Source organism: Waltera acetigignens, assembly GCF_025567015.1.
GTDB lineage: Bacteria > Bacillota > Clostridia > Lachnospirales > Lachnospiraceae > Acetatifactor > Acetatifactor acetigignens.
Genome location: NZ_JAOQJO010000015.1, coordinates 57,672 through 115,094, shown reverse-complemented (window position 1 = coordinate 115,094; position 57,423 = coordinate 57,672). Strand labels below are relative to the sequence as shown.

Annotated in this window: 63 protein-coding genes and 1 tRNA gene (1 of these 64 cut by a window edge); 8 read left to right on the top strand and 56 right to left on the bottom strand. The window is 42.9% G+C overall.

Features of this window, described 5'->3' with window-relative positions; translation table 11 throughout:
• The 5 genes from OCV96_RS19515 to OCV96_RS14270 all read right to left on the bottom strand — a co-directional run.
• Positions 1-29 carry the 5' portion of an alpha/beta fold hydrolase gene (locus OCV96_RS19515; RefSeq protein ID WP_330672230.1) on the bottom strand. 316 nt of this gene lie to the left of the window's left edge, so 29 of the gene's 345 nt are visible here — the first part of the coding sequence; it begins with the start codon at positions 27-29; the stop codon falls past the left edge of the window.
• A gap of 461 nt (positions 30-490) precedes the next feature.
• A complete protein-coding gene (locus OCV96_RS14285; RefSeq protein WP_262594770.1) occupies positions 491-1,534 on the bottom strand; it encodes a threonine aldolase family protein in 1,044 nt (347 codons plus the stop codon).
• A 138-nt stretch (positions 1,535-1,672) separates the two neighbouring features.
• Positions 1,673-3,127: an aminoacyl-histidine dipeptidase gene (locus OCV96_RS14280; RefSeq protein ID WP_262594769.1), complete on the bottom strand. Its 1,455-nt coding sequence runs from the start codon at positions 3,125-3,127 to the stop codon at positions 1,673-1,675.
• A gap of 127 nt (positions 3,128-3,254) precedes the next feature.
• Complete coding sequence (locus tag OCV96_RS14275; protein WP_262594768.1) at positions 3,255-4,586, bottom strand: MATE family efflux transporter; 1,332 nt, start codon at positions 4,584-4,586, stop codon at positions 3,255-3,257.
• Positions 4,587-4,696: 110 nt separating this feature from the next.
• Positions 4,697-5,173 (bottom strand): MarR family winged helix-turn-helix transcriptional regulator, encoded by a 477-nt coding sequence (locus OCV96_RS14270; RefSeq protein ID WP_227733656.1) that lies wholly within the window; start codon positions 5,171-5,173, stop codon positions 4,697-4,699.
• A 387-nt stretch (positions 5,174-5,560) separates the two neighbouring features.
• On the opposite strand from OCV96_RS14270, the gene OCV96_RS14265 reads away from it, so the two are divergent.
• Positions 5,561-5,749 (top strand): type II toxin-antitoxin system HicA family toxin, encoded by a 189-nt coding sequence (locus OCV96_RS14265; RefSeq protein ID WP_118668234.1) that lies wholly within the window; start codon positions 5,561-5,563, stop codon positions 5,747-5,749.
• A 24-nt stretch (positions 5,750-5,773) separates the two neighbouring features.
• Positions 5,774-6,169 carry a type II toxin-antitoxin system HicB family antitoxin gene (locus tag OCV96_RS14260; protein WP_262594767.1) on the top strand — a complete coding sequence of 132 codons (396 nt, stop codon included), beginning with the start codon at positions 5,774-5,776 and terminating at the stop codon, positions 6,167-6,169.
• Positions 6,170-6,276: 107 nt separating this feature from the next.
• Here the strand turns inward: OCV96_RS14260 and OCV96_RS14255 are convergent.
• The 18 genes from OCV96_RS14255 to rho all read right to left on the bottom strand — a co-directional run bounded on the left by OCV96_RS14255 (position 6,277) and on the right by rho (position 20,355).
• Positions 6,277-6,347 (bottom strand) — tRNA-Gly (locus tag OCV96_RS14255).
• 118 nt (positions 6,348-6,465) lie between these two features.
• A complete protein-coding gene (locus OCV96_RS14250) occupies positions 6,466-7,254 on the bottom strand; it encodes an HAD family hydrolase (RefSeq protein ID WP_262594766.1) in 789 nt (262 codons plus the stop codon).
• The gene (locus OCV96_RS14245) at positions 7,251-7,481 is read right to left on the bottom strand and encodes a hypothetical protein (protein ID WP_022153563.1); all 231 of its coding nucleotides are present in this window, start codon (positions 7,479-7,481) and stop codon (positions 7,251-7,253) included. The genes OCV96_RS14250 and OCV96_RS14245 overlap by 4 nt, the downstream gene beginning before the upstream one ends.
• Before the next feature lie 182 nt (positions 7,482-7,663).
• The gene (gene rplT / locus OCV96_RS14240) at positions 7,664-8,020 is read right to left on the bottom strand and encodes a 50S ribosomal protein L20 (protein WP_022153562.1); all 357 of its coding nucleotides are present in this window, start codon (positions 8,018-8,020) and stop codon (positions 7,664-7,666) included.
• Between the two features lie 23 nt (positions 8,021-8,043).
• The gene (rpmI, locus tag OCV96_RS14235) at positions 8,044-8,241 is read right to left on the bottom strand and encodes a 50S ribosomal protein L35 (protein ID WP_022153561.1); all 198 of its coding nucleotides are present in this window, start codon (positions 8,239-8,241) and stop codon (positions 8,044-8,046) included.
• Positions 8,242-8,307: 66 nt separating this feature from the next.
• Entirely contained in the window at positions 8,308-8,802 is a 495-nt protein-coding gene (gene infC / locus OCV96_RS14230; RefSeq protein ID WP_022153560.1) for a translation initiation factor IF-3, read from the bottom strand.
• A gap of 392 nt (positions 8,803-9,194) precedes the next feature.
• Entirely contained in the window at positions 9,195-9,515 is a 321-nt protein-coding gene (locus tag OCV96_RS14225) for a DUF1540 domain-containing protein (protein WP_118668231.1), read from the bottom strand.
• A gap of 342 nt (positions 9,516-9,857) precedes the next feature.
• On the bottom strand, positions 9,858-11,621 hold the full coding sequence (thrS, locus tag OCV96_RS14220; RefSeq protein ID WP_262594765.1) for a threonine--tRNA ligase: 1,764 nt from the start codon (positions 11,619-11,621) through the stop codon (positions 9,858-9,860).
• A gap of 383 nt (positions 11,622-12,004) precedes the next feature.
• On the bottom strand, positions 12,005-12,508 hold the full coding sequence (locus tag OCV96_RS14215) for a CarD family transcriptional regulator (protein ID WP_262594764.1): 504 nt from the start codon (positions 12,506-12,508) through the stop codon (positions 12,005-12,007).
• Between the two features lie 171 nt (positions 12,509-12,679).
• Positions 12,680-13,846 carry a GDSL-type esterase/lipase family protein gene (locus OCV96_RS14210; RefSeq protein WP_262594763.1) on the bottom strand — a complete coding sequence of 389 codons (1,167 nt, stop codon included), beginning with the start codon at positions 13,844-13,846 and terminating at the stop codon, positions 12,680-12,682.
• Between the two features lie 52 nt (positions 13,847-13,898).
• Entirely contained in the window at positions 13,899-14,147 is a 249-nt protein-coding gene (locus OCV96_RS14205; RefSeq protein ID WP_118538111.1) for a hypothetical protein, read from the bottom strand.
• Between the two features lie 446 nt (positions 14,148-14,593).
• The gene (prfA, locus tag OCV96_RS14200; RefSeq protein WP_117465028.1) at positions 14,594-15,670 is read right to left on the bottom strand and encodes a peptide chain release factor 1; all 1,077 of its coding nucleotides are present in this window, start codon (positions 15,668-15,670) and stop codon (positions 14,594-14,596) included.
• A gap of 151 nt (positions 15,671-15,821) precedes the next feature.
• On the bottom strand, positions 15,822-16,700 hold the full coding sequence (gene prmC / locus OCV96_RS14195; protein ID WP_262594762.1) for a peptide chain release factor N(5)-glutamine methyltransferase: 879 nt from the start codon (positions 16,698-16,700) through the stop codon (positions 15,822-15,824).
• 1 nt (position 16,701) lies between these two features.
• Positions 16,702-17,697, bottom strand: a complete 996-nt coding sequence (locus tag OCV96_RS14190) for a DUF1385 domain-containing protein (protein WP_262594761.1) — start codon at positions 17,695-17,697, stop codon at positions 16,702-16,704.
• Positions 17,698-17,797: 100 nt separating this feature from the next.
• Positions 17,798-17,998, bottom strand: coding sequence for a 50S ribosomal protein L31 (rpmE, locus tag OCV96_RS14185; RefSeq protein WP_022153877.1), 201 nt, complete (start codon positions 17,996-17,998; stop codon positions 17,798-17,800).
• Between the two features lie 120 nt (positions 17,999-18,118).
• Positions 18,119-18,421 (bottom strand): type II toxin-antitoxin system RelE/ParE family toxin, encoded by a 303-nt coding sequence (locus tag OCV96_RS14180; RefSeq protein ID WP_262594760.1) that lies wholly within the window; start codon positions 18,419-18,421, stop codon positions 18,119-18,121.
• The gene (locus OCV96_RS14175) at positions 18,414-18,677 is read right to left on the bottom strand and encodes a type II toxin-antitoxin system prevent-host-death family antitoxin (RefSeq protein ID WP_262594759.1); all 264 of its coding nucleotides are present in this window, start codon (positions 18,675-18,677) and stop codon (positions 18,414-18,416) included. Before OCV96_RS14175 ends, OCV96_RS14180 begins: the two co-directional genes overlap by 8 nt.
• Positions 18,678-18,780: 103 nt before the next feature.
• Positions 18,781-20,355, bottom strand: a complete 1,575-nt coding sequence (rho, locus tag OCV96_RS14170) for a transcription termination factor Rho (RefSeq protein WP_022312768.1) — start codon at positions 20,353-20,355, stop codon at positions 18,781-18,783.
• A 305-nt stretch (positions 20,356-20,660) separates the two neighbouring features.
• Here rho and OCV96_RS14165 point away from each other — a divergent pair, with 305 nt between their 5' ends.
• The 3 genes from OCV96_RS14165 to OCV96_RS14155 are packed head-to-tail and all read left to right on the top strand — an operon-like array spanning position 20,661 to position 23,320.
• Complete coding sequence (locus tag OCV96_RS14165; RefSeq protein ID WP_262594758.1) at positions 20,661-21,812, top strand: NAD(P)-dependent malic enzyme; 1,152 nt, start codon at positions 20,661-20,663, stop codon at positions 21,810-21,812.
• Positions 21,812-22,786, top strand: coding sequence for a tRNA modification radical SAM protein MnmL/YtqA (gene mnmL, locus OCV96_RS14160; RefSeq protein WP_262594757.1), 975 nt, complete (start codon positions 21,812-21,814; stop codon positions 22,784-22,786). The genes OCV96_RS14165 and mnmL overlap by 1 nt, the downstream gene beginning before the upstream one ends.
• 18 nt (positions 22,787-22,804) lie before the next feature.
• Positions 22,805-23,320, top strand: coding sequence for a DUF4364 family protein (locus tag OCV96_RS14155; protein WP_022312765.1), 516 nt, complete (start codon positions 22,805-22,807; stop codon positions 23,318-23,320).
• A 22-nt stretch (positions 23,321-23,342) separates the two neighbouring features.
• Here OCV96_RS14155 and OCV96_RS14150 read toward each other — a convergent pair whose 3' ends face one another.
• From OCV96_RS14150 to OCV96_RS14020, 27 genes are all read right to left on the bottom strand, one after another.
• Positions 23,343-24,695: a replication-associated recombination protein A gene (locus OCV96_RS14150; protein ID WP_022312764.1), complete on the bottom strand. Its 1,353-nt coding sequence runs from the start codon at positions 24,693-24,695 to the stop codon at positions 23,343-23,345.
• 85 nt (positions 24,696-24,780) lie between these two features.
• On the bottom strand, positions 24,781-26,106 hold the full coding sequence (locus OCV96_RS14145) for a GGDEF domain-containing protein (protein ID WP_262594756.1): 1,326 nt from the start codon (positions 26,104-26,106) through the stop codon (positions 24,781-24,783).
• 130 nt (positions 26,107-26,236) lie between these two features.
• Complete coding sequence (locus OCV96_RS14140; protein WP_119623857.1) at positions 26,237-27,778, bottom strand: hypothetical protein; 1,542 nt, start codon at positions 27,776-27,778, stop codon at positions 26,237-26,239.
• A gap of 152 nt (positions 27,779-27,930) precedes the next feature.
• Positions 27,931-28,599: a DUF3879 family protein gene (locus OCV96_RS14135; protein WP_117465022.1), complete on the bottom strand. Its 669-nt coding sequence runs from the start codon at positions 28,597-28,599 to the stop codon at positions 27,931-27,933.
• A gap of 110 nt (positions 28,600-28,709) precedes the next feature.
• Positions 28,710-29,345: a DUF6033 family protein gene (locus tag OCV96_RS14130; RefSeq protein WP_243026378.1), complete on the bottom strand. Its 636-nt coding sequence runs from the start codon at positions 29,343-29,345 to the stop codon at positions 28,710-28,712.
• Between the two features lie 62 nt (positions 29,346-29,407).
• Positions 29,408-30,439, bottom strand: coding sequence for a DUF4885 family protein (locus OCV96_RS14125; RefSeq protein WP_118538121.1), 1,032 nt, complete (start codon positions 30,437-30,439; stop codon positions 29,408-29,410).
• Between the two features lie 75 nt (positions 30,440-30,514).
• Positions 30,515-31,282: a hypothetical protein gene (locus OCV96_RS14120; protein WP_117465020.1), complete on the bottom strand. Its 768-nt coding sequence runs from the start codon at positions 31,280-31,282 to the stop codon at positions 30,515-30,517.
• 95 nt (positions 31,283-31,377) lie between these two features.
• The gene (locus OCV96_RS14115; RefSeq protein ID WP_227061396.1) at positions 31,378-32,133 is read right to left on the bottom strand and encodes a hypothetical protein; all 756 of its coding nucleotides are present in this window, start codon (positions 32,131-32,133) and stop codon (positions 31,378-31,380) included.
• Positions 32,134-32,154: 21 nt separating this feature from the next.
• Entirely contained in the window at positions 32,155-32,955 is an 801-nt protein-coding gene (locus OCV96_RS14110; protein ID WP_117918503.1) for a FlxA-like family protein, read from the bottom strand.
• Between the two features lie 226 nt (positions 32,956-33,181).
• Positions 33,182-34,552, bottom strand: coding sequence for a GHKL domain-containing protein (locus tag OCV96_RS14105; RefSeq protein ID WP_118539627.1), 1,371 nt, complete (start codon positions 34,550-34,552; stop codon positions 33,182-33,184).
• Entirely contained in the window at positions 34,549-35,262 is a 714-nt protein-coding gene (locus tag OCV96_RS14100) for a LytR/AlgR family response regulator transcription factor (RefSeq protein ID WP_055193281.1), read from the bottom strand. The genes OCV96_RS14105 and OCV96_RS14100 overlap by 4 nt, the downstream gene beginning before the upstream one ends.
• Positions 35,263-35,608: 346 nt before the next feature.
• Positions 35,609-36,250 carry a hypothetical protein gene (locus tag OCV96_RS14095; protein ID WP_227061398.1) on the bottom strand — a complete coding sequence of 214 codons (642 nt, stop codon included), beginning with the start codon at positions 36,248-36,250 and terminating at the stop codon, positions 35,609-35,611.
• 47 nt (positions 36,251-36,297) lie between these two features.
• On the bottom strand, positions 36,298-37,044 hold the full coding sequence (locus tag OCV96_RS14090; RefSeq protein ID WP_172594765.1) for a DUF6033 family protein: 747 nt from the start codon (positions 37,042-37,044) through the stop codon (positions 36,298-36,300).
• A gap of 180 nt (positions 37,045-37,224) precedes the next feature.
• Positions 37,225-37,890, bottom strand: a complete 666-nt coding sequence (locus OCV96_RS14085) for a hypothetical protein (RefSeq protein ID WP_227061399.1) — start codon at positions 37,888-37,890, stop codon at positions 37,225-37,227.
• Entirely contained in the window at positions 37,890-38,966 is a 1,077-nt protein-coding gene (locus tag OCV96_RS14080; protein ID WP_117466569.1) for a hypothetical protein, read from the bottom strand. Before OCV96_RS14080 ends, OCV96_RS14085 begins: the two co-directional genes overlap by 1 nt.
• 19 nt (positions 38,967-38,985) lie before the next feature.
• Positions 38,986-39,498, bottom strand: coding sequence for a hypothetical protein (locus tag OCV96_RS14075; protein WP_118539631.1), 513 nt, complete (start codon positions 39,496-39,498; stop codon positions 38,986-38,988).
• Between the two features lie 147 nt (positions 39,499-39,645).
• The gene (locus OCV96_RS14070) at positions 39,646-40,233 is read right to left on the bottom strand and encodes a hypothetical protein (RefSeq protein ID WP_117466571.1); all 588 of its coding nucleotides are present in this window, start codon (positions 40,231-40,233) and stop codon (positions 39,646-39,648) included.
• A 9-nt stretch (positions 40,234-40,242) separates the two neighbouring features.
• Positions 40,243-40,524, bottom strand: a complete 282-nt coding sequence (locus OCV96_RS14065; protein ID WP_227061400.1) for a hypothetical protein — start codon at positions 40,522-40,524, stop codon at positions 40,243-40,245.
• A 239-nt stretch (positions 40,525-40,763) separates the two neighbouring features.
• Entirely contained in the window at positions 40,764-41,996 is a 1,233-nt protein-coding gene (locus OCV96_RS14060; RefSeq protein WP_227733551.1) for a DUF4885 family protein, read from the bottom strand.
• Between the two features lie 114 nt (positions 41,997-42,110).
• Positions 42,111-43,403: a sensor histidine kinase gene (locus OCV96_RS14055; protein ID WP_117466572.1), complete on the bottom strand. Its 1,293-nt coding sequence runs from the start codon at positions 43,401-43,403 to the stop codon at positions 42,111-42,113.
• Positions 43,404-43,406: 3 nt separating this feature from the next.
• On the bottom strand, positions 43,407-44,147 hold the full coding sequence (locus OCV96_RS14050; protein WP_117466573.1) for a LytR/AlgR family response regulator transcription factor: 741 nt from the start codon (positions 44,145-44,147) through the stop codon (positions 43,407-43,409).
• A 94-nt stretch (positions 44,148-44,241) separates the two neighbouring features.
• A complete protein-coding gene (locus OCV96_RS14045; RefSeq protein ID WP_178015655.1) occupies positions 44,242-45,681 on the bottom strand; it encodes a relaxase/mobilization nuclease domain-containing protein in 1,440 nt (479 codons plus the stop codon).
• A 63-nt stretch (positions 45,682-45,744) separates the two neighbouring features.
• On the bottom strand, positions 45,745-46,098 hold the full coding sequence (locus OCV96_RS14040; RefSeq protein WP_178015653.1) for a hypothetical protein: 354 nt from the start codon (positions 46,096-46,098) through the stop codon (positions 45,745-45,747).
• Positions 46,099-46,791: 693 nt separating this feature from the next.
• On the bottom strand, positions 46,792-47,280 hold the full coding sequence (locus OCV96_RS14035; RefSeq protein WP_262594755.1) for a hypothetical protein: 489 nt from the start codon (positions 47,278-47,280) through the stop codon (positions 46,792-46,794).
• Positions 47,281-48,243: a ParM/StbA family protein gene (locus tag OCV96_RS14030; RefSeq protein WP_262594754.1), complete on the bottom strand. Its 963-nt coding sequence runs from the start codon at positions 48,241-48,243 to the stop codon at positions 47,281-47,283.
• Between the two features lie 18 nt (positions 48,244-48,261).
• Positions 48,262-50,250: a DUF4368 domain-containing protein gene (locus OCV96_RS14025; protein WP_119623859.1), complete on the bottom strand. Its 1,989-nt coding sequence runs from the start codon at positions 50,248-50,250 to the stop codon at positions 48,262-48,264.
• Positions 50,247-50,489 (bottom strand): transposon-encoded TnpW family protein, encoded by a 243-nt coding sequence (locus OCV96_RS14020; RefSeq protein WP_117466579.1) that lies wholly within the window; start codon positions 50,487-50,489, stop codon positions 50,247-50,249. The genes OCV96_RS14025 and OCV96_RS14020 overlap by 4 nt, the downstream gene beginning before the upstream one ends.
• 225 nt (positions 50,490-50,714) lie before the next feature.
• On the opposite strand from OCV96_RS14020, the gene OCV96_RS14015 reads away from it, so the two are divergent.
• The 3 genes from OCV96_RS14015 (at position 50,715) to OCV96_RS14005 (ending at position 53,632) form a co-directional block, all read left to right on the top strand.
• Positions 50,715-51,380 (top strand): sigma-70 family RNA polymerase sigma factor, encoded by a 666-nt coding sequence (locus tag OCV96_RS14015; RefSeq protein ID WP_117466580.1) that lies wholly within the window; start codon positions 50,715-50,717, stop codon positions 51,378-51,380.
• A gap of 212 nt (positions 51,381-51,592) precedes the next feature.
• On the top strand, positions 51,593-52,501 hold the full coding sequence (locus tag OCV96_RS14010; protein ID WP_117466581.1) for a hypothetical protein: 909 nt from the start codon (positions 51,593-51,595) through the stop codon (positions 52,499-52,501).
• 30 nt (positions 52,502-52,531) lie between these two features.
• Complete coding sequence (locus tag OCV96_RS14005; protein ID WP_118539643.1) at positions 52,532-53,632, top strand: PDDEXK nuclease domain-containing protein; 1,101 nt, start codon at positions 52,532-52,534, stop codon at positions 53,630-53,632.
• A gap of 59 nt (positions 53,633-53,691) precedes the next feature.
• On the opposite strand, the gene OCV96_RS14000 is transcribed toward OCV96_RS14005, so the two are convergent.
• The 6 genes from OCV96_RS14000 to OCV96_RS13975 all read right to left on the bottom strand — a co-directional run bounded on the left by OCV96_RS14000 (position 53,692) and on the right by OCV96_RS13975 (position 57,302).
• Positions 53,692-54,042 (bottom strand): TnpV protein, encoded by a 351-nt coding sequence (locus OCV96_RS14000; protein ID WP_022517245.1) that lies wholly within the window; start codon positions 54,040-54,042, stop codon positions 53,692-53,694.
• A 223-nt stretch (positions 54,043-54,265) separates the two neighbouring features.
• Positions 54,266-54,739 carry an SHOCT domain-containing protein gene (locus OCV96_RS13995; RefSeq protein WP_262594753.1) on the bottom strand — a complete coding sequence of 158 codons (474 nt, stop codon included), beginning with the start codon at positions 54,737-54,739 and terminating at the stop codon, positions 54,266-54,268.
• Positions 54,740-54,871: 132 nt separating this feature from the next.
• Positions 54,872-55,231: a DUF4428 domain-containing protein gene (locus OCV96_RS13990; protein ID WP_262594752.1), complete on the bottom strand. Its 360-nt coding sequence runs from the start codon at positions 55,229-55,231 to the stop codon at positions 54,872-54,874.
• 30 nt (positions 55,232-55,261) lie between these two features.
• Positions 55,262-55,783 carry a LemA family protein gene (locus OCV96_RS13985; protein WP_262594751.1) on the bottom strand — a complete coding sequence of 174 codons (522 nt, stop codon included), beginning with the start codon at positions 55,781-55,783 and terminating at the stop codon, positions 55,262-55,264.
• Between the two features lie 50 nt (positions 55,784-55,833).
• A complete protein-coding gene (locus OCV96_RS13980) occupies positions 55,834-56,427 on the bottom strand; it encodes a DUF4923 family protein (protein WP_262594750.1) in 594 nt (197 codons plus the stop codon).
• Between the two features lie 137 nt (positions 56,428-56,564).
• Positions 56,565-57,302: a LytR/AlgR family response regulator transcription factor gene (locus OCV96_RS13975; protein WP_022312819.1), complete on the bottom strand. Its 738-nt coding sequence runs from the start codon at positions 57,300-57,302 to the stop codon at positions 56,565-56,567.
• Between the last annotated feature and the right edge of the window lie 121 nt (positions 57,303-57,423).

The window sequence follows — 57,423 nt, the reverse complement described above, 5'->3', positions numbered from 1 at the left end:
CAGGGTGTATTATAACTGTTTTCTGTCATTTCCCGTCCCCTTTCCATAAATCATTTCCCAATGATTTATCCTTCATATGCCACCTTCATTGACCGATTAACAGAAGACCTCATCGGATATCTCATTGACCTGCCTTAGCTTGTTTATAAAGCAGACCGCCTTTAATAAACAATAATAAGAACATTACGGTTATCGCATACGGCTCTCTTGCCATAGCCAAAAACAAAACAGCAATTATACTAAGTCCTACAGACAAAGCGGTAATTATCTTTTTACCTTGTTCAAATTTGAAATAGACCATCAGTATTTTTACAATTCCTATAATCGTTAAACTAACAAACAATGCCCAATAACCACTGAAATGATGCTTAACTGAATGGCATTGGTCATTTCTTTATCCATGTGTTTTCTCCTCTGTTCTATACCTCATTGATTACTGATTTTTAAAATTCCGCAAACCTTTCCCGGCTTGCGGAATCTTCCAAACATATTATAATTTTTCCACGCACCGGATCAGTGAATCCACATTTTCTTCCTTCGTGGCCCAGCTGGTACAGAATCGCACGCAGCTGTGTGTGGCATCGATCCGCTGGTCATAGCTGTACTCGAACTGTTCTGAAATCTTCGCCAGGTGTGCATCCGGCACAATGACGAAGATCTGGTTCGTCCGGTTGGGCGCCAGATAGTTGTAGCCCTTCGCCGTAAATGCTTCCCGCAGCTTCTCCGCCATGGCAATGGCATGGGCGGAGATCTCCTGATAGAGACCATCTGTGAAAAGCGCATCAAACTGCAGTCCCAGCAGTCTTCCCTTGGCAAGCATGCCGCCATTCTGCTTGATAATATACCGGAAATCCTGTGCAAGCTCCGGATTTTTGATCACTACTGCTTCTCCGAACAATGCACCGACCTTGGTTCCACCAATGTAAAAGACATCGCAAAGTGCCGCGATATCCGGCAATGTCAGATCGTTGTCCGGCGCTGCCAGTCCGTAGCCCAGTCTGGCGCCATCTAAGAACAGATACAGTCCATATTTGTGACAGGTCTCGGACAGAGCGGTCAGTTCCGCTTTGCTGTAAATGGTTCCCACCTCGGTGGGATTGGAAATATAAACCATTTTCGGCTGTACCATGTGCTCAAAGCTGTCGTTGTGAATATGGGCTTCGTAAGCCTCTGCTACCTGTGCTGCCGTGATCTTACCGTCGGGGCTTTCTAGTCCCAGTACCTTATGTCCGCAGGCTTCCACCGCACCAGTCTCATGGACATTGATATGTCCCGTGACAGCGCAGAGCACGCCCTGGTGCTTGCGAAGTGCTGCATTGATCACTGTGACATTGGTTTGGGTCCCACCTACCAGGAAATGGACTGCCAGGCTGTCATCCCCACAGGCCTTACGGATCTTCGCGCGCGCCTCTTCACAGTATTTATCCTCACTGTAGCCCGGTGTCTGCTCCATATTGGTCTGCACCAGGCGCTCCAGCACCTTCGGATGCGCTCCCTCATTATAGTCACACTGGAATAAAATCTTATCGCTCATTTTTTATTGACACCGCCGTGACAGTGTATTTCCTCCAACGTTATTTATATTTTAGCTTTTTCAATTTGCTAACTCTTTACATTTTTCGATCGTTTCTATCTTATTGGCTTCTCTGGACTTCCTGTTACTCAAATTCAGTCAGTCCTTCGTCTCCAGAACCCTTACCAGATATTCCCATACTCTCTTCGTGGAAGATATGCTTAAGGTCTCCTCGGTCGTATGAATGTCCTTCATATCCGGTCCCATGGATACACAATCAAGGTCTGTGATCTTGCTGCCTAACAGTCCGCACTCCAGTCCTGCATGGATAGCCTCCACCTTGGGCTCAGTGCCGTACATTTCCGCATACAGCTTCACCATTTTTTCCCGCAGTGGAGAATGCACACGGTATTTCCAGCCGGGATAATCTCCGGTCACCACGTAATCGCCGCCTGTCAGTTCCACCAGTGCAGAAAGCTTTGCGATCAGGTTATCTTTCTCACTTTCCACGCTGCTTCTGACAGAATACTCTGCCCGCAAAACTTCCGCATCTGCTTTCAGGATACCCAGATTCAGAGAAGTCTGTACCAGCCCCGGCATATCTGCGCTCATCGCCTGTACGCCGTTGGGAGTCGCCTGCAAAAAGGCTGCCACACGTTTTGTAGCTTCCGGCGTAGCACAGGTGGTTGTCTCTGCAGTGTCTGCTAATCTTTTTGCGGTTACCTTTACGTCCGGATCCTTGGTGGCAAGTTCGTCACCCAGTTCTGCTGCCAAAGCTGCTACCTGCTGCTCTAAGCTTTCCGCATCTTTCTCCTCTACTACGACGACTGCTTTCGTCTGTCTGGGGATGGCATTGTCTGCCAGTCCTCCGTCCGCAGATACCAGTCCTACAGGCATTTTCTCAGACAGCTTCCACAGAAGTCTTCCCAGGATACAATTGGAATTGCCCCTTTCCTTATGTATCTCTCCGCCGGAATGTCCTCCTAAGAGGCCGGAGACTTCCACCTCATAGCGCACGCCCGTAAGCTCCTGTTTTTTCATCGGGAAACGGCAGTTCACTCTGGCACCGCCAGCACAGCTGGTCAGGAAAATGCCTTCGTCCTCGGAATCCAGATTGATCATGCGATGACCCTGTAACATAGACAGGTCAATCTCTCTGGCTCCGTCCATACCGACTTCCTCATCCACCGTAATGATGACTTCCAAACGGGGATGCCTGATGTCCTCGGAATCCAATAATGCCAGTGCATAAGCCACAGCAATACCATCATCGCCGCCGAGGCTGGTATTCTCCGCATAGACGCTGTCTCCGTCGATTCCTACCTTCAGTCCTTCCGTCTTCATATCCATGGTGCAATCCGGTGTCTGCACCGCTACCATGTCCATATGTCCCTGCAGGATCACCACCGGTTCATTCTCGTATCCGGGAGTTGCCTCCTTGACCATAATGACATTTTTCATAGCATCCTGTATATAGAAAAGCTTATGTGCTTTCGCAAAGTCCACCAGGAAATCGCTGATCTGCTCCACATTGCCGGAGCCGTGAGGGATCTTCGTGATCTCTTCAAAATAGTAAAATACTTTCTTCGGTTCTAAGTTCGATAAAACACCCATTTTCATTTCCTCGTTTCTGCGCTTTTATAGAGAACAAAGTGCATTTTCAGTATAAGTATTTGTCATTTTTCTGTCAAGGAAACAATCCGAAGGATTCGCAGAACGCTGTTTGCATGGCTCTGAATAGTTACGCATAATGATATTTTTTTCTCTTGGCGATCAGGAATCCTATTGTCACAAACAGTGCCAGGAACTCTGCCAGTACGATGGACAGCCATACACCGGTAATGCCGATCAGTTTCGGCAAGATCAGCACGATGACGATCTGGAACACGAAGGTACGCAGGAAAGAGATTGCTGCGGATACGGCTCCGTTGTTCAGGGCTGTGAAGAAGGAGGAACCCCACACGTTCATGCCGCGGACCATGAAAGCAATGGCATAGATCCGAAATCCCCAGGTGGTCATCTCCAATAACTCCTGATCGTAGTTTGCGAAGATTTTTACTAACGGTCCGGCCAGAATCTGAGAAGCGGTCAGCAGAATCACACCGCAGGCTGAGATAATGACCAGACTTTTCCGGCAAAGATTTTTCAGTTCCGCATGATTGCCCGCACCGTAATGGAAGCTGACGATAGGAGCAGATCCCAGGGAATATCCCAGATACAAGGTCATGAAAATAATGTCCACGTACATGATGATGCCGTAAGCCGCCACACCATTCTCGCCTGCTGCTTCCATCAGCTGGAAGTTATACAGGATGCTAACGATAGAGGTAGAGATATTTGTCACCAGCTCAGAAGATCCGTTGGTCACAGTCTGCCGGATGACTTTTCCATGCCACTTCGCCTTCCCCAGCTGCAGTAAGCTGCCGTTCTCTCTGAAAAAATAGATTACAGGGATGATTCCGCCGACGAGCTGTCCCGCTGCGGTAGCCAGTGCTGCTCCCACCAGTCCCAAAGGAAATACCACGATCAACACATAATCTAACACCGCATTGGTCAGTCCTGCGATCACATTTACCTTTAAACTCAAAGCCGGCTTCTCCGCTGCGATAAAAAAGCTCTGGAACAAATACTGCATAACAAATGCCGGGGAGGACAAAAACAAGATTCTGGAATAACGCACGCAGTCCGCTTCCAGTTCTCCGTTTGCTCCCAGTGCCAGTGCGATCTGCGGTGCCAGTGCAAAACAGATGAATCCCACCACGATTGACACCGCCAGTGTCACATATACGATCAGCGAAAAAAATTCGTTAGCCAGTTCCTTTTTCCCTTCTCCCAGCGTCATGGAGACCACGGCGCTTCCTCCGGTACCTGCCATGAATCCAAGAGTTCCCACACCCATCAGCACCGGCATCACCAGATTCAGGGCGGCGAAAGGCGTCTTTCCCACATAGTTGGATACAAAAAAGCCATCGACGATACTGTACACCGAAGTACATAACAACATTAAAATGGACGGTGCCACGAAACGCAGCAGCCGTTTATAACTAAAATGATCAGATAACTGTATTTTCATAATAACCTCATGCCTTACTATTACCCGCATGCCTTCCAGCACTTTCTCAACAGATACTTCTGCGCATTATGCAGGCATCGTTTTCGTGTCATCATCGGAGGTTCCTGCGATCACGCGGGATCCCCTTGTCTTGTCAGTTCCTCTATTTCTTCTCGGAAAAATTCCGTATGTTTTTTCATAGTTTTCAGGAATATTTCTGCCTCCTGCTCTCCTATCGCCGCCAATGCCCGGCGCTCCGCATCCATCAGCGGAACCACGATCCTCTCCACAGTCTCTTTCCCCTTCTCTGTGAGATATATCCTCTTATTCTTGCGGTTGTCTTCCTCCGTCCGCAGAATAAGCAGACCTTCCTCCGTCATATTTTTCAGTGCGGAATTCACTGTCTGGGGCGTGTAGAACCAATAGTCGCAGATCTCCCTCTGGGTAAACGCCTCTTTTTCCCGTTCCCGGATACAATACAGAATCCAGAAAGCCGTCTCCGACAGATTACAGTTTTTTGCATAGACCCGGTACAGGTCATCCATCTCTTTGATCAGCTGATTGTACAATGTGATCTGCGCAAAAGATTTTCTGCTTTCCTCTTCCATATCGCTTTCCTCCTGTAACTACATCGTTGCATCTGTTTGTTTTTATCCGAAATCGGATTATTGTCAACCCATAAAAAGATACGCAAAACTGACACTTTCCATTGTGTCCTTCTGCGTATCGTTATATAATGACCTTGGCATCAGTTCCGGGAGGAGTGCGGTTCGCCCGTATCGCCAGTGTCTAGGTTCACCTTATTGAATATCCCGTAGAACACTCGGCGGCTGATGCTATTCTGAAATATTCTGTCTTTTCAAAGTATAGTTTTATTTTACCCCAACACACTACTATTACCTCGTTCTTTTTGTATGTAATATTACGTATTATTTATTGACATACGTAATATTACGTATTAAAATGAATTTGAGGTAGGAAAGGAGATACAAAAGATGCCTATGACCTCACAGGAGATGATCAAACTCCTATTAAAAAACGGTTTTGCTATTATCAGCCAGAACGGCTCCCATGTAAAGCTGAAGAACACCGATACTCATAAAACCGTTATTGTTCCTTACCATTGCAAAGACATAAAAAAAGGTCTGGAACAGGCAATTCTGAAACAAGCTGGCTTAAAATAACAAATATTAACAAGGAGAACCAAAATGAAAAAACTTTTTTATCCGGCACTTTTTCATAAAGCAGAAGAAGGAGGCTTTTGGATCACCTTCCCGGATTTCCCCGAATGTATGACACAGGGGGAAAATATGCAGGATGCCTACGAAATGGCATGGGATGCACTTGGTCTTGCCGTAGTCTCCCGTATAGAGAATAGGGAATCTCTTCCCCCGGCCACAGAGCCCTATGCCATCACTGCAGTTTCCGATACCTTCTGTATAATTGTGCCCTTTGACCTCATAGCATACCAGAAAAAGCATAACTCCAAAGCCATCAAAAAAACTCTTTCCATTCCTGAATGGCTGAATGAAGCTGCTACAGACATGAATGTAAATTTTTCACAGGTATTGCAGGATGCTCTGATTCAGAAATTGAACCTGTAAGGCGTGTTGCATTTTTAGGCAAAAATGCTTTTGATTCGGAAATAATGAAAAGTGTGGGAATGCCGATAAATATTGGCTTTCCCGCACTTTCAACGAAATTTCAAATAAGCAGATAACGGGAATCGAACCCGCCTTTCCAGCTTGGGAAGCTAGCGTTCTACCGATGAACCATATCTGCAAAGGAACATAAGATATTATACTCCATGTTCCTTTAATTTACCAGTCCTAATTTTTATTATTTTCACTATTACTACTATTTTTACATTTTTACCATTTTACTTATTTGCTTATCCATTTTACTTATCCAAGACTCCCAACCACTTCAAAGCATTCCAGATGCCGTCTTTATCCACGTCCGTGGTGATATAATCTGCTGCTTCCAGCACCTGTTTACTGGAATTGCCCATGGCAATGCTGATGTGGGCACACTGAAGCATCGGCAGGTCGTTATTGCTATCCCCGATAGCTACTGTGTCTTCCATCGGAATATTCAGATATTCTGTAATATAATGGATTGCAGTTGCCTTGGAATATCCTTTGGGGACAATCTCGTAAAATCCTTGTTCTCTGTCGATAAAATCCAGTATTTCCGACAGGTCACTCTTCATTCCGTCCATTCCCGCCGGAGTCTCTGCATAGGCATATAATTTATCGTAGTTGCCCGGTGCATTGGCATAGCGATCGTATTTTCTATTCTCAATCTCACGTGCCATATGACGGAAAGTCTCGGTAAATACTTCTTCTCCTCTGGGTGCATAGTCTTCCCTGCTGCCTTCCAGGACGGCATCCACATGATATTTTTTCATAGCTGCCAGAATTGCCTTAGACTCCTCCATGGAAAATGTCTTGTGCATCAGCTGTTTTCCATGATATTCAATCTCCGTTCCGCAGCCTAATAACAATCCGTCGAATTCCACCTGTCCGGTAAGATTTTCCCCTACCAGCCGTTTCGTACGCCCGGTGTTGATCATGCAGATATGACCGTTGGCTCTGGCGATGCGGATGGCTTCCTTCGTGCTCTCTGACATCCGTTCACTTCCTCCGCATATTAAGGTTCCGTCAATATCAAAAAATATTATCTTCATCTCAGATTCTTAAGCTCCTCTACCAGATCCAGATCGGATTTCTGTACCTTCAGATTCGTGGACACGGGCTCTTCACCGGGTCTTGTGATCGTGATCTCGATAATGGTTCCTTCCGTGATCGCTCCACCCATAAAAAATCTGCTTACAAAGGCTGCAAATTTGGGATGATTGCTCTCGAAGGTATTCTTAGCATTCATCAGTTTCATCATCATTCCGGGATTTATCATAATCGTCTCCTCTTCTAATCAGTAACTATTCTGTCACCCTATAACTATCACATAATATCTTTACGAATGCAAGCATTCGATGAATATTTCGTGATAGTTCCATGGTTCTGAATAGTTACAAAAAAAGAAAGGCTGTCCGCACCATCCGAAAACAGTGTGTCCAGCCTTAACAGTTGCTTTAATTATGCAATCTTGGACTTAGCCAGCTCTGCAAGAGTCTTGAAACCTTCTGCATCATTAACTGCCAGATCCGCCAACATCTTTCTGTTCATATCAACGCCTGCAAGCTTCAGACCGTACATGAACTTGCTGTAAGATAAACCGTTCATTCTGGCTGCTGCATTGATACGAGCGATCCACAGCTGTCTGAACTGACGCTTTCTCTCTTTTCTACCTGCATAAGAGCTGGTCAGAGCTCTCATAACAGACTGCTTTGCTACTCTGTACTGCTTGCTTCTTGCGCCTCTGTAGCCCTTTGCAAGCTTTAATACTCTATTGTGTTTCTTCTTGGCATTTAAGCCACCTTTAATTCTTGCCATGTCTTATTTCCTCCTCGCCTGAATTATAAATAAGGTAAAATCTTCTTCATATTCTTAACATTAGTTGCATCCGTAATTGCAGGCTTTCTCAGATTACGTTTTCTCTTGGTAGATTTCTTGGTTAAGATATGGCTCTTGTAAGCTTTAGATCTCTTTAACTTACCGGTTCCTGTTGCTTTAAAGCGCTTAGCTGCTGCTCTGCTTGTCTTCATTTTGGGCATAACGAGTTCCTCCTAAACTTTACTTAATCTATCGTGCCGGATCCCGGCACTTTTTAACTGTACGAATTAACGCTTCTCAGTTAAAAACATAGTCATGCTTCTGCCTTCTACCTTGGGAGCTTTTTCCACTACCGCAATATCGGACAGGCTCTGTGCAATATCATCCAAGATATGCTTGCTGTTGTTCATGTGTGCCATCTCTCTGCCGCGGAATCTCAGGGTGATCTTTACTCTGTCTCCCTTGGTCAGGAACTTTCTGGCTGCACCAATCTTGGTATTCAGATCGTTGGTGTCGATATTGGGGGAAAGTCTGATCTCCTTGATATCGATGACCTTCTGCTTCTTCTTTGCTTCCTTCTCTTTTCTCACCTGCTCGTATTTGTACTTACCGTAATCCACGATCTTACAAACAGGAGGCTTTGCCGTAGGAGCAATCTTCACCAGGTCGAGTCCGGCTTCCTCTGCCATCTTCAGAGCATCTCTGGAAGAAACGATTCCGAGCTGTTCTCCGTCTTCTCCAATCAGTCGTACTTCTTTGTCTCTGATCTGTTCATTAATCATTAAATCGCTAATGGTTGTGTACCTCCATAAGAAAATGTATTAAACAATAAAAAAAGCAGATAGCATAACTATCCACCTGTTCCCTTCACGGACTGCCATCATTCAAACAAATTCCAAACGAGTTCGCTGTCTATGAAAAATCTGAACGCTTACCAGCCTGCGCCGTAAGGTGAGAGTGGATACTCTGCTTGTTGTGCCGTGTTCTTCACACGCTCAAATAGAATACCACGAAGTTTTCCTGATGTCAACCCCGTTTTTACAATAATATTACATTTTTTCAGATTACTGTATTCTATGTACCGGCGGTCTCCCGCCGAATCCGATCACTTGCTCTATTATCCGCAGTTTCGGAACATTTGTCAAGCCGGAATACTGATTTTCTTTTCCGTGATTTACTTTTCCGAAAAAGTAGCACAGGCGGTCTCTCTGCAGTCGCTGGCTCCGCAGCCCTTGATGTCCACATGCTCCGCCACACACTTATAATTACTATTATAAATGCACTTTACCGCCTCACAGTCGATACTGATGGTATGGCTTGGATGAGACAGCGAATTACTGAAAGACTCTCTTCCCTCTCTCTTCTGCGCAAAGCTCTCGCAGCAGGTGCCGTCACAATCACAGGCATGCTTACCTCCCACCATGATGTCTCCCTTGCTGCACAGACAGTCCTTGTTATAGGTACAATTTTCCACAACACATTTTAAATCTGCCACGTTTCCCTCGCCTTCTGCCGCTTTCTGCGGCTTCTCGTCTTCTTTTTTGATTTTAAAATTTTAAAAGAGGACACGCGGCAAAAGAGCCGATGCAGTCCCGCCACGCGTCATGGATAGTCTGTGCAGATTTAAAAAAATTATTCATTTGCGGAAACTGCCGGTTTTGAAGTGGTTTCTTTCGAGGCACAGGCAAAAATGCGTGCCCATCTCGTTGCTCGTAAAAACTAATATCGAAATACTGTTTCTTGTCATACCATTCAAAAAATCGCCGTCTCCCTTTTTATTTTTATAAGGAAACGGCGATTTTCATATTTTCCTACTTGATTTTATCCGGCAATCAGCTTACTTGCTCAGCTTCTTGGTTGCGATCTCATCCTTTAACATAGCCAGGAATTCGTCTCTGGATACCGTAGTGGTGTTCTGCTGTCCGTGCAGACGATAGCTTACGGTGCCGTCCTGTGCTTCCTGTTTTCCTAAGATGATCAGGTAAGGGATTTTTTTCACCTGTGCTTCTCTTACACGATAACCCAGCTTCTCTGCTCTCTCATCGATGTCCGCTCTGATGTTATTGTCCAGCAGATAACCGTACAGATCATGGGCATAAGCATTCAGCTCTTCGTCATCGTTCTTGACCGGCAGGATCATAGCCTGTACGGGAGCCAGCCACAGAGGCAGGTTGCCCTTGGTCTCCTCCAGGATATAAGCCATGAATCTGTCCAGAGATCCCAGGATTGCTCTGTGCAGAACCACGGGAGTCTTCTTCTGACCGTCCTTGTCCACATAGGTCAGGTTGAATTTTGCAGGCAGGCAGAAATCCAGCTGACAGGTAGACAGGGTGTACTCATTACCTACAGCGGGCTTTACGTTTACATCCAGCTTCGGTCCGTAGAATGCAGCTTCACCGATCTCCTCGGTGTACTCGATGCCCAGATCATTCAGAACCTTACGCAGAGCATTCTCCGCATTGTTCCACATCTCATCATCATCGTGATATTTTACCTTGTCCTCCGGATCTCTCAGAGACAGGACACATCTGTAATCGGTAATACCGAAATCCTTGTAGGTATTGAAAATCAGGTCTACTACCTTGGAGAACTCGGACTCGATCTGCTCCGGTGTTACGAACAGATGGGCATCATTCTGGCAGAAATGTCTGCCTCTTTCGATACCCTTCAGGGTTCCGCTGGCTTCGAAACGGAAGTCATGGGCGATCTCACCGATACGGATAGGCAGATCCTTGTAGGAGTGCTGTGTGTTAGCGTAGATCATCATGTGGTGAGGGCAGTTCATGGGACGCAGTACGAAGGACTCTCCTTCCATTTCCATGGGAGGGAACATGTTCTCCTTGTAGTGATCCCAGTGACCGGAAGTCTTGTACAGATTCACAGTACCGACACAGGGGGTCATAACATGCAGATAGCCCAGTCTTCTCTCTTTATCCTTGATATAATTCTCCAGCTCCTGCCATACGGTGTAACCCTTGGGAAGGAACATGGGAAGTCCGCGGCCTACCAGATCATCAGTCATGAACAGTTCCATTTCCTTGCCGATCTTTCTGTGGTCACGCTCTTTGGCCTCTTCCAGCTCTTTCAGATGTGCTTCCAGTTCCTCTGCGGTAGGGAAGCAGACACCATAGATACGCTGCATTACGTGGTTGTTGGCATCGCCCTTCCAATATACTCCGGAGTGTTTTACCAGTTTGAAGTTCTTGCACAGCTTGGTGTTGTCTACGTGAGGTCCACGGCACAGATCGGTGAAATCACCCTGATCGTATACAGTGATGTTGCCGTCTTCCAGATTGCTGATCAGATCCAGCTTGTACATATCATCCTTGAACATTTCCATGGCTTCTGCCTTGGAAACTTCTCTTCTGTAGATTTTCTTGCCTTCCTTACAGATCTTCTTCATCTCTTTTTCGATGGCAGCGATCACTTCATCATTGACTACATCGTTGCCGAGATCGATATCATAATAGAATCCTTCCTTTACCACAGGTCCTACCCAGAATTTTGCATGAGGGTACAGATGCTTGACAGCCTGTGCCATAACATGGGCGCAGGAATGATTGAGAGTTGAAAGTCTTTCGTCTTCCTTAAAATTAACCATTTTCGTTCTCCTTTTTGTTGTTTTCTAAACTATTCAGAACCTCCATTTGCGAAATCGCTCTTTCAGAGCTTTGCTGAATAGTCACAAAAAAGTCCCTTGCAACAATCTGCAAGGGACGTATCACACGCGGTTCCACCCTGATTGCAATTATCTAAAGATAACTGCCACTCATTTGCTCGTAACGGGAGCTGCCGGGCTGTATTAAAGCCACTCCGAGACGGTCTTCGTCCGCATCCGGCAAAACCGCTCACAGCGCCTGTCTCCGACAGGGCGGTTCTCTCTGGTGCCTTCACTGCTTCCTACTCTTCTCTTCAACGTTTTCTGATCTTAAATAATCATAAATTTCTGTTGCTTTAGGACTTATGTTGATATAATAGACCTTTTCACACGGATTGTAAAGAGGTATTTATATAGCTTTCCACATTTTCTCTGGACATATCCAGTGCCACCGCCAGCTCTCCGTACAACTGGTCCTCTGCGATCCGAAAATATCTGGCATCCACCGCCGTCTCCTTGCGTCCCGCCTTTTCTCTGGCCCGCTTGCGCAGGTAGATGGTCTTGATAATCCGGATCAGATCCTGGCAGTTACAGGCCTTCAGACAATTCTTATATTCCTGCTCCAGCAGTTTGTCATTGGCAATGGTGATCAGCGGGATCTCCGGAATCTGTCGGATCAGACTCTCCGCCTCCTCATGTGCAAGCACTTTCCGCATGGAACCTTCTGCCGTATCCACCGGAATATATACCGTACTGGAAGACAGATACAGAGGTTTTAAAATATAATACTCTCTCTTCTTGTCCACTCCTGCAATATCCAATGTCGTGATCTCTTCCACCACGCAAACGCCCTTACTGCCACATACTACACGTTCGCCCTTCTGAAACACCTTGACCTTCCTTTCCTCTGCCCATTGCAGAAAATTGAAAACACAATTTCCGTTTACTACCAATAGTATACCCATATTTTAACAGAAAAAACGCCGAAATGTCAGTATCTTTCGGCGTTTCTGATTATTTTCGTGAATATTGCTCATAAGAAATCGGTCAGGTGTTGTGCATTATTTCTGATAGGCGATGCGTGGATCTCCGTTTTTCAGGTAAATAATGCCTCTGCGTTCGAAGCCGTTCTTCTCTAATAAGTGCTGCATGGTGTGATTGTCAAAATGGGTATCCGCACGCAGGTAAGGTACTTTCTTCTCACAGAAGGCAACGCATTTTGCAAACAGTCCCTTCACTTCCCCGTCTCCTGCCAGGCGGTGGATTGTGCCGTAAGGAGCCTCCTCCCTCCAGCTGCCATCCTCAATATAGGCATAGGTCGGTTCCTCTTCCAGCAAAAGCATGAATACTCCATGGATCCTTCCGTTCTTTTTATATACATACAACCGCTGTTTCTCCATATCTGTCCGCAGTGTCTCCGGGTCTGGATAGGCTCCATTCCACTGGTTGGGATTGCCACTTGCCCGCATGTAGGCTTTGGCGATGTCATAGATTTCCAGAATCCGGGGCAGATCTGCTTCTTTTGCCGTTACGATCTCCTCCATCCCGTCGCCATCTTTCCTCTCTTCCACTGCCTCCGGTACCGTTTTCCCCAGAATGTCCCTCACGGCGGTCTCCATCCGCTCTGCCAGCTGTCTGTGGCCCTTCGCCGTCAGGTGCACATGATCCGCCTTCGTCAGTTCACAGCCTCCCGCATCTAAGAAATCCGCCCGCTCAGCCACTGCCAGAAAAGCATATTCTCTTGCCAGTGCTCTCGTTGTCTTCACGCTTTTTTCATTAAAATCAGGATAAATCACACCCTCTTCGATAGGAACCGGTGCCACGATCAGGATCTTCGGTCCATTCTTTCCCCAGCAGGGAACCGATTTCGCCTCTTCCAAGAGGATCTGCATGCCCTTTGCAATCTTCCGCGCATCCGTATTGAATTTCACCTTGGAATCATTGGTACCTAACATCAGGATCAGCAGGTCTAATGGCTCGTGGCTGTTCAACAGGGCATGCAATACCGGCAGCAGATTCACCGAATCCATGTCCGGATCATCATACACACAGGTTCTGCCGCTTAAGCCTTCCTCAATGACCAGATACTCCGCTCCCAATGCCTTCTGTAACAGGCAGGTCCAGCGTTCCTCTTCATTATATCTGCTGCCGTGGTCGGCACTCTCCGACGGATCGGTGCAAAGCCCGTGGGTATTGGAATCTCCGATGCACAAAATATGTTTTTTCACTGTTTAACTCTCCGTTTTCTATTTCAGTCTGTAACCATCCAGGATCAATACGTCAGGCTTCAATATTAGGGAAAAATACAATAACATCATCCCCCTGGCATTCCACATACATGCCCTCCAGTTCCAGGTTCACATCATCCACATTGTGATCGTCGAAATATTTGGTCAGGTTCATGATCGTCTCCATATAGGAATTATCTCCCTTTACCAGGATCCCCAGACCCTTTTCCGGCTCCTGCTCATAGAACTCCAGACCTTCGGTTTCATTGACATATTCACGTATTGCTTCTGCTATGGTCATTTGATTTTTTCTCCTTCTACTGTTCCTTCGTTCATATTTGCTACTTCTCTTTATTGTATCATAAGCTCACGAATTCGTGCTATCGCACTCTACATCCTGCTTCGCAGGATATTCGTTCGCTAATGAGCCCAGAAAAACAAATGTCTGCTTGCAGCCACTTGTTTTTCCTTGAGGCTCATTATATCATGATTCGCACCTTCGGTGCTTGACGTTGCTTCGCAACTATCATGATCAAATTCGCCGTTCACCAATCATGCAAGCATGTTGGCTCTCTTGCGCTCATTATATCATGATTCGCACCTTCGGTGCTTGACGTTGCTTCGCAACTATCATGATCAAATTCGCCGTTCACCAATCATGCAAGCATGTTGGCTCTCTTGCGCTCATTATATCATAAAAGGCGAACCCTGGCACCGCCAAAGTCCGCCCTTCATCATTTTCTTCTCTTATTCTTCATTCATCTTAGCCAGCTTGGCTGCCTGGTCGGCTGCGATGCAGGCATCGATGATCTCTTCGATATCTCCGTTCATGATCTTGTCTAACTTATACAGGGTCAGACCAATACGATGGTCGGTGACACGACCCTGCGGGAAGTTGTAGGTACGGATCTTCTCAGAACGGTCTCCGGTACCGATCTGGCTGCGGCGCATCTCTGCTTCCGCATCGTGTCTCTGCTGCTGCTCGATGTCATACAGCTTGGACTTTAACAGTGCGAATGCCTTAGCCTTGTTCTGGATCTGAGACTTCTCAGTCTGACTGTATACCACGATTCCGGAAGGATAGTGGGTCAGACGTACTGCGGAGTCGGTGGTGTTGACACACTGACCACCGTTACCGGATGCTCTCATGACATCGATACGGATATCTTTGTCCTCGATGACGATATCAATGTCGTCATCCACTTCCGGCATAACCGCCACACTGATGGTGGAGGTATGGATACGTCCGCCGCTCTCGGTCTCCGGCACACGCTGTACGCGATGTACGCCACTCTCATACTTCATCTTGGAGTAAGCACCCTGTCCGCTGATGGTAAACTGTACTTCCTTCATACCGCCGATACCAATCTCATCCACGTTGATCAGCTCTACCTTCCAACGCTGCTTCTCGGCATAATGCACATACATACGATAGATCTCCGCTGCAAACAGTGCAGCCTCATCGCCGCCGGCACCGGCACGGATCTCCACGATTACATTCTTGTCATCATTAGGATCCTTGGGCAGTAACAGGATCTTCAGTTCCTGCTCCAGCTCTTCCACGCGCTTCTTGCTGTCGTTTAACGTCTCCTTGATCATCTCGCGCATTTCTTCGTCTTTTTCCTCTTCCAGCATGGAAAGAGAATCTTCAATATCCTGCTTGCACTTTTTGTACTCTGTATACGCATCCACGATAGGTGTCAGATCACTCTGCTCCTTCATCAGCTTGCGGAAACGTTCCTGGTTATTCGTGACCGTGGGTTCATGCAGTTCGCCCATGATCTCTTCAAAACGAATCAATAAATCTTCTAACTTGTCAAACATAACTAATTCCTCTCAATATAAGTTGTAACAGTTCAGCCATGAACATATTGGAGAGCAAAAATCATGCTTGCATGATTTTGTGAACGAATATGTTCATGAACTAAGCGCCAGGTTTATGAGCAAAGATAGTCACGAAGTGACGGAAAGCGTGTCAGCGCGACTTTGCGAATGGTGCGGGCTGAACTGTTACATACGTTCCAAAAACTACCCGGTCCAGACCGGCATAATCCTGCACCACTTGTACCTCGCGGTACCCTTCGGTGCGCATCAGTTCCGATACAGCCTGTCCCTGGTCATATCCGATCTCAAAAAAGAGCATTCCACTGCTCACCAGATGTTTTCCTGCTTCTTCGATGATACGGCGGTAAAAATGTAAACCATCCTCCGTACCGTCCAGTGCCATCCTGGGTTCATGATCCCGTACCTCCGGCATCAGCTTCTCCACTTCCGCACTGGCGATATAAGGCGGATTCGACACGATGATCTCGAATTTTCCCTCCACCTTGTCAAACAGGTCACTCTGTAAAAAATGAACCCGATCTGCGTTCGCCGCATCCAAAAGCGTCTCCGCATTTTGCTCTGCCACTTCCAGCGCATCTGCAGACAAATCCACACCCAGTCCTTCACAGGCATTGCTGTAATGCAGAAGGCTTAACAGAATACATCCGGATCCCGTACACATGTCAAGCACCCGCATTCCGTCATGGAGTTCCTTCAATACTTCCTCCACCAGAATCTCCGTATCCTGTCTCGGGATCAGTACGTGCTCATTGACAGCAAAGGTCAGTCCCATAAAGTCCTGCTCCCCGGTCAGCTGTTGCAGCGGAATGTGCTCCGCCCGCTGTCCGATCCAGCCAAGATATTTCTCTTCCGCTTCCGGTGTCACCGACTGTTCCCCGTGCACCAGCAGATCATTACGATTCGTACCGCATACCGCTTCCAGCAGAAGTCTCGCATCCAGTGTGGCTTCTTCGATTCCCGCTGTCTGCAAAGCCAGACAGCCCTTTTCATAGCATTCCCGATAGGTCATCTTAATCCTCTGGTTCTGCGGATGCATCGTCCTTCATCCAGCTCTCATTCACTTCGTAACCGAAGGTATCCTGTAAATATTTCTTCCAGTCGAACACAGCTTCTACGGAAGCGATGGCTACCTCTGCCATGCTCTCATCGGGCTCCCTGGTGGTCATACGCTGGATCCACATACCGGGAGCAGACAGGATCTTAATAAACACATTATCCGTGCGTCCGGCCAGACGGATGATCTCGTAGGAAATTCCGGCCACAACCGGCATCAACAGAATACGAAGGATCACTTTCTCCGCCACATTATCCACCTGGATAAAGAAGAACAGCACAATACTTACCAGCATAACAAAGAAAATGAAGCTGGTGCCGCAACGTTTGTGCAGTCTGGAGCTGCGCATCACATTGTGCACCGTAAGGGGTCTGCCCTTCTCGATACAGTTGATGCATTTGTGCTCCGCCCCATGATACTGGTACAGCCTGCGGATATCCTTCATGGCGCTGATGCCCCATACATACAGCAAAAACAGAGCAATACGGATCACACCCTCAATAATCGCCATCAGGGAGCGGTTGCGGATAAAGCTCTCAAACAGAGAGGAAATGAAATACGGCAATACGATAAAGATGCCTACTGCCAACATAATGGAGATCACCGTCACAATACCGGACAGCAGCTTTTCTCCGTTGCCACCGCTCATCTTGTCCATTGCCTTATCGAATTTCGTTTCTTTGCCTTCCTCTTCTTCATAGAAGGAAGCGGAATAATTCAATGCTCTGGTTCCCAGGATCAGGGAATCCAGGAAATTAAAGATACCACGGATAAAGGGAAGCTCCTTGAACTTACTTCCGTGAGCCAGACCCTGATAGGTCTCCACTTCCACTTCAATCTCGCCGTCCGGCTTGCGGACCGCTACCGCATACTTCTCTTTATTTTTCATCATAACGCCTTCCAGCACGGCCTGTCCGCCGATACCGGAATAACGACTCTTTCTTCTAGCCATAAAACCTCATCCTTATAAATGCAGTATTAAATAGGAACATAGTTTCCTATACGACAAGAAAAGGTTGAGATAAGAATACCTCAACCTTTCGCTTGCAATCTTATTTAACACCGTATTTCTTATTGAACTTATCAATACGGCCATCGGTTCTTGCAGACTTCTGCTGGCCAGTGTAGAATGAATGACACTTGGAGCAAACTTCTACGTGAAGCTCGGGCTTGGTGGAGCCGGTTACAAATGTGTTACCACAGTTGCAGGTTACAGTTGCCTGGTAGTAAGCGGGATGGATTCCTTCTTTCATTTCTTTCACCTCTCTATAAAAATGTCGTGTATAAGTTCTTGTTCTCATCCTCACTGCTTATGGAACCACAAACAGCGGTATTATTGTACCATAAGAGTTTACACGACGCAAGACCTATTTTTACATATTTCTCCCCTGATATTGCACTGTAATGACATAAACTGTTTTTTCAGTCTCATCAATCTTATAAATTACCATATAATTATCGACCAGAAGCTGTTTATACCCCTTTCCGGCATACTTTCCCTCTAATCTATCCTGATGTGAACCGGGAAAAGTCTCCAGTTTTTTTATCGCTCTCCAAATTCTGTCTGTTTGTGCTTTTGCATTTTCCGGAACCTGTTTTTCTATGGCGATATACCTGTAGATTTCTTCCATATCACGATATGCTCTCGGATACAACTTTATATGGTATTTAACCATAATATTTTTTGTCTAGCCTTTCCATTGCGACATCCATATCCATCGTATCCGCACCCGCAGCAACTTCCTCTTCCGCCTCACAGATGGCCTGGTCGATTTTATGAATTCGTGCAAAACGCTCATAAAGTTCTGCGCTCATCACTACCAGATCGCTGTAGCCATTCTTAGTAATAAAAATCGGTTCCTGCTTTGTATGTGCTAATTCGGATATTTCACTTGTTTTTCTCAAATCTCTGATCGGTATGATCAATGGCATAATAGCACCTCCTTTATGCCATAATTGTAGCACAATTATGACACATCGTAAAGGTATATATTCTGCCATCATTTCCAATTTTTGTCAATTTTCTATCTCTTGCCTAGATAAACCGGTTCTTCTTCACCATATTCACAAATTCCACATTATTGCGGGTATGGGAGAACATATCAAGGATGCGGTCGGTAGCTTCGTCGGGCTTTAAGCCATTCAGGGCCTTACGCATGATATTGATGGCTTCCAGTTCTTCCGGTGTCAGCAACAGATCCTCTCTTCTGGTGCCGGATTTTGCCAGATCGATAGCCGGGAAAATACGTTTCTCGGACAGCTTTCTGTCCAGAACCATTTCCATATTACCGGTTCCCTTGAATTCCTCGTATACCACATCATCCATCTTGCTTCCGGTCTCTACCAGTGCGGTGGCCAGAATGGTCAGGCTTCCTCCCTCACGCATATTACGGGCTGCACCGAAGAATCTCTTGGGCATGTGGAGTGCGGCGGGATCGAGACCACCGGACAGAGTACGTCCGCTGGGGGGAACCACCAGGTTGTACGCTCTGGTCAGACGGGTGATACTGTCAAGCAGGATCACGACATCCTTCTTATGTTCTACGAGACGCTTTGCACGCTCGATCACCATCTCTGATACTCTCTTGTGGTGCTCGGGAAGCTCATCGAAGGTGGAATAGATCACTTCCACATTGTCTCCGTGGATTGCTTCCTTAATATCGGTAACTTCCTCGGGACGCTCATCGATCAGCAGGATCAGCATGTGCATCTTGGGGTTACCGTTCAAAATAGACTTTGCCACTTCCTTCAACAGTGTGGTCTTACCAGCCTTGGGCGGGGATACGATCATACCACGCTGTCCCTTACCGACAGGGCTTACCAGATCCATGACTCTCATAGCCACGCTGCAGCCGGGAGTCTCCATCTTGATGCGCTCATCCGGGAAGATCGGCGTCATATCCTCGAATGCCATTCTCTTGGCTGACTCTTCCACTGTATAACCGTTGATGCTCTTGACGAACAGCAGTGCACTGAACTTCTCCTGCTGGGTCTTGATTCTCTTGTTGCCCTTCAGGATATCACCGGTCTTCAGTCCGAAACGGCGGATCTGACTGGGAGCCACATACACATCGTTCTCACCGGGCATATAATTCTCGCAACGGATAAATCCGTAACCATCCGGCATAACCTCTAAGATACCGCTGGCTTCGATACCGCTGTCCAGTTCCTTGGGATACTGGCTCTCATCGTATGCCACGTTATTCGGATTGAAGGTACGCTCTCTGGTGTAAGCTTCACTTCTTACGCCGACCGTCTCTGTACCGGTTTCGGAACGGTCAGTGCGTTCTGCACGATCCGTACGCTCGGTACGGTCTGTCCGATAGTTTCTGTCATTTCTATCCTGTCTATCATATCTGTCCTGTCTGTAATTCCTCTCCTGTCTGACAGGGCGTTCTGTTCTCTCCGGCTTCTCTGCCTCTTCGCTCTTAGCAGCCTCCTGTTTCTCTTCCGCTGCCTTAGCTTCTTCCTCTTTTTTCAGGCGCTCATCTTCTGCAAGCATAGCTTCTACCAGATCTGCCTTTTTCATTGTGGAAGTTCCCTTCAGGCCACGTACTTTTGCCAGCTCCTTTAACTGAACTAATGCAAGTGATTCATATTTTTCTCTCATATACCCTCCTATGGAAATAAGATTTACTATAAAACTGTTAACTAAGGGGAATTACATCCGATTTACATTCGACATGTCAGTTGAATAAAAAGATATTAAAACTGCATCTGAAGCCATTATAATACATTTCTTTCCAAATAGGAAGTCCCAAAATAAAAATTTTATTTTTTGTAAAAGTGGTGCTAAATCCTTGCGAAGATATCGATTCTATTATATCATTATGAATAGCGTCCGGATTTCGTATCCGGCAAATCTCCATGATTATATGAAGTAATGACCAAACAAAAAATAAGAGAGGTATTGTCATGACAACCAATGAAAAAGCGTTACTGATGCATGAAAAATGGAACGGTAAACTGGAGACCGTGTCCAAGACTCCCGTCAAGACCCGTGAGGATCTGGCTATTGCTTATACTCCCGGTGTTGCGGAGCCCTGCAAAGTAATCGCCCAGGACAAGGAAGCTGCTTACAAATACACCATGAAGGCCAACACCGTAGCCGTTGTCTCCGACGGAAGCGCGGTTCTTGGTCTTGGCAACATCGGTCCCTACGCAGCCATGCCCGTTATGGAAGGCAAGGCAGTCCTCTTCAAAGAATTCGGTAATGTAAATGCTGTCCCCATCTGTCTGGACACCCAGGATACCGAAGAGATCATCAAGGCTGTGACCTATCTGGCTCCCGGCTTCGGCGGAATCAATCTGGAAGACATCAGTGCTCCCCGTTGTTTCGAAATTGAGGAACGTCTGAAGGAGATTCTGGACATCCCCGTATTCCATGATGACCAGCACGGTACTGCCATCGTCGTTCTGGCCGGTGTCATCAACGCCCTGAAGGTAGTCGGTAAGAAAAAGGAAGACTGCCGCGTAGTGGTAAACGGTGCCGGAAGCGCCGGGGTGGCTATCACCAAACTGCTTCTGACCTACGGTTTCCCCAATATCATCATGTGTGACAGGGTAGGTATTGTCTCCAAAGATACCGAAGGCCTGAACTGGATGCAGAAAAAGATGACCGAAGTGACTAACTTAAACAACGAGACCGGCTCTCTGGCCGATGCTCTGAAAGGTGCCGATATCTTCATCGGTGTTTCCGCTCCGAACATCGTCACTCCCAAGATGGTAGCTTCCATGAACCGCGATTCCATCCTGTTTGCCATGGCGAATCCCATTCCCGAGATCATGCCGGATGTAGCCAAGGCTGCCGGTGCCCGTGTCGTAGGAACCGGACGCAGTGATTTTCCCAATCAGGTGAACAATGTGGTCGCTTTCCCCGGTATCTTCAAGGGTGCTCTGGAAGGTCGTGCTACCCAGATCACCGAAGAGATGAAACTGGCCGCTGCCGAAGCCATTGCCGGTCTGGTACCCGCAGACAAGCTCTCCGATGACAATATCATGCCGGAAGCATTTGATCCCCAGGTAGCCGAAGTTGTGGCAAACGCTGTAAAGAGCCACATCCGCTAATGTGTTCGGACAGCATTGTGAGAGACTGGCACGGCAAGCCCTACTACTCTCTGGATTCCTATTGCAAAAATACGTTTCACCATAAATGCTATAAAATAGCCCTGAATGCCCGGATGTCCTGTCCCAATCGGGACGGAACTCTGGACACTCGGGGCTGTATCTTCTGTAGCTCCGGCGGCAGCGGTGACTTTGCTGTGGACATTGCCGGAAAGACTATGGAGGAACAGATTGCGGAAGGCATGGCAAAATTCGGTGATAAAGTGACCGGTCATGACCTGATCGCCTATTTTCAGGCATACACCAACACTTATGCACCTCTCCCCTATCTGGAAGAGGTGTATCGTTCTGCCCTGAGCCATCCCAAAGTCTGCGGCATCTCCATTGCCACCAGGCCGGATTGTCTGGGGCCGGAAGTACTGGCTCTGCTTGCAAAATTAAAAGGCGAATATCCGGACAAATTCCTCTGGATCGAACTGGGATTACAGACAATCCACGAAGAGACTGCCCACTATATCCGCAGAGACTATCCCCTGTCCTGCTTTGAGAAAGCCTGTACCAATCTGAAGACACTCAAAATCCCTTTTATCGTCCATACGATTCTGGGACTCCCCGGAGAGACCGACCGACAGGTACTGGAAACCATGAAATACTTAAACCATATTGCTCCCTTTGGCATCAAGCTCCAGTTACTGCATATTTTAAAAAATACCGATCTGGCAGAGGATTATGAAAAGGGAATATTTGAGGCACTGACTCCGGAACATTATCTGGATCTGTTGGTCTCCTGCCTCGCCCACCTGTCTCCGGACATCGTGATCCACCGGGTCACCGGTGATGGGCCAAAAGATCTGCTGATCGCTCCGAAATGGAGTCTGGACAAACGAAAGGTACTGAACTCACTGCACCACCGTATGAAAGAGCAGGGCATCCGTCAGGGTGACCTTTATGAAGCAATAAATAAAGATAAACATTAGAAAGGCTGTTATCCCATTATGTTACAAGATCCGCTTACTTTATATAAACTTATCGTTCTCTACATGCTGAACCGTGTGACTTTCCCTCTCACGGCCGCACAGGTCAGCGATTTTATCCTTGGAAAGGAATACACGAACTTCCTGACCCTGCAGCAGGTCATCAATGAACTGACGGATGCCGGAATGATCGCCACCCAGTCGATCCGCAACCGGACCCACCTGTCCATCACTGCCGAGGGCAAGGAAACTCTGAATTTCTTCGAGAACCGCATCGGTGATACCATCAAGCAGGAAATTGACAGCTATTTTCAGGAAAACGAGTTCACCCTGCGCAACGAAGTCTCTGTGCTGGGGGATTATTATAAATCCACCTCCGGTGAATACGAGGCTCATCTGGTAGCAAAAGACCGCGGTATCAATCTGGTGGACATCACCTTATCCGTTCCCGTGGAAGAAACTGCGGCTGCTATCTGCGACAACTGGCAGAAAAAAAATCAGGAAATATACAAATACCTGATTACGGAGTTGTTCTAATCCCGCAATCAGGTACCTGATTTTATGATTCTTTGTTTTTAGAAGAAGCCTCTGCGGCTTCTTTTTTGATTCTCGCCATATGCTCTCTGATCTTCACCTCATAACCGTTACCCGAGGGCTGATAGAACTCCCTGCCACTTAATTCATAGGGCAGATACTGCTGTTCCACATAGTCATTCGGGTAATCATGTGCATATTTATATCCTGTTCCGTGTCCCAATTTTGCTGCTCCTTTATAATGTGCATCCTGCAAGTGTGCGGGGATCGGCAGATCTCCTGTGGCCTGTACTTCCTGCATCGCCTGAAATACCGCTTCGCAGCTACGATTGCTCTTGGGTGCTGTAGCAATATAAGTCACTGCCTGCGCCAGAATGATCTGCGCCTCAGGCATGCCTACCCGCTCCACCGCCAGAGAAGCATTCACTGCCATCACCAGTGCCTGGGGATCCGCATTGCCCACATCCTCCGATGCACAGATCATAATACGTCTTGCAATAAAAGTAACGCTTTCGCCAGCATTTAACATCCTTGCCAGATAATATACTGCCGCATCCGGATCTGACCCCCGCATACTCTTGATAAATGCAGAAATCGTATCGTAGTGGTTGTCACCGTTTTTATCGTATCTCGCCGCTCTCTTCTGGATACACTGCTGTGCCACGTCGAGCGTAATATGGATCTTGCCATCCGGTCCCGGTTCTGTGGTCATGATGCCCAGTTCAATAGCATTCAGTGCATGTCTGGCATCGCCGCCGGAGATATCTGCCAGAAAATCCAGTGCATCCTCGTCTATGGTGCCGTTGTAGGCTCCCATTCCCCGGTCTGTATCGTAGACTGCTTTTTTCAAAAGCTCTTTGATGGCTTCCCTCGGAATCGGCTTCAATTCAAAGATCACCGAGCGGGAGATCAGAGCGCCGTTGACTTCAAAATAGGGATTCTCTGTAGTAGCTCCTATGAGAATGATCGTACCGTCCTCCACATACGGGAGCAGATAATCCTGTTGTCCTTTATTAAAACGGTGGATCTCGTCAATGAACAGAATTGTACGCTTCCTGTACATTCCCTGCAGTTCCTTCGCCTTTGCCACCACTTCTTCCATATCCTTTTTGCCCGCCACTGTGGCATTAATCTGTTGAAATTCAGCACTGGTAGTATTGGCAATGACTTTCGCCAGCGTCGTTTTGCCGGTACCGGGCGGTCCATAGAAAATGATGGAGCTGATCTTGTCCGCCTTGATGGCACGATACAGAAGCTTGTCCTTGCCGATAATATGCTCCTGCCCCACGACCTCATCCAAGGTTCTGGGACGCATTCTGGCCGCCAGTGGAGCTTCCTTTTCCATATTGGTGCTTCTCATGTATTCAAACAAATCCATAATATTACATCCTCTGTTTCTATTGCAAAGATACCAAAAGACTGAAGCACATTCTAAGATATGCTCCAGTCAATTATAACAAAGTTTATCGCAGCTTGCAATTTTGCATCCAGATCTTCACACGCCGCTTCAATGCATTTGCTTCCAGCGGAGCCAGCAAAAGATCCTGGATTACTTCGGTCTCCAGGGCATTTTTCATCTGTTTCAGATTGCCTTCCCTACAGATTGCGATGGTCGGAAATGTCTGTTCCGTCTGTACTTTCCGAAGTTCCTGCCAGCGTGCCTGTCCCTGATCCTCTTCTTCCGATACATCCACCACAAGAGCCAGAATTCCCTCTTCCGCCGCTTCCTCCATACACTCTCTGATCATTTCCACGGAATCCACCTGTTTCAGCTGTACGGAATCCGGCAACGCAAATTCTATCATACTGGTGACATTTCGGGACCCGGACCACACTATAGCCAGCTGTTTTCTGCTCTGCTCATGGTTTTCTTCGCCATATACACTGTAGCGTCCTTTTCCCGACTTCTTGGATACATACAATGCCTGATCTGCTTTTGCCGAAAGATCATAGTAGCAATGATCCTCTGGATCGGAAAATGCTATTCCCACACTGATGGATATATTTTCCGGTATGGATAAGCTCTCTTTATATTTTACGAGGTTGACCAGATTCTCTGCCTTGATCAGTGCGATCTCTTTGGACGGAATGTCTCCCATCAATACTGCGAACTCATCTCCACCCATACGTCCCACATAATCTGTGCTGCGGAACTGTGAAGAAATGACTCCTGCAATGACGCTGATCACATGGTCTCCCATAGTATGACCGTATACATCATTTACGGATTTGAAATTATCGATATCTATCACCATAAGAGCATGCAGGCCATTCTCATGCTCTGTCAGAGTCTTCGTGATCAGCTTCTCTACTGTCATCTTGTTGAACAGACTGGTCATCTCGTCGATCTGCGACTTTGTCTTCCAGGCCTTCTGCTCATCTCTGCTATTCTGTAACCTGCGTTTTACCCCCAGTGTATTGTTGATGCGGGTAAGCGCTATCCGGGTATCTACCGGTTTGATAATGAATTCATCCGCCCCCAGTGCAAATGCTTCCGACTGGGAAGACACCGATTCCGTATTCGTCAGAACGATAACCGGCGTGTCCTTGAAGCCCTCCATATTCTGTCTGCGGCGCAGTACTTCAAAGCCGTCGATCCCCGGCATGACCAGATCCAGCAGCACCAGATCAATGGCATCGCTTTCCTTCTCCATGATCGTAAGACATTCTTCACCGGAAACAGCCTCTGCGAAGTTAAAATGCTCCCCGAGAGACTGTCTGATCACTACTCTTTGAAATTTTGAATCATCAACGATTAATAATGTTTCTTTCTTTTGTAAACTGCTCATGGCTGTCGGATCCTGCTTTCCGTATCACGTCGTTTAAAACGCGATACAGTTATAGTATATCCAACAGCCATGTGCTCGTCAATTTAAAAATATATCTACTTTTTACACAATCTTTATGTGGTTTTTCCCTTTAAAGTTGAATTTTACTACGTCTGCAGAGAAGTCCGCCGAATGTCACCAGACCTGCAGCTGCAAACAGCAGTACCTCGGGCATCCATCCCATCACACCTTCTCCGGTCTTGGGCACGCTGTCCAGCTCCGGCTGTGCAGCTGCGGTGTTTGCAGCTACTGTAAATGTGGTGCTGGCGGAATCATCGATCCACATGGTGTCCACAGTATGTTCACCCTCTGACAGGGATGCCAGGTAGGAAGGCTTCAGGGTCACGATAGTGGAACCTGATTTTGCTTCGTAGTGGGCACTGGGGATCCAGTTGCCGTCTACACGGACACCGGCGAATTTAGCAAAATCACCATCGCCGCGGATGGTCAGGCCTTCCGTGGTGCTGCCGTTCCAGGTACCCTTGGTGCCTTCGATGATCTTATAGGGATCTTCCTGGCTGTCATCGGTACCACTGTCAGAAGCTGATGTATCTGTATTATCTGTAGTATTTGTAATCTCTCCCGTTGTAAAGGTATATTTCAATGTCAGATACCGTCCCTCAGCTAAGTCAATTGACGTATACTCCACTTGTGGATTTGTGACAATCCAGATGCTGTCATGATTGAATTTATAGCCACGTTCTGCAACCAAGGTCAGAATTGCATAATACGTTGTGTTCGGTTCAGCATTGCCGATTGCCGCCTCATTCTCATTTCCCTCTTTCAACCACAAAATACTGTTCTTCGTAACATCAGTAATTCCTTCCGTATTAATCTGCCATTTTTTAGGTAAGGGCTGTCCGGCTACCGGTGGGGTGACTACCATGTCCAGACTGGAGATTGTCCGATCAACTGTGCCAACATTAAACGACATTATATCTGTTTTCCTATGTTCATCCCCTTGTGGATCATCATATACTGCTTTTGCATACACCTTATATCCCGCCACTTTGGCACAGTTTTCTGTTTTATAGCTAATCTTCACTGTTGCAGTTCTGTTATCTTCACTATAATTTATGATTTTTGCATCAAAAATGTCATCTGCACGGTAACCCGCTCCATCATAGAAATTAAATGAAACATTTACTTTAGAAAAATCATAATATGAATTTATTTTTAAATCATACAAAAAATAAGATTTCTCATCATTTGAAACCAACTGTGCCGGTTCCGACAAGCTAGAATGAAATTCCAGATTGACTGCTTCACCTGTCATAACTATTTTACCTGTTCCATGATTTGGAAGCCGATAATAATAACATTGTTGAACGCTGTCATAGGTTGCACTTGCTTCTATTTCATTAACATCATCCGTAGAATATACAACTTTCGGTGCTGTCAAAAACCAATATTCTTTTCCATTATAACTGTCATCTCCCGGGTATATAGAAAAACAATCATACATTTTACTATCTATCATAGTACTTAGCATTATATGACAGTTTTTTAATCCGGTTCTATCAACTGTCCAGTTTCCCGTATAATCGTCCGCCTTAGCATTCATCCCCTGCCAACCCCACAGCAGCAGCACCGCCGCTGCCAGCAGTCCGATTCTCTGTAATATCTTTTTCATCTGTTTCCTCAGAGGGATATTGTCAAGTGTGTAAGTAAGATTTTATGAAATTGCTTCTATTTTCATAAGAGAGCCTTCCATTACTTTTATACCATCTGTTAATTCAATATAGCTGATTACCTTTGTTTCTCAAAAAGAATAGTTTATACGCTTTAGATTTTAGTATCAAGTGTTGCCTGTGCAGGGGATTTTCCTGTCTCTGCAGTCTCTCTTGTAACATCATCAAGTGCTCCAGCTTTGATTGGCTTACCAATTTCCCAGTTAGGATCAGCCTTTTTTGCGGCATCATAAAAAGCCTGTCTGTAAATTCTCTCATATTTTTCAAGGGTGTACCCGGCAGCCAGCCTGTCCTTTTTGGACATTTTGCGATACAAATTGTTATACACATCTGTTCGTTTTGTTGTATCACCATTGCATACACCATTTTCACGCAGAAATTCTTTTTTTGTCAGTTCATACATTTCTTCTTTGCTGCTATCCGGAATTGATATGATCCTTCTTCTCGAATTCTCGTTGTCATCTGTCACCAAAAGTCCTGCCAATCCATTTACAGGATTAATATAATCTCCATCCTTATCATAATGACTCATCAGATTTTTTATTCCCTGAATATTGCCATACATCGCACCATTTCCGGCAGACATCATCTTCTTAATAGCTGCTTTATACTGTTTACTGTTCGTATTAATTCCAGCAGCTTTTAGCTGTGATTGAACAGAACTGCTATTAAGCTGTGACAACTGAAAACTACCTATTGCATTTACTCCTGATGTTCCAAATGATTTCTGAAATAAAAAAGCATAATCCGTTATCCTTGACATAAAACAGCCTCCCTGTCTGTTTCCACATTGCAAATTTATTTTTGTCTATTTTATGTTCTAGCATAAGTCATTATTTTAATTGCACACCTTACGGTTTCATATCAAAGTTCCTATGCCAGCACATCAAATGTCGAAACTCCATTTTCCATCACTCCTATAGAAGTTGAAGTACCTAGCAATTCCACCATTTTTCCTGTCAGGTCAGTTACATCTTTTCCATCAATTTTCAGATTATATTGCCGTTCTTCCTGCTCCTGTTTTTCGGCACGCTGTTTTTCCAGTCTTTCCTCTGTCTCTTTCTTTTCTGCTTTCCTTTTCACGAGTCTTTCTTCAAGTTCTTTCCTTGCTTTTTCTGTTCCAGGATCAACTTCATCTTGAGTACACATTACAGAACTCATACTATCATATCCATCTATAGTAATACTATAACTCAGTATCTTTGCTCCTCTTGCTGCCACATAAGCTCTTGACTGTTCTATTGTTTTTGGTATTAGCGATAAATTGTACTCCAACCATTGTTTTGTCTTTTCATCTCCCATAGCCTTTGACAAAAGAGAACTGTTTATATTTACAGAATAATCCCTGCTTCGTAAACAATCGTATTTTTGTGTTAAATAGTTCTTATATTCATGAGCATTCTTATATGTCCTGCCCGTTTTGTTTCCAGCATTTTGTGTATTGCCATAACTATTCGTATATGACGAATATGTTCCTATTCCTGTAACTGCCATATTAACTCCTTTCATTATTCGGAGTCCTTCCAACTATGCCACCTGTTGGATTTCTCTCAGAATCAATATAATATTGATCACACGCTAGCTTCAAATATACTTTGACTAATACCTTTCATCCACATATTCTGCGTTGCTCCATACCCTCTTTCCTGCCCTATATCATACAATCCACTGCTGTCAAATCCTATTTTCAATACTAAATCATTTTCTTTTTTCCAGCCATTCTTAGCATATTCCAACCATCTATTAGAATAAAGTTCATACCCTGCGCCATTTTTAGCCTTTGCCTTAAACAAGGCAAGTAAATCTGTGCCATCCTCTGCAATAAAAGTACCATTTCTATATGTCGCATTGCGTGCATCATACCCTGTTGTCTCATACACTTCATGCCATAAAGAATATTGGTTCGCCTTTGTCCTATTTGCTTGCGAATTAACAATTTCATTGTCTGAATCATGCATACAAATCCACGCATGCGTCCAAATATTTTTTGCATTATCTCCTTCATTCAGCAATTTTTCTATCTGCGATAATGTGTCTCTATCTGCATTTCCTGACACAGTTAATTGATATGTATATGGATCAATAGAAAATGTCAAATCTGCTTGTTTTGATAATGATATTCCATTTTTTGAAAACAGATTTGAAATTTGCTGATTTACAACACTTCTTGCATATTGCTTTTCCTTGTCAGTATTGCGTATATAACCTGTACTTCTTGAAGCACCTGTATATACATCCTTGTAATTTCTTAATGCATAATCATACCGGGCAAATCCAGCCGAATATTTTCCCCCTGTTTGTAACATTCTTTTCTCATTGCGGTAAGCTATGGAACGCTGATCTTCTGTCATATATGAGCAAAAATTAGGTGAGGTCACATCACAATATTTTGATTCGATATATGCCATTGGATCAGAATGAGACAAATTTTCTTTGTACACTTTATCATAATGCTCCTGCAAAACTTTTTGTACGAAACGATCTTCCTCGGTAAGTCCATCATATTGATAACCTACAGTTGTACCTGCACTGGAAGTGTTTGGCAGATTATTTAAATCCCTGCCTACTGGTATATTGTTGTAATAATTATTTACCGTAACCATACTATCCCCTACCTTATATAAGTCTCATAACAACTGCCAACATTCTCTTACAACATTAAACAACCTTTCATGTCTCTAGAAAATATTTTTTTTAGCATTGTGATATATTGTTTTAGCAAATAACCTCTGAGTCGTTTCCATAAAGTTCTTATCGCTACTCATAATATCCCCAATTACACTCTTTGCAATTCCTGCTGTGTATTTCGGTTCTTCACGCATTTCTAAAAATCTTTTTTGTGCTTTCTCCATCATGGATACCGCAGTATCTATATATTCTTTTTGTTCTGCTGTATTCTTCTTCACATTAGTTGTTTGAAAGAATTTAGAACCGTCATTTGTCTGCTGACATACAATATATCCCGCCAGATTTGCTAATCGCTTATTATATGCCCTGTCTAAACCTGCCAAGTCTTCATCAAGTGTTAATGAATTTTCTCCTGTGAGATCATAAGAAATCCGACGTTCTCCATTCTCATGTTCTTTCACAATATAATTGTAACGCGTTTCATAAGCATCCATCATAGACTTCATCACATCTTCTAGATTGTATTTTCCGTCTTTTAACGTCAGTCCACTATATTCTCTCATAGAAGTATAATGTTCCCATTCAACCTCATTTGTATCTTGTATTGTTAATTCATATCCTATCGGTTCCTCAACCTTTGGCTTTACTTCTCTTAATTTTTCCCGCAATGCCCGCCTTCCTTCATTCGATATTTCTACATTGTCTATCTGCTTATTTTTATAAGCAACATTGTCATCCATACCTCTGAAATCTTTACTCTTTCTTTCCATTTCGAATAAACAAAACCTATCGTAAGAAGGTGTTTGAAATATTTTCATATCCGCTCCTTTCACATTTCGCAATCGCCTATTCACTTTCATGTTTACTAATTAGTGATATACATTTGCTCAAATTAGTCACTCATACAATATTCCTATACTTCCTTATCTATCTTACTTGACGTTAGAGAGGAATCCTTTTTAGAATATGTACCATTGTTTGTATAAGTCGCACTTGCGCGGTTCGCAGCATTTGATATACCAGTTGCTTTCTGGGCTGTTTTGCCTGCAAAGGAATTGTAACCTGTAAAAACCGTTTTCAATGAACTGATATCTGCTTTCTTCAATTCATCTTCATCCAGCTCCAGCTTGTTACCCTTTCCTATGGTAATACCTATTTTAGAAAGTAAATGACTGGTTTTGTCTGTCATGCCTGTCATCCATGAAGCATTTCTAAGGACATCTTTTGTATTGGATTCTCCTGCCTCCTTAACAACATCATTATAATCATCAATAAAAGATTTCACTTTTTTGGTAATTGCATCCCAGTCATAATCCTCTACCTCTGTTTCTTCCCCGGTCTTTTCATCCTTCTTTTTTATTTTCTTTTTTTCCCAGAGTGACGCATCGTTTAGTGCATCTGCTGATTTTTTCAGGGAATCCGCACTTGTTTTCATCAGTGTAAGCTTCTGTGAAGTATCGCCTTTCCCCGATAATTTTTCTGCATCCTGCTTTGCATAATATGCTTTCATAAGTTTTCCATAGCTTCCGTTTTTAATCGCAGCATAATCAGAAAGCATATTGGTGTTTCCTACGGATGAACTGTCGGAAGTTCCTCCAAATAATGCGGAATAATCTACATTGCTGTTATATTTACTTGTGTAATCACTAAAACTCTTAATCTCTGACATAATACCATTCTCCTTTACCAACTATAAACGAATATCAATCGGTGTATACACTGCCTGCTGTGTTGCATTCTGTGCATTTTCCAGAGTCGGTGTTTCTACTGTCACCTGTGTTTCCCCTTTGATATCCGTATTCTTTACGCTGTCTGTCTCCTCTGCCGCAGCCCCCGCAGATTCCTGTGTTTTCTCGGATTTATCAGTATTGTTCTTTGTTGCAGTGTCTTCTGTATTGCTGTTCTCCGCTTTTGCAGCTTCTTCTACTGATTTATTTGCATCTGCAAGTGTAGACATCTGTGCTGCTGTCGCAGACTGTGCCTTTGCCTGCAGCTCTGCCAGTTCTTCTTCCTTCTTCTCAGTATTTCCTTTTCCGGCATCCTGTTTGATTTCAGATTCAAGCACACTGGCACGTCCCTGTATCTGTGTTGCCATACTTCCCTGCACCTTTGCCTGTTTCATGGAAGAATCTGCGGAGATCATCGCCTGCATACTTGCCTGTGACAATCCGGTGTCTTTCTTTTTTGAAGTGTTACTTGTTCCAGCCACCATATCATCCATAGATGACGAATTTTTACTCTGCTGTTCCTTTCTCTGCTCGATCTGGTGCTGTCTTAACTGCTGATTGAGATTGTTAATCTCCTGCTGTATCTCCTGACGCTTTTTCATCTTATCCTCTAATGACATTTCTTCATTCGATGATAAATCCTGTAGCTTCTGCTGTGCATTTGCAATCTGATTCTGAATATTTTTACTTACAGAATCATTCCCCTGTGTCATTCCCATTGTTCCTGTCTGCGTATTTGTCCCACTAAATCCATTGATTCTCATTCTAATCCTCCTTGTTTTGCGAAGCAAAATCCGAGCCCCATGGCGAGGAGATGATTTGGCCTCCTTGAGCTTAAATTCTGAAATCCGTTTCCTTAAAAATCGTACAACATGATTTCTCTTTACTGATTTTTCGGCATATCTTTCTTTACAATAAACAGCGATGTTGTGAACCGCCCTTTTTTTGTTGTGAAGCAAATAAAAAACACCTCGAAGGTGCTTTTTGTCCTTATTCTACCTGTAACATAATACTTAGAACCACTTCCTGATTCTCCTGTTCTAAAGATATATCTCCCATATACATCCTTGCAACCCTCCGGATATTATGCAGTCCAATTCCATGCTCCTTCCCGAATTTCGTTGTTTCCGGCAGATCACTGTCCTTATAATTTAACTCTCCCTCATATCTGTTCTTTATGGTTATCATAAAAATACTGTTTTTCCGAAAAGAAGAGATACTGATATAAGGATTTTCTCCACTTACATTTTCCATGCAATTATCCAGTGCATTGTTTAAGATCACGCTTAAATCAAATGCATTTAATTTCGTATCCCCCGGATAATGAAAATCTGATATAAAACGAATCTGCTTTTCCTTTGCTTCTCTTAACTTTTCCATCAGAATCACATCAATGACAGGACTCCCCGTTTTTATCTCAGGAGATATTTCATTCCACTCCTTTTTCAAATGCTCCATATATTCTGCTGCATCATCCATATGATTCTCTGCCACAAGATGTTCCAGCATCTGTATATGATTCCCCATGTCATGACGCAGGCTGCGGATATCCTGATACAGCTTTTCCACTTCCCCGATATGCTTTTTCATATCACTGACCTGATTTAATACCAGCTCCTGACCTGTCTGTTCTTCCTGTGCCACCTTCCAGTTTTGAAACATCGTAGTCATAACAAGAATTGCTATGATAGAGATAAAATAATGCACAAAGCTTAAAGCTCCATAAAATCCATAGGTATCTGTCAGGCTCTTTCCTGTATCTTTTTCATAAATATTCAGATAATATTGCAGAATGCCATATCCTGTAACTCCCACAAGAGAAGGTATGATGAGCATTACCAGCTCTTTAACGTTCATTTCATCATTTTTGTATACATATGCTTTATTGATCAGACCGATTGCAACTGCAAGGAAAACGATACAAAGCACAATATCCAGAATTCTCGTTCCAACATAAAGTCCATATTGCAGCCATTGTCTTCCTGCAATCGTATTCCCAAAAACCAGAGCTTTTGTGATAAAATCATCCAGTCTGTCTGCCATTGCAACCGCAAGCCAACGGATAGAAAAAAATGTCACTGCAAGAAATATTTTCTGATAGATGTTTCTTCTGTCCTGTACATACATCACAAGAAATGCAGCCACAACCCCCAGCATATATGCAGAAAAATTGCCAATCTGCTGCGGTATCAGATACAGCACAGACATAATTCCAATATAAACAATACTGACCAGAGCAGCTTCCCTTTTCTTTTTCATATATGGATATACAAAAACACCAAAACAGATTCCTGTAATAATCAAAATTGCAATAACAGAAAACTTCGATGTGATCATCCAACATCTTTCCACTAAACTCATCTGACTTCATTTCCTTTCCTCTGGTTATACTTCAGATACCTCCTCACAAACTCCGGATAATTCTTTTTTGCAATCAATGCAGTTCCATTTTTCATAGTTACACAAGTTGCATCATATTTTTCTACATATTTAAAATGTACAAGATAGGCTCTGTGTGTTCGGAAAAAATCTGTTCCTGCCATATCACTTAATTCCTGTAATTTACCATAGTATTCAATATCCGTACTTCGTGTATGGATAATAACTTTCCGGTTATACACCTCGGCATACACAATATCACGCAGAAAAATCTTTATATGACTTCCGGCGGTCTGTACCATAATATACTTTTCGTCTTTTTCAAGTCTGGAACTCCTTTTTATGTTATGGACTGCCTTTGTCACAACCTCTTTCAATTTCTCATCGGAAAATGGCTTAACCAGATAATGAAATGCTCCGACATCAAATGCCTGAAAAACATACTCCTCTGCTGCTGTCACAAAAATGAGTATCATATTCTCATTGTCCTGACGAAGCATCTTTGCCGTTTCCATCCCATCCATTCCCGGCATCTGAATATCCAGAAAAAGAATATCCGGCTTACTGCCACTTGCGATCAGTTCATCACCCGATAAATATTTATCTATAACCGCATCCGGCAATAACTTTTTTATCTTTTCTTCCAGTATCTGAACCATAGATACTTCATCATCACAGATAGCTATTTGCATTTTGCCACTTCCTTTTTGTCTGATAAATATATTTATTATATCGGACGAACAGATTATATCTGCCACAGTTGTTGTGAAATGACCTTTTTTTGTTGTGAAAAGAGCAGTAAACCATTATTGGTTCACTGCCCTGTCTTTTAGTCATGTCTGCACTATTAAAGAAATGAAATAAACTCCTTCATTGGTATACGCTGGGATTCGTGTCTATTTGCATCTGCTTTATCTTTTAACTTATCGGAATACTACTTTTATCTAGAGTAGTAGTAATTTATGAACTCAATGCCGCTACCAGCGATGAATATCTTTCCGTTTTTTATCTACTATTTACTAAAACGCAATCAACAATCTAAATCTGCAAATCAATAGTATTTCCTTCATTATTGTTCTTTTCCTTTGATTCCTCTGCGGATATATCTGCCTTTATTTTGCTATAAGAAACATTTCCTTTCGCTTTTTCGCCATACTCTTCCTTCAAACGGGCTAACTCATCATTATAAATTGATGTAAACACTCTTGCTCTTGCAAATTCTTCATCTGTACTTATAGCTTTCCAGTTTCTTGACTCTGGATTATAAGAAAGCGTTTTATTACCTTTTGAATCCCAAAACATACATGCAGCATTCATTTTGCCACCAGTTTTTTTCATGCTTGATTCATATATAGCCTTTCTATCAGGAGATACTGTTTCTCCATGCTGCATACACAATTTTCGATAAGCATCATCATCCCTTTTTCCAGTAGCAAACTCTTTTCTTGCAAGTTCTTTTATTGCTTCGTCAAATTCTTCCTCTGACATCGCTGGTTTATCTCGTTTTGTCATGATAGTATCCCAGTTTGGTTTGGTAAAATTAATGTCCACAGGCTTAAATCTTAATGAGAAATTACCATAATCACATTGTGCTAACGGATCATTTGAACTTGCTTTTTTCCCGAACATCTGCTGAACCATTTGAGCATATTGCGAATAATTATCTCTTGTTATCTGCATAATATTATTCCTCCATATTGGCATATATTTCATCTGTTCCAAATTCACTAAATCAAAAAATCAACCCTTCCGCCGATTTTATTCTCCTCCGGTTTGATAGAATCCCTGTCAATATTTTTGATCTTATCCAAAAGTTCTTCTTTTGAATTTTCCTGAACTGTAGTTTTTCGTACTTCGATTTGCTTGGACTGTTCCTTTTTCTTTGCCTCTTTTTTCTCCTCAGCTTTCTTTTCCTGAATCTTTTCAAGATATTCTTTCTGACTGGCTGATGATTTTTCCAATTGTGCAAAGAAGGTTGTAGTTCCGTCACTATTAAAAGAGATGCCAAATTTTGTTATTTTTGTATCAGCATCTGCATTGCCGTTAGTCTTACCGAATGTTCTTTCAAATCCGAACTGGGCATTGATTTCATCTGACATGCGCAAAGCTCCCTCAATGCTATGCATTTTTTCTGCATAATATTTCGGATCAGACGCCATCTTCTCCATTTCTTCCTTTGAGAAAATAACCGTATACTCCTTATCACTTTGGGCTAAAATATCTTTGGCATTATCACCATTTTCAAAATCGGCAACCATAAAATCCATGTCGTTTCTTGATCCACGCAAATTCTCCAGCATTTTTTGTGCCGCTTTACTGAGATTTTTTTCAGCGATGCTTTCAGTCGTATTTTTCTTTAATTTCGTATTTTCTGTTTGTTTGTGCTGTTTCTTTTTCTTATTTGCCGTACCAGTCTTGTAGTTGTTCTGGTAACTTGCATAAGCAGCCGTGGTTGTGCTTACATTCATTGACATATCCGGTGTCCTCCTTGTACATATCACATCGTAAATCCGTTTACCTGTTCTTTTCTATATATCGGCATAATTGTTTCGATTATGAATCTTATCATAAAGTTCTGGACTTCACGTGAAAAATCAAAAGTGCCACCTGGCACTGCTCCTATGCTCATTTTTTCCTTGCGCACAATATTTATTTTATGCTCTGGCTTCAAAAGAAGGTCTATCCTGATCCAAATAATCCGGCATCTCTCTCAATTCTGAACTTCCATTCTCTTTTACGAAATTATATTCGCTCCAATAAATAGAATAAAATTCATCTTTTTTTGCAAGTTCCGCTGGTGTCATCTCATAGCCCCAGCCATTTCCAAGATTAGATAATACCGTTACTCCCTGATACTGAATTTCAGCACCATAACCACCAGTAGTTAGAATTGGGCAATTCAATGTTCCTCCTCCTGCCAGTGCAAACTGTTTTTCAGCAAAATTACTGCTTTTTCCTTCTGCCTTCTCCAAAAAATCCAATAGTGATAATTCTCCACATCCTTTACATTTCGGATTGCCAGTTTGTTTTTTTATAGTATTTTTAGCCTGTTCATATAATTGCTTTCTATCAGGTGCAACATCTGATAGATATTCTGCCCGTAAACCAAGAACCTGTCTGGAAATATATTCTGACTCTGTCTTATTTGTTGTCGTAGCTGCTCGTCGTGCCAGTTCTCTAATTTCACTAACAAATTCCGTCTGCGTTTTTGAGCTTTTCCCTTTTGTTGGAATAAAAGACCAATTCGGTTCTCCGTTACTGCATGAGGAAATTAATTGTTCTTTTCTAATAGCTCCTATACCTGACAACAATACACTCATTAACTCAACTCCTTATTTGACACTTCATAATCACCAAATATGTCGTTAATTCTTGTTTCATATGCGTACCATCGTGTAAATACAGACATATTCCCCAGGAAATTTTTAACTTTAAAAGTGTCTTCTGACTTCGGATAATAATCTTCCATTAAATCCCAGACATTGCGAATTTCCCCTTCCGATTCGGTGCGTAACGTCTGAAACGGAACCTTTAAATCGTAATTATTCTCTCCGATTGTTATTTTCAGATTTCCACTAAATTTATTGTCCTCTGTAAAAGACGTTACCTGTTCCTTGAAAAACATCTTAAAATTCTCAGGCGGTATCGCTGATTCCTTTGCCAGACTGCTCCTGCCAGCCTGATTTCTAAATTCAAAATTCCATGTGCTGTTAAAATCAAAACCACCGTCTAATGTAAGGCTGGAATTTGCTTCGATTTTATCACAGTCAATTTCACCTAATTTCCATTTATCAGTCATCTGTTGGACAGATTCCCTCAATGCCGCATTGGTTTCATTGCATTGATAGTAATAATCTGAATTATAATAAGTCCAGTCACTGTGGCTATCAGAATAGTATTTCTCATTCAATGATTTTCCTTCCTGATAGTTCGCCAGACTTGCTGCCCTTGCATTTTCTTTTGCAAATATCTCATACATCTCACTTACGATCTGTGTATTATCTGCTTCATTGGTTCCAGATGTCTGGTGCTGACTTGTCCAATAGGTACGCATGGAAGTACAACATTCCTCAAAATAGGAATTAAGTTCCTCTCTGCTCACCTTTCCGGCATAAAAATCGGTCATATGACTGGATATATCTTTCTGCATATCATAACCAAAGGAATCTCCGAAGGTACTCTTGGGCATCCCTGTCACTACATTAAATTTTTGATAACAGTCACATACATATACCAGTGGTTCTGCCATTTTCTCAAAAGTGTCTTTTCTGGTTTGGATTTCTTTTGTCAAATCCTTTACCTTTTCTTTGTATTCATCATATTTGCCTGCATCATTTACAATATTATTTACGTTGTTTGAAGCAAGCGCTCCGATGTAAAGTGTACTGTCTCTCATACATTATCCTCTCTAACTGCTACCAACTTACTTTTAGTTTTTCTAATTTTTCCAGAAAAGCAACATAAAACTCTCTTTCTTTCATACAAGCTCGCTGAACTTCGATACTTTTCGGAACATATTCCCGTGGGTGATCTAAATCGTAAAGAGCCTGACTCGTTGCCTGAATTGCAGACTCTGTTGTATTTCCCAAAATGTCGATGTTATCCGCATCTCCATCTCCTTTAAGCTGTTTATTCAGCCTTTGTACCATCATCTGCGATATATGGCTCAACATTCCATTTTTCTTTATTCCCATGCCGTTTGCATTTACATCCTTAGCAGCTTCCATCCATGCATCTTTTACATCCCGTGGAGTATTCGGTCCAATCATATCAAATGCTTTTTCATCAAAGTCTGCTTCTGCCATATATGGATTTATATTTTCATTTTTCTGAACCGCACATTCCGTACTAAATTGAGGGATATTATTCTGCTTATGTCTAGTTTCATACGACACGCCATTCATAGAATAATTAGAATTAATCTGCATAGTGCAAGTCCTCCTTATTAATCACATGACACTTTATAATTAACATAATCACCGTCACTTTCATAATGGCTCATTAGATTTTTTGTTTCCTGAACATTGCCATACATTGCTCATTCCCATATAAGACACATTATTAAATCACACATTTTACGCTTTCATATCGAAGTTGCCTTGTGATATTATGTCTTCGTTTATACTGCCAGCCTTTTCTTCACTATTTAATGCTTTTCTCGCCTCGCTAAATGCCTCATAATATGTCATTTTCAATGCTGAATGCACCTGTGACTCTGCTTTTGTTTCTTTTTCCTGCCAGCCTACTCCCCCTGTATAAGTTAAAACTTCTTCACCATCTTCATTGTATACATGAATTGCCGAGCCTGTCCCTGTTCCCTGATATTTTGCCCCATAAGGTATTCCAAACAGCATACAGAGCCATTTTTTGTCTGCTTCCTCAACTTCTTTCATTGCTGACATATTACCGGAATTCATTGATTGACTAAACTTTCCAATTAAGGCAGCTCTATCCGGGGCTACTTTGCTTACTTCCGCCTTCCGCAAATTCATAAATGCATTTCCCATATATACATTATCCTGTGCATCTTTTTTTGCCAGATCAACAATCTTCTCTTTTAAAGAATCCGTTAATTTCCATTTGTTTTTTTCAGAAGATTTAGAAACATTTTTATTCGATGTGTTCCACACTTTTGCTGTGCTATAATTATTTGATATTTCCATTTAATTGAATCACCTCTCTGTTGCACTGTCTATATCCGCTGTAATCTCAACTTCCTCATCATCGGCAAAAGGATTCTGTCCTGTCATCCCGGTTCCATATGCATACAGCATTCTTGTAAACTGATATCTTGTATGTTCATCAAAATGATTCAGTGTCTCTGTATCTTCTCCCTTTACATCTCCATTGCAAAAATCAACAAACTCATTTTTGCTGCCATCTTTTGTAGATAATTTACCTGTCTTTGTGTTATAAATGAAATTATAGGTGCTTCCTACTCCAGTTACATTCATAAAACATCCTCCATCTTTCCGCCTCATAAATACTATTTATCTTTTTATTCGTCATTTCTCGTCTAATTCTGTATATCCATTGTCTGACTATTTTCTTTCTGAATTTTATTAGCGTTTGTTTTCATTATCAGATTTGCATTATCCATATAATTAGATATAATTAGATATTTTCATGTTTTTACCTTTCTGCCAATGCATCAAATGTTTAAACTCCGCTTTTCGTTAAGTAACTATTGTTTCTAAGTCACAGAATACCATGCCCTTTTCCTATTATCAGCATCACATTGATAGGATATTAACTGTTTCATATCCTTTAACCCACCTTTACCATATAGGATGCTCAAAGTCATATCTGACACATTATTCCAGCCTTTTACTGACATAGTCGAAACTAAATCATGTATCCAATTTTTCATCTGCTGCTTATACTCTTTTGGAACCTTTCCAGTATCTTCAACAGCATGATTAACTAAATCCAATATGTCCTCTCCTGACTCTGTGTAATATGTACCATTTTTCTCCTCAAGCTTATCTAATTCATATCCCGTATAACTATACACCTGATGATATGCTTCGTATTTCATTTTTGATTCTTTTGTTATCTGAGTGCTTTCGCAGCCATCTTGTGTCGAACAATAGTAAATATGCTTATAGAGATTTTTTCCGTTATCTCCCACATTTAATGCATTTTGCATCCGCATCTTTGTTTCTTCATCTACACCGTCTACCGTTATTTCATAACTATATGGATCAACAGTAAAAGTACAATCTTTCGTAATAGAAGATGTATCTACACCAGCCTGCTTTAAAATATTTGAAATTTGCGAATTTACCAATGCTCTTTCAAATTGAATTTTATCCGAATCTACACTGTCACCATCTACTTCAATTCCCCTAAACAAAGAATCCTGATAATTTACACCATTTATCTTTCCTGTTCGCCACATCTGTATTTCATAATTATATGCAATCCTTCGTTCTGTATCGGTCAAATTAGTCTCATAATAATCTGAACTCTTATCAAAATACTTGGCATGAATATAATTTTCAGGATTGGAATGTGTTTTTGCTTCTGCGGCAAGCTTTGAATATTTTTCCGTTAATGCTCCCCTAAAAGCCTTACCTGTACTCATATATTCACTTGTTTTCGCATTAATCTGTGTCCCTGCATTATCAATTATTTTTTGATTTGTTTTTTGGGCTGAAGCTATATAGGATTTTAAGTCAATGCTTTTGTCAACATTTGTATTATGTGTTCTTCCGTTTGTATTTTTTACAAGCTTTTCCTTTCCTGATGCGCTTATCGTTAAAGTATCTCTTGTACCGCTGCAACCTGCATCTTGACTTCTTGTAGTTTTTCGTTGTTGCCCATACAGCGTATTAATGAATGACTGATTGGTATAAATTCGACTATTAAAAAAAATATTCATAATATCACCTATATCCTTAATATGACTTATATCATGTTCCATTCTTTTATAATTTCATCGGCACTATTCTTCTCATATTTTATACGTTCTGCACCAACTACGATTTTTTTGCACCAACTACGATTTGAGCACAAAAAAAGGACGAAACCGCCCTTTTTACGAATTCAGAAACAAATCTGCTACAAATTTGTTTCCATCCTGTTTTAATTGTAAATTCCCATCATACTTATCTATGCTCTGTTTCACATTTAAGAGTCCTATCCCCCTGCCTTTTCCCTTATCTGATACCGGCATACGTTTTTTCCATTTTACATTTCCACAACTGTTTTCTATATGAACTACCGTCATCTTATGATAGGCACTGATTTTAATAAAAATGTATTTTTCTCCGTCAACATTTGCAGCAGCTTCAATCGCATTGTCCAGCAGATTTCCGAAAATAGTTGTTATGTCTATCGGCTCTATGTAAGATAATTCTACATTGTCTATCTTAATGTCCGAATGTATCCCTTTCTCCTGCATGACAGCATTTTTATCTGTCAGCAGAATGTTCAATATCGGATTCTCTGTGTAAGACATAGGAATCAGTGGTGCCAGTGTACTTCTGATTGCCTCTGCATATTCGCCAGCCGTATGCTCCCTCTCTGTTCCATACAAATTCTCGATAGCCCTGATATGCTTATCCACATCATGTAATATCCGTATTGTCTGATTATATTTTTCAGTCTGTGCCAGATAATACTCATACTGCATTTTTGCCTGTTGCTCCAATGCCTTTACGCGGTTTTCATAGTGTTTCTTTTCGTCTGCCATTTTGACATAATACAAAAGATACAGGTCAGCTAAAACGATGCACCCCATATTTACCGCTGACAGATAGCTTTTCTGCCCATCCCTAAAATTCTGCACAATCACAAGCATATTGACCAGACTGTAAAAAAACATGATTCCATATATGATATATTGTTCTCTGGAACAGGCTGCCTCTGTCCTTTTTATCAATCTGTTTATCAAAACATAGTATAGGAAAATCAGCACTATCTTTGAAAATGCCACTTCCAGACAATATTGCATGACAACATCAATATTTAAAATTCCACCAATCTGCAAAAAACAGTGTAACAGAAGCACTCCCAGCGTTTCACATACAGACATACATAAAACCAGTACTTCACTCTCAGTAATTCTGCGGATTGGTCTGTCTGCATCTTCGTAATACAGAAAATATACCGTTACACCAACTCCAACAAACCATATCAGCAGATTCAATATTGCAAAGTTCAGCATATTTATGTAAAATGCAGTAATTCCCATCGCTATCTCTGCCGCTATATACAAAGTTCTATTGCTGTAACTTTTCTTATATCTTTCATTCATAAATTGAAAAAGAATTGTACAGATAATAAAACAGGAAAGTCCATTACATATCACAAGTAAAATCTTATCCATCTTCTATTCTCTCCTCTGGGTTTTCTGCAAAAATTTATTCATTTCTTCCCGAAAATCAGAGCTTCTTTTTTGTGCAAGGGACAGTTCTTTCCCATTGTCCAGATAAATATGAAATCCCTGTATCTTCTCAATATGTCTCACATTTATAAGACAGCCTCTGTGATTTACCGCAAAATCATATGGATGTAATTCTTCCACAAGATTTTCAAATGTACATTCACATTCATATCTGCAATCTTCCATAATAATTGCTGCTTTTCTGGATCTTTTTATGTACTCAAAATATAATATCTCGTTTAATTTCAAACAAACACAACCTGCTTTTGTTCCTGATTCATCTAGTATTTCAAATTCCTTTTCTATTTCCGGATATTTCTCCTGCCCCAGAATTTCCATAATCTGCGTTTTCATTTCTTCTTCATTGATCGGTTTACACAGAAAAGAAAACGCATGTACCTTATTAATCGCCTGTGCCATGTATTCTTCATAACTGGTGATGTATATAATTTTTATATCATGATTTTTTTCTTTCAGCTTTCTTCCGAGCGTAATTCCGCCCAGTTCTTCCATGGAAATATCCAGTATTCCGATATCAATCTTGTCATTACTGTTCAGCAGCTCATTCGCCGACAGAAACGACCGTATCTGATACTGAACCTGATATTCTGAAAGAATCTTATCCAACATCAGCGTCGCTTTGTCAAGATCTTCCTTATCATCATCACATATCACTACTTCTAACAATCCAATCTCCTCCCTGTAATAACTTTTGTTTTTCTATTATACCATATCGGCACTTTTTATAATTGCCGATATGGTATGATCATCAAAATTATTTTTACCTTTCCCCTCTGTCACGCTTCCTCGTGCTCTGTCTGCCATACGCTTTCGTTCCATGGTATTTCTTTCTGGCTTCCAGTTCCTCTAAGAATTCATCATATACACTCATCTTATAACGGATACTCTTCATCTTAGCCGCATCATATCCCATCCTGTTCTTATATGCTTCAAACTCCTGTGACGTGTCCTCTGTTGGCGGCGGAAGCTGTCTGACACGCTCCTGTATGGACATCTTCGTATAATCTGGTGGTATCTCCTGCTCTTCTTTATGGGAAGTCGGTTCTGTCTGTTCTTCTAATGCTATTCCCTGCCACTCCCGGTTAAATTCATCAAACGCAGCACCATAGAACACTTCCTCCTCGTCATCACGAATGTTCTCTTTCTCACAGAACCGGTCAAAGCCCTCATATACACTGATATCCCCTTCTGGCTTTTCATATTCCTTTTGAACACTCCCTGCTGTATCTATACCGACACTTTCCTTAACATCAGATATATCCCATTCCGCATAATCATCATATCTTCCGGATTCCTGCTCGATATCAGCCTTTATGCGTTCATACTCCAGTCTGCTTTTTTCCTTCTTTTTCAGATATTCAGTTATCCCTGCGACAGTAAATCTTGCACCAAGCCTGCTCCCTCTGACCGCCATCGGCTTTCCTTTTTTATCCGTCCTGTATTTCAGGGCATAGGATATGGTATTGCCCCGGAGCCGAACATCCATCAGATAATACACCTTCGCATAATCAATCACATCCTGCAAAGTCTTATTCTCCGGTCTGTTCATGGCATTTCGCAGAAGCACCTTTATTTCTTCCCGAAACGACAGCTTATCACGCTTTTTCATCTGATATTCTGCGAAGCTCTGGCGCTCCCTGTCTTTATCCTTTACATAATAGCTGTCACGATACGAATGAACCAGTCCACGCTTCCTGCACTGTTCCCCGAAATATCTGCACATTTCCTTCAGCTCTGCCGGTCCCCGTCTGAAGGACTTTCCATCTTTCACATTGCAGTTGCTCACCAGAAAATGCACATGTGTATGTGCTGTATCTGTATGCACTGCAAGCAATACCTCATATCCTTTTGAACAGAAGAACTCCCTCGCAAAATCCTCTGCTATTTTATATGCCTGCTCATAGGTCAGTCTGTCATTATCCTCCGGGTGAAAGGATATCGAAAGCTTCTGTGCCAGTATCTCCTTCTGCTTATACCTGCTGTACCTTTTGTCATGCATCTTTCTTGTTATAAGCAGGCTGTTTGCAAAGTTATCTCGGTTACAGCCGAAAGCTTTATACAGGTGTGGTTCTGTCTTTACCACACCATCTTCCACCTGCTCTTTTCTTCTGCCTAAAATATAATCGGCAGCACTTTTCAGCTGTGCCACCGATTTGCAATAGCTGTAATTCACATTTACATTGCCATATACATCGCCCATTACAATGTACCTCTCTTTCCTCTTTATTCTTGTTTATATACTTGTTTCTGCTGTCGTTTTATCTCATAACAACTTCTCTGTAATCTTCAACAGCAGGTCTTCTATCTTCTTTAAAAATACATTGGTTGCCTGAAACTGAATATCCGAGAACACTCCCGGATATATATTGATGGTATAAGCAATCTGGTTGATATTGACTCCCTGTTTCTTCATTTCATGCACTGCCTGTGCCAGCAGCTCCCGGATATCCTTTAGTGTCACACCATCCACACGCTTTCCGTCATATACATCAAGAAGATAGTTAAGGAAATCTGCATTTCCCTTATATCCGCTTGCTTCCTTTATCCTGTCAAATCTCTTTTTTAATGCTTCATCCACTCGAATGTAGATAACCTTGTCTCTTGCTCTGTTTGCCATATAAGTCCTCCTATCTGTCTAAAAAGTGTAATAGTCACTTCCTGTCACATGAAAAAAGCAGACACATGACATACATCACATATCTGCTCATTGCATCCTGTTATTCTGTTTTTATATCCATCTGGCTACATATCTGCCTGATGATATAACCCTTTACTGCGGGTGTGCCCTCTTTCTTTGACTGTGGCTCCACTTTTTTGTATGGATATAGCTATATCTGTAATTCCGGCTACATTCCGCCACATTATTATTGCCATATGCTGCCGCTTTTAAGCTGTACCGCAGCCATTGTTTAGAAATTCTCCGCAGGCAGGGCACATCATCCCATCTGTCAGCCTGCTGTAAAAAACACAGCAGACTTCCGAAAGCCATTCTGCGCTTACCGCTCCGACTGGCTTTCCCACATCTCTTTTTTTGCCAGAAGAAATCTCTCTCCTGTGTTTCGATGTGGTTGGGATGATATAGGCAGGTAGTACCGCTGGCTTGCCAACTCGTCAAAAAAAGGAAGCGAAAATGCCTTACGGCATCCCCGCTTCCTTTTTCTTCCTCATTGTCTTCACCATCGGTGCTACCTGCTTAAGGGGCACAGCCCCCTAAGAACCCCCACCGGATAAATATTGCCACCTGCAAAGGTGGTATCAATATTTTCCGGCTTTATAGCCTTCATCCCATAGAATCTTCTGCACTTTTGCTTTACACACCAAAGCTGTAATCAAGAAATTCATTATCCTCCGGTTCTTCCTCTGCTGATTCCCCCAGAACCGCTTCGGCAGTATGCCCCTGCTTAATTCTGCCATTTCCATTGCCATTTGCAGGGCTTGGCATTACCGGCATACCTGCATTTGCACCTGCCACAGTGCTCTGAAATCCTGCCGTAAGCACTGCCTGTTGCTGAATCAGATACATTCCCGCCAGTGTCGGAAGATTTGCCAATGTTTTTTCAGCCACCTGCGCTACGATGCGTTCCACAAAAGCATCTTCTTTTTCCCTTGTTTCAAGATACGGATCACGCTTTTTTCGCAGATGCCTTTCGTAATAGTCATTGATGGCACAGATAACAAATTCATTCTGTGACTTAAACTCTTTTTCCACCTCATCAGAGTGAAGCAGGCTCCATGCCTGCATTGCACTCTCACTGTTCCGGTTAAATCGGACATTCTTATTCCATGATTTTTCTGCCATTTACATCGCCTTCTTTCTCTGCTGATGCTTTAAGATCATATAGCAGTAATACTCATACCCCTTTGCATTAGCTCTGATATCATGGTCAAATGTCACTCTGTCCATATCATACTCGCCAAATGCCTCTACAATCCTTGCACCACCGCCCATAACATACAGCCTCATCATCTGCTCATTGTACTCATAATCACGCAGCTTCTGGAAAATCTGCACTGCATACTCTTTTGCAGCTTCCACCATCAAACCTGCATATGGTTGTGCAATATCTGTCTCCCCAGTGCGGAGGAAATTCTCAATTACCTCGTGCATCAGTTCCGTTCCGGTATTATCACGAACCTTATTTAAGATAGCTTTCTCACACTGATACACTCCCAGCTTTTCTGTCCAGGACTTGCTTTCCATAGGTCTGCCATTGTTCAGATACATCAGGTTCATTGTTCCGTTTCCGATATCCACAAGAAGGTTCATTCCCTTGAAGTCTTTCAGGTTCTCCGCTACCGCAGAGTAGCACTGCGGCATTACCGTACAGCCTGTGAACTCCATTTCATAGATTCTGTCCTTGTAGCCGACTTTTACAATTCTCTCTTTCATCATATAATCCCGGAAGGTATCTCTCTGTGCCTGCACCCATTTCAGCGGAAGTCCTACCGCAAGGTGGATACGGACAGCATTTCTTCTGTCCGTATAGCCTCTTGCTTCCAGCTCTTTCACAACTGCCGCCATTGTAAGCACATAGTTATCATCATCTGTCACTTTGTCTGTAACAAATCCTTTGTGTCCTTCCCCGATGATATAGTATCTGCCATTCCATTCAATAAAGTCTCTGGCAAATACCGGAGCCTTATCACTCACACTTACCGCAGTCGGAAATACCCTTCTTGCGGTCTTAAAATTACCATAGCCTGCATCTACTCCAATAATCAGACTCCCGTTCATCTTATATTCTCTGATTTTCTCTGTCATAATAAAATCCTCTCTTTCTTAAATTGCATATTTTTCTTTTACCTCTTCTGCTGTTGGGAAAATCCCGGTATCAACATATACTTTGTTTTCCCCGGCAACTACCTCTGCGATATGCGTATCATTATCTGCCATAAGCAGTTTTTCCGCTTTTGCACTCGCATTCTCCAAAGCTTCTTTTATCTCAGCCTCCTGCACCTTTGCACGGATTGCTTTTGTTTTTGGCATGAACTTTGCCCTGCGCCGCCTCTGATACATGGCATTGCGCTCACGAAGTCTTTGTTTTTCCTTTATTTCAGCCAGTTCTTCTTCCGTCAGTTCCTGTGCCGGAAGTTCCACTTTACCGATGAAGTTAAGGTAAATCTCTATCTCCATCACACGCTCGCCATCAATCTTTTCCGCTTTGTGGACAAGTATCTTATCCACAAATTCATTGATGATGACAGGTGTTAATTCCGTGATATCCGTGTATTTATGGACTAGTGCCAGAAATTCCTCCGTCCGGTCTGTATCCTCGTCATACTGCGTAAGTTGCTCCCTGCATGTCTTAATGGACTGCTCCAGTTCTGCCTGTTCCTTTTCATACCCTGCCGATAGCATTTCATATCTTTTGTCAGGCAGTCTGCCAAGGGCATTGTCCTCATACACTTTTTTAAGAAGGATATCAAGCTCTGCATACCGCTTCTCCTGATGCTTTAACGCAGCCTTCAGCTTCTTCGCCTCACTCTGTTCCCGGATTTCTGATGCACTGCGGATGCTTTCGACAAATGCTCTCTCATCCATCCTTACACTTTTACACGCATACTGAATGGTTTCAAGCACAAGCTGGTCAATCACCTTTGCCTGTATATTGTGCGAACAGCAGACCTTTCCTGACTGGTCATGGCTGTTATTATAATTGCCGCAGTTATAACAGGCTGGAGTTGTTCTGACACTGCCATCCGGCAGTCCTCTCCAGTTTCTTCCGGCACGCTTTCCCTCATTACGATAATGCATCTTTCCACCGCAGTCCGCACAGAAAATCTTACCCACAAACGGATTTGTCTCGCCCTCTGTGTTTATCCTGCGTTTGGTCTTTCTAAGCTCCTGCACCATATACCATGTTTTTCTGTCAATGATCGCCTCATGGGTATCCGTAAAGACCACTATCTCGTCACTGTCATTTCTTACAGCAGTCTTATCCTTATAGGAAAGCTTCTTTGTACGGAAATTCACAGTATCTCCCATATATTCCGGTTTTTCAAGCATTCTTACGACACTTACTCCTGCCCATTCATATGGCTTTGACATATCACACCGGTTCTTGTAACATCCATATCCCCGCTTTGCCTGATAATATGAAGGTTTTTCCACCTTTTCCTCAGTCAGTATCCTTGCAATCTGATATGGTCCGATTCCCTCAACTGCCATCCGGAATATCCTGCGGACAACTGCCGCAGCTTCCTCGTCAATGAGCCAGTGATTCTTATCTTCCGGATCTTTGATATATCCGTATGGTGGATTGTTGGTAATTGGTTTCCCGTCCCTGCCCTTTGCCTGCAATACTGCCTTTATCTTGCGGCTGCAGTCACGCAGATACCATTCGTTCATGATATTTAAAAAAGGGGCGAATTCGCTGCTGGTGTTGATATCACTGTCAACACCATTAGAGATAGCAACGAAATGGACACCTTTTTCCCGAAAGAATACCTCCGTGTAAAATCCTACCTGTAGGTAATCCCTGCCGACTCGGCTCATATCCTTTACAATGACTGTGCCAATGCTTCCGTCCTCAATCTGCCGGAGCATTTCTTTCCATCCCGGTCTGTCAAAATTTCCACCGGAATATCCGTCATCTGTAAAATGCACCAAATCGGTATATCCATTACTCTTTGCATAGTCCTCCAGCATTTTCTTCTGGTTCACTATACTGTTGCTGTCTCCCGCAAGCTCATCGTCCCTTGAGAATCGCTCATAAAGAGCAGTTATTCTGTTTTTCGATTTGTCAGTTGTCTGTCTGGTTCTGTTCATGCCGAACTCCCTTCCGGCAACTGACTCATTTGTGGTAGCTCTATCTTATCATAATCCGCTTTCTCTGTCAGCACCTCTCTTGAAATAATATGGGAAATCTTGTCCGAAAAGGTATCTGTACTGTTTTCACTCGTTAATACCCTGATTTTGTAAACTGTCCCACCAATCCTGCGATAAAAAAATCCAGCTTCACATGAGCCGGACTTTCTATTGCCATTATTTAGTTTTTCTGCCTCCATAATCAATCCTTGCCTTTCTCTCTGATAAAAATTATAATTGTTTCATGCTTCCGTTTCGTGTAACCGAAGCTTTTATTTATCCATACTTCATAGCCTTTTTGCTCCTTTCTGTAATTGCTTTAGTGATAAAAAGAATTACTCTCTTCACTAATAGGAGAAATACGGCTACAAAATCGGAAGTGTTTTGAAATTATTTTTGAAAAAAATTTTTAAGGACTGATTAAATTGCCAAAATATGAGGAACTAAAAGCTTTCCGCAAACAAAACTTAATACCGGAATACAACGATTCTTCCAGTGAGAAAACTATGCTGCACAGGGAAGCTCGTGCATTGGCAATCAGCCGTCTTGAAGAAAGTGCACGAACCGAGGAAGAATTCGCAAATGTTATATCGTGGTGGGATAAACTTGATGACAACAGGGAACGCAGAGAGCGATACCATGAAATCGGACGCTCTGAAGTACCGCTTGAATGGCACGCCTCTGATTATGTCCTGCCCGGTAATGCCAACTATGACATGGTACTGTGGCAACAGATACTTGCCGGCGATTTTATTGATTATATCTTTGATGAGCCGGATTACATCCATGAGCTTGTACGCAGTCAGGATTTATGCCTGATATTAAAGAATATGAAAGAACACCAGAAACAGCTTTTGTACTATGTGATTGTCCGGTCATACTCCACTCTCCAATACGCTGAGCTGAATGGAAAAACAGACCGCAATGTGCGTGGTGTAAGGGAAACTGCCATAAAGCAGATAAGAAAGAAATATAAGACTGCTCTCGAAACAAGGCTGCTTCATCTGCCTTGGACACTTACATTGGACGAAAAATATTTTTTTGAAAACGGGGTAAGAACTAAAGACGAAAAGAATTCTGAAAAACAGTGACTATGCTGCCTGAAATATATAACAGGGTAATATGATACTTTTAATGTTTTGTCAAAAAAAATTGCGTTGAAATTTCAGAATGATAACCCTTGACCTATAATGTGTAATCGAATAGAATTGTTAATAGATTACAGTTTCTTTATATAGAAGTTATACGAATTGAATTTCAGACGATTGCTCTGATTCCAGTGAAATCAGATTGGAGGCTTTTCATGAAAAATCTATTTGAACATACCAGTTCCCCATGGATACGGTACAGCAGTTATGAATACCGCACTGCCGAAGATGGAACTTTGTATATTGTAGTATCTGCGGATGCCAAACCAGAAATGTATAACCCTATGAAAGATGCAGAATCACTTGTACTGGCTGCTGTCAATATCGGTTTGCAGGTCATGCATAAAGCACCAGAAGATGAACTGAAAAGTATGGTTCTTCGTTTCATCAATTCCTACGGATTTTTAGGCTTTATGACTGCACTTCCGACAACTGCGGAATTTATCACCTATGAATCTGTATATCTTCCAAAAAACCATTTTATTAAAGAAGAATCTCTATCAACAGAAAGTTATCTCGATTATTTTTATCCGTTTGATAAGATGGATTTTCACAAAAAAGGGGTAGAATCAAGTTGGTCGGTATCCGACAAGGATGGCATTGCAATCGCACTTGCAACGGGAAAGAATCCACAGGCTGTTACGATGAGTTTTCAGAAAGAATATGCAGAACGCTATGACTGGCTGGTGAAAGAATTTTCCGACTGGGCATTTACCTTTACCACAAGTTTCTTATATTATATGGACTACGACAGTCTTGATGAACAGACAAAAAAACTGTATCGTCAGGGTATGTCTGCATTTGGCGGAATATCCCCGACTTACCATATCTCATTAGCGGAAAATGCCCCGGTTATCGTATGGAACTTCCATTCCCTGCTCGTCATGATCCAGATGTGCTTTTCTTTTATGCTTACGGATTCTGACTGCGATATGAAGCTGTGTAAGCACTGTGGCAGGGCATTTATCGCAAGCCGTAAGGGAAATGAGTTCTGCTCTCCGAAATGCAAGAATCAGTATAATGTCTATAAGACAAGGGCTAAGAAAAATAAAACAGATGAATAATGAATAAATGACATATCTGGAGGAAATACTATGGACAATATGATTAGAATTGATAAAGATTATATCGAATGGCTGAAACATGTTAAAAAAAGATTTAAAAATACACAAATAAAAGCATCTATCAAGGTTAATGACGAGTTGCTTAGGTTTTACTGGTCAATCGGCAAGGATATCGTTAACATGCAGGCTGAAAGCAAATGGGGCGGTGCTTTTTTTGAAACTTTAAGTGAAGATTTAAAAAAGATGTTCCCAGGTGCAAAAGGATTTTCAACCACTAATTTGAGATACATGAAAAGATACTACAATTTATTTGGTGAAATTCTGCCCCAACTTGGGGCAGAATTACCGGAGGCTACAAATCTGCCTCAAGTTGGGGCAGAAATATATGCCATTCCATGGGGACATATAAAATTAATTGTTGATAAATGCAAAGATGAACCCGAAAAAGCAATGTTCTTCGTTGATGAAGTAATAAAGAATAACTGGTCAAGAGCTGTTCTTCTAAACTTCCTTGACACTAATCTATATGAACGCCAAGGCAAGGCAATAAGTAATTTTCAAACAACACTACCGGCTTACACCGGTGATTTAGCTCAGGAAATAACAAAAGATCCTTACAATTTTGATTTTATTGCTTTAAATCGTGACTATAACGAAAAAGAATTAAAAGATGCCCTGACCGAAAAGGTTATGAATCTTTTAATTGAAATGGGAAAAGGGTTCGCCTTTGTCGGTCGAGAATACCCTTTACCTATAGAAGGCACAGAGGAATATATTGATTTGTTATTCTACCACCTAAACCTACATTGTTATGTCGTAGTAGAGGTCAAAATAAAAGAATTCAAATCTCGTGATATTGGTCAGATAGGTACTTATATAAACATTGTTGACGATATTGTCAAAATGGATTCCGATGGAAAAACTATTGGCTTGATCATCTGCAAAGAAAAAAATAATGTATTAGCCAAATATGCTGTTAACAGTTCCAACAAACCAATAGCAATTTCAGCATACGAATTATCGAATTTCTTACCAGAAAATCTTGCAACATTACTGCCTTCAACGGATGAGCTGGAATCTCGATTACTGCTAGATGAAGCAGTCAATGAGAATGATAATAACAACCAATAGCTCCATTCTCGTATATATGGTAAGACAAAGCAGGAACCATGACGATTCCTGCTTTATTCTTATCTATAAATCAGATCATGCAACACTACTTCCTCTGCTCTGCTCCGGATGTTATTCATCTTCCGCACCCATCCGAGCTGATCTACTGACTTCAAGTGCTCCGTCACACTTTCACGCTCAGCCATTCTTACCGTAAGCATATCCATCATGTCATTGCATTCCATATCTACTTCTTCCAGATGTTTCCACAATTTTTCCGTAAGAACCAGATGTGTATACATGGCATGATGATTTTCAAACAAATACCTCTGTCGCATTCTGCCATATTTGCCAATCTGATAATTGCTTCCATCTTCCAATTCCAAATCTGGAATCAATACATCGCCTTCCCAATGATATGTTAACTCCATACGCTGCTCCTTCCTTTGTGCTAAATGTTTACAGTTTCAATTAAAAGAGTATCACCTTCTTAATACAACATCTGCAATCTATCATTCACCACAAATGAGCCAGCCGCCTATGTTGTGTTATATTAGCAGATGGAGGTTTCCGCTAAACAACACTGTTTTGGGAAATCTGACATCTACACTTCACAACATATCACTTCCAATCCGTATTCTTGTAAAATCAGGTTTACAGTCCCAGCAGCTGTTTCTTCTTCGCTTCGAATTCCTCTGCCGTAATGACACCTGCATCCAGCAGTGCCTTATACTTAGGCAGTGCCACGGTGGGATCCTCTGCCTGTACCGGTGCGGCCTGCGGTGCACTCTGCGTACTCCGGGTTGAGGCGTGGGGATCGATTACCTGTTCCTGTGCCTGCGGATCGATGATCTGCATCAGGTTCTGTGCCAGTGCATGCAATCCTTCTGTCTTCTGGGTATAATCATCCAGATAGTCGATGGTGCTGGGCTGATTGGAATCGAACTTCGGTGCTCCTGTCTCTTTGTAGAAACTCTTCCAGTAAGGATGATCCAGTGTGATCTCCACAGCGAATTTCTCCACCGGATTCGGAATATTAAAGTCCGGCTCGGTCATACGGTCTCTGTAATCCGGATCATCTCTTCTGAAGTTATCGTCTCTTCTGCTGTCCTCCATGTTACGACGCATTTCTTCCATCATCTCATACTGATGCCGCAGCATTCTGTATTCGTCGATTCTGGGTTTTAACTCATCTAAACGCTCCTTAATATTGCTCTTGTAGCTCCGGAAGTTCCCCTTTTCTCCTTCGTACAGTACCTCTCAATCCTCCAGAATACGGAAGGACTTAATGGCAGAGGGTTCCATGGCAAATGCTCCGTCAACAACTCCCAGTCGCAGTAGCTGGTGATCCATATCCAGTACCAGGCTTCCCTTGAAAAATCCGAAATCATAACGGTAAGTCTCTGTGAAGCTGTCACGCAGCGGCTTGTTGGCATCATAACACTTGATATATTCCCGAAAATCATCCAGCGTCATGGAATTCAACACACCATCCGGCAGATCGATCTTGGCTGCACACTCCTTACAGAGATTCTGCCCTTCCACTGCGGATGCCAGCAGTCTCGGTGTCGGATTTCCGCAGATTGGACATAACTTTTTGTTGTTTGTAAATAATCCCATCGTTTTACCCTCCTTAAGAATGTATGTGGATTACATGATCTCAATTAACTTTTTCCGGTGAACCCCGCAGATTCCCGCTGCGATACGATCCGGTATTCTGTGAAGCATGCTATTGTAGTTTTCCACGGAATCGTTATAAATCAGTCCACTGGTCTCCACCATATGTTCATAGCTTTTTGCTGCTTTCCAGTACTTCTGATAAGTCTCCTGTGCCTGCAAAAGCGGCATGCTTTCCGAGATCTCTGCAATTTTTTTCTGTACTCTCAATAATTCTCTCTGTTGTTCTGCCACCCATTCCGGCAGTCCGGCCTCTCCGGCAGTCTGTGCACTCTCCAGCGAATGTTTCATTCTCCGGAAAGTCTCCGCATCCATGGTCTGTCCGAGAAACTCCGCCAATCCTTCCAGTGCCTCCCGCTCTGCGGAGAGCTGTACCAGAGTCTGGTACATGGCATTCCGGATATTTTCTTCCTGTGTCTCCAGCTTACGCCGCACCGACAATAGCCAGACACCAAAAAGGGAGGCAAGCAGCAACACGATAATCACAATTTCCATCGTTAACTCTCCCTCCCCTTTTCGTCTTTTTAAGATCTTTTCAAACTATCTTACTGTACAAAATAAAGTCCGTCATAACCATTCATATCAGACATAGCGATCAGTGTTACAGTATCTCCCACCTCAGACAAAAATCCGGCATAGGTAACCTCTGTTCCACCAAAATCAAGTGTCATCTTGATAGCTGTGTTGTCATCGGAATACTCATAAGTACCTTCTGCATTTCCGCCGCCCTGTACCATGGTAACTGCACCGTCTTCACCAAATACAAGCTGTAAGGTACCGCCATAAGTCTCCAGTGTTGCGTTCAGATCCTCTTCTTCCATCTCAACACCATCGATCATACCGCCGGCAAAGTTCCATTCCGTACCACTCAGATCCGGGATTTCCATAACTGCCACCTGTAACAGGGGACCGCCCTCTGCTTCTGTACCTGTCTCTGCTACAGTCTCTGTGGGAGCTTCTGCCACTTCCTGGGTCTGTACTTCCTGGGTCTGTACTTCCTGGGTCTGTACTTCCTGGGTCTGTACTTCCTGGGTCACTTCTTCGTTGGTGTTCTCCACAATTACCTCTTCCTCACCGCAGGCTGTCAAAGACAATGCCAGTACCAGTCCCATTGCGCATGCAAAATATTTTTTCTTCATAATTGTTTCCTCCTTCTTACAACAGTTCTCTGTTGTCTGAAGATAGTGTACCTTATTTTTTCCATTTATGACCGTTTTTGACACCAATCGACCCAAATATGACATGAAACGACCGGAGAAAAAATTCTCCGGTCGTTTTATGCTAAAAATGTCTGGTTTTTACGAAAAAAATAGGAAAAAAATTTGTCTTTCAGTTCCGAATATTTTCCATGCGGAATCGGGATCTGGGTACCGTCCGACAGGATCACAGCTTTGTTAGATATGCTCTTTACATAATCCATATTGATCATATATGACCTGTGGCAACGGACAAAGCATTCATAATCCTTCAACTGTTCGCACAAATCGTCCAGTTTACCAACGCTGTCCAGTACTTCTCCGTCTTCTTTGTGAAGCAGCAGATTCCTCCCCGTTACCTCGCAGTACTTCAGTTTGTCCAGTTCCAGCCTTGTGATTCCCGTCTTACATCGCAGGATCAGACTGTTCTTTTCATTCTTGAGGCACTCCCTGAGTACCGAATCCATCAATCGGTAGAAGCTCTCCTGCCAGATAGGCTTCAACTGATAAAAATAGGCCCCCACTTCATAGGAATCCACAGCGTATTCCGAAGAGGATGTCAGATAAATGATCTTCACCGAAGTATCATACTTACGGATCTCTCTGGCGGCACTGATTCCATCCTGTCCTGGCATCAGAACATCCAGAAATATAATATCCAGCCGGGTCCCCCGCTCTACTTCCGACAGCAATTCCAGCGGACTGTGAAATGCTGCATAAGTAATATCCTGATTCCGTTCTACCCGATATCTGTCCATCAGAACGCTTAATTCTTTAAGTACTGACAGATCGTCATCACAAAAAGCTACTTTTATCATGATTCTTCCTTTGCCGCACAAACCGATGCAGCTCATTCGTTTTATCGTATGTGTCTTGACATGTTTTTCTACGCTTATTACAATAATTATATCCGTACATCGATGTACGATGCAAGGATAA

What these genes read in the sequence shown, in the direction of transcription:
- OCV96_RS14285 (WP_262594770.1), bottom strand. Translation starts at nt 1,534, where the DNA reads ATGAGCGATAAGATTTTATTCCAGTGTGACTATAATGAGGGAGCGCAT.
- OCV96_RS14280 (WP_262594769.1), bottom strand. Translation starts at nt 3,127, where the DNA reads ATGGGTGTTTTATCGAACTTAGAACCGAAGAAAGTATTTTACTATTTT.
- OCV96_RS14275 (WP_262594768.1), bottom strand. Translation starts at nt 4,586, where the DNA reads ATGAAAATACAGTTATCTGATCATTTTAGTTATAAACGGCTGCTGCGT.
- OCV96_RS14270 (WP_227733656.1), bottom strand. Translation starts at nt 5,173, where the DNA reads ATGGAAGAGGAAAGCAGAAAATCTTTTGCGCAGATCACATTGTACAAT.
- OCV96_RS14265 (WP_118668234.1), top strand. Translation starts at nt 5,561, where the DNA reads ATGCCTATGACCTCACAGGAGATGATCAAACTCCTATTAAAAAACGGT.
- OCV96_RS14260 (WP_262594767.1), top strand. Translation starts at nt 5,774, where the DNA reads ATGAAAAAACTTTTTTATCCGGCACTTTTTCATAAAGCAGAAGAAGGA.
- OCV96_RS14250 (WP_262594766.1), bottom strand. Translation starts at nt 7,254, where the DNA reads ATGAAGATAATATTTTTTGATATTGACGGAACCTTAATATGCGGAGGA.
- OCV96_RS14245 (WP_022153563.1), bottom strand. Translation starts at nt 7,481, where the DNA reads ATGATAAATCCCGGAATGATGATGAAACTGATGAATGCTAAGAATACC.
- rplT (WP_022153562.1), bottom strand. Translation starts at nt 8,020, where the DNA reads ATGGCAAGAATTAAAGGTGGCTTAAATGCCAAGAAGAAACACAATAGA.
- rpmI (WP_022153561.1), bottom strand. Translation starts at nt 8,241, where the DNA reads ATGCCCAAAATGAAGACAAGCAGAGCAGCAGCTAAGCGCTTTAAAGCA.
- infC (WP_022153560.1), bottom strand. Translation starts at nt 8,802, where the DNA reads ATGATTAATGAACAGATCAGAGACAAAGAAGTACGACTGATTGGAGAA.
- thrS (WP_262594765.1), bottom strand. Translation starts at nt 11,621, where the DNA reads ATGGTTAATTTTAAGGAAGACGAAAGACTTTCAACTCTCAATCATTCC.
- OCV96_RS14205 (WP_118538111.1), bottom strand. Translation starts at nt 14,147, where the DNA reads ATGACCATAGCAGAAGCAATACGTGAATATGTCAATGAAACCGAAGGT.
- prfA (WP_117465028.1), bottom strand. Translation starts at nt 15,670, where the DNA reads ATGTTTGACAAGTTAGAAGATTTATTGATTCGTTTTGAAGAGATCATG.
- prmC (WP_262594762.1), bottom strand. Translation starts at nt 16,700, where the DNA reads ATGACCTATCGGGAATGCTATGAAAAGGGCTGTCTGGCTTTGCAGACA.
- OCV96_RS14190 (WP_262594761.1), bottom strand. Translation starts at nt 17,697, where the DNA reads ATGGCTAGAAGAAAGAGTCGTTATTCCGGTATCGGCGGACAGGCCGTG.
- rpmE (WP_022153877.1), bottom strand. Translation starts at nt 17,998, where the DNA reads ATGAAAGAAGGAATCCATCCCGCTTACTACCAGGCAACTGTAACCTGC.
- OCV96_RS14180 (WP_262594760.1), bottom strand. Translation starts at nt 18,421, where the DNA reads ATGGTTAAATACCATATAAAGTTGTATCCGAGAGCATATCGTGATATG.
- OCV96_RS14175 (WP_262594759.1), bottom strand. Translation starts at nt 18,677, where the DNA reads ATGCCATTGATCATACCGATCAGAGATTTGAGAAAAACAAGTGAAATA.
- rho (WP_022312768.1), bottom strand. Translation starts at nt 20,355, where the DNA reads ATGAGAGAAAAATATGAATCACTTGCATTAGTTCAGTTAAAGGAGCTG.
- OCV96_RS14165 (WP_262594758.1), top strand. Translation starts at nt 20,661, where the DNA reads ATGACAACCAATGAAAAAGCGTTACTGATGCATGAAAAATGGAACGGT.
- mnmL (WP_262594757.1), top strand. Translation starts at nt 21,812, where the DNA reads ATGTGTTCGGACAGCATTGTGAGAGACTGGCACGGCAAGCCCTACTAC.
- OCV96_RS14155 (WP_022312765.1), top strand. Translation starts at nt 22,805, where the DNA reads ATGTTACAAGATCCGCTTACTTTATATAAACTTATCGTTCTCTACATG.
- OCV96_RS14150 (WP_022312764.1), bottom strand. Translation starts at nt 24,695, where the DNA reads ATGGATTTGTTTGAATACATGAGAAGCACCAATATGGAAAAGGAAGCT.
- OCV96_RS14145 (WP_262594756.1), bottom strand. Translation starts at nt 26,106, where the DNA reads ATGAGCAGTTTACAAAAGAAAGAAACATTATTAATCGTTGATGATTCA.
- OCV96_RS14140 (WP_119623857.1), bottom strand. Translation starts at nt 27,778, where the DNA reads ATGAAAAAGATATTACAGAGAATCGGACTGCTGGCAGCGGCGGTGCTG.
- OCV96_RS14135 (WP_117465022.1), bottom strand. Translation starts at nt 28,599, where the DNA reads ATGTCAAGGATAACGGATTATGCTTTTTTATTTCAGAAATCATTTGGA.
- OCV96_RS14130 (WP_243026378.1), bottom strand. Translation starts at nt 29,345, where the DNA reads ATGAAAGGAGTTAATATGGCAGTTACAGGAATAGGAACATATTCGTCA.
- OCV96_RS14125 (WP_118538121.1), bottom strand. Translation starts at nt 30,439, where the DNA reads ATGGTTACGGTAAATAATTATTACAACAATATACCAGTAGGCAGGGAT.
- OCV96_RS14120 (WP_117465020.1), bottom strand. Translation starts at nt 31,282, where the DNA reads ATGAAAATATTTCAAACACCTTCTTACGATAGGTTTTGTTTATTCGAA.
- OCV96_RS14115 (WP_227061396.1), bottom strand. Translation starts at nt 32,133, where the DNA reads ATGTCAGAGATTAAGAGTTTTAGTGATTACACAAGTAAATATAACAGC.
- OCV96_RS14110 (WP_117918503.1), bottom strand. Translation starts at nt 32,955, where the DNA reads ATGAGAATCAATGGATTTAGTGGGACAAATACGCAGACAGGAACAATG.
- OCV96_RS14105 (WP_118539627.1), bottom strand. Translation starts at nt 34,552, where the DNA reads ATGAGTTTAGTGGAAAGATGTTGGATGATCACATCGAAGTTTTCTGTT.
- OCV96_RS14100 (WP_055193281.1), bottom strand. Translation starts at nt 35,262, where the DNA reads ATGCAAATAGCTATCTGTGATGATGAAGTATCTATGGTTCAGATACTG.
- OCV96_RS14095 (WP_227061398.1), bottom strand. Translation starts at nt 36,250, where the DNA reads ATGCAGATAACAAGAGATAATTATTCGCAATATGCTCAAATGGTTCAG.
- OCV96_RS14090 (WP_172594765.1), bottom strand. Translation starts at nt 37,044, where the DNA reads ATGTCAATGAATGTAAGCACAACCACGGCTGCTTATGCAAGTTACCAG.
- OCV96_RS14085 (WP_227061399.1), bottom strand. Translation starts at nt 37,890, where the DNA reads ATGAGTGTATTGTTGTCAGGTATAGGAGCTATTAGAAAAGAACAATTA.
- OCV96_RS14080 (WP_117466569.1), bottom strand. Translation starts at nt 38,966, where the DNA reads ATGAGAGACAGTACACTTTACATCGGAGCGCTTGCTTCAAACAACGTA.
- OCV96_RS14075 (WP_118539631.1), bottom strand. Translation starts at nt 39,498, where the DNA reads ATGCAGATTAATTCTAATTATTCTATGAATGGCGTGTCGTATGAAACT.
- OCV96_RS14070 (WP_117466571.1), bottom strand. Translation starts at nt 40,233, where the DNA reads ATGGAAATATCAAATAATTATAGCACAGCAAAAGTGTGGAACACATCG.
- OCV96_RS14065 (WP_227061400.1), bottom strand. Translation starts at nt 40,524, where the DNA reads ATGAATGTAACTGGAGTAGGAAGCACCTATAATTTCATTTATAACACA.
- OCV96_RS14060 (WP_227733551.1), bottom strand. Translation starts at nt 41,996, where the DNA reads ATGGAACATGATATAAGTCATATTAAGGATATAGGTGATATTATGAAT.
- OCV96_RS14055 (WP_117466572.1), bottom strand. Translation starts at nt 43,403, where the DNA reads ATGGATAAGATTTTACTTGTGATATGTAATGGACTTTCCTGTTTTATT.
- OCV96_RS14045 (WP_178015655.1), bottom strand. Translation starts at nt 45,681, where the DNA reads ATGGGCGATGTATATGGCAATGTAAATGTGAATTACAGCTATTGCAAA.
- OCV96_RS14040 (WP_178015653.1), bottom strand. Translation starts at nt 46,098, where the DNA reads ATGGCAAACAGAGCAAGAGACAAGGTTATCTACATTCGAGTGGATGAA.
- OCV96_RS14035 (WP_262594755.1), bottom strand. Translation starts at nt 47,280, where the DNA reads ATGGCAGAAAAATCATGGAATAAGAATGTCCGATTTAACCGGAACAGT.
- OCV96_RS14030 (WP_262594754.1), bottom strand. Translation starts at nt 48,243, where the DNA reads ATGACAGAGAAAATCAGAGAATATAAGATGAACGGGAGTCTGATTATT.
- OCV96_RS14025 (WP_119623859.1), bottom strand. Translation starts at nt 50,250, where the DNA reads ATGAACAGAACCAGACAGACAACTGACAAATCGAAAAACAGAATAACT.
- OCV96_RS14020 (WP_117466579.1), bottom strand. Translation starts at nt 50,489, where the DNA reads ATGGAGGCAGAAAAACTAAATAATGGCAATAGAAAGTCCGGCTCATGT.
- OCV96_RS14010 (WP_117466581.1), top strand. Translation starts at nt 51,593, where the DNA reads ATGAAAAATCTATTTGAACATACCAGTTCCCCATGGATACGGTACAGC.
- OCV96_RS14005 (WP_118539643.1), top strand. Translation starts at nt 52,532, where the DNA reads ATGGACAATATGATTAGAATTGATAAAGATTATATCGAATGGCTGAAA.
- OCV96_RS14000 (WP_022517245.1), bottom strand. Translation starts at nt 54,042, where the DNA reads ATGGAGTTAACATATCATTGGGAAGGCGATGTATTGATTCCAGATTTG.
- OCV96_RS13995 (WP_262594753.1), bottom strand. Translation starts at nt 54,739, where the DNA reads ATGCGTCGTAACATGGAGGACAGCAGAAGAGACGATAACTTCAGAAGA.
- OCV96_RS13990 (WP_262594752.1), bottom strand. Translation starts at nt 55,231, where the DNA reads ATGGGATTATTTACAAACAACAAAAAGTTATGTCCAATCTGCGGAAAT.
- OCV96_RS13985 (WP_262594751.1), bottom strand. Translation starts at nt 55,783, where the DNA reads ATGGAAATTGTGATTATCGTGTTGCTGCTTGCCTCCCTTTTTGGTGTC.
- OCV96_RS13980 (WP_262594750.1), bottom strand. Translation starts at nt 56,427, where the DNA reads ATGAAGAAAAAATATTTTGCATGCGCAATGGGACTGGTACTGGCATTG.
- OCV96_RS13975 (WP_022312819.1), bottom strand. Translation starts at nt 57,302, where the DNA reads ATGATAAAAGTAGCTTTTTGTGATGACGATCTGTCAGTACTTAAAGAA.